Origin of the sequence: Ramlibacter alkalitolerans (genome assembly GCF_016722765.1) — a bacterium.
Lineage (GTDB): Bacteria > Pseudomonadota > Gammaproteobacteria > Burkholderiales > Burkholderiaceae_C > Ramlibacter > Ramlibacter alkalitolerans.
This window is the reverse complement of the sequence record NZ_JAEQND010000012.1, coordinates 167,604-210,263: the sequence shown is the minus strand read 5'-3', so window position 1 is coordinate 210,263 and position 42,660 is coordinate 167,604. Positions and strand designations below refer to the sequence as shown.

At 70.6% G+C, this 42,660-nt stretch carries 42 protein-coding genes and 2 pseudogenes (1 of these 44 cut by a window edge); 24 read left to right on the top strand and 20 right to left on the bottom strand.

Going from position 1 to position 42,660, the window contains the following annotated elements; all coding sequences use genetic code 11:
- Positions 1-123: pseudogene (locus JI746_RS28430) on the top strand (IS30 family transposase); the annotation flags it as partial.
- A 51-nt stretch (positions 124-174) separates the two neighbouring features.
- On the opposite strand, the gene JI746_RS21230 reads toward JI746_RS28430, so the two are convergent.
- The 4 genes from JI746_RS21230 to smpB form a co-directional block, all read right to left on the bottom strand.
- Positions 175-984 (bottom strand): anti-sigma factor family protein, encoded by an 810-nt coding sequence (locus JI746_RS21230; protein ID WP_201692278.1) that lies wholly within the window; start codon positions 982-984, stop codon positions 175-177.
- Positions 985-994: 10 nt separating this feature from the next.
- Complete coding sequence (locus JI746_RS21225; RefSeq protein WP_201692277.1) at positions 995-1,522, bottom strand: RNA polymerase sigma factor; 528 nt, start codon at positions 1,520-1,522, stop codon at positions 995-997.
- Between the two features lie 47 nt (positions 1,523-1,569).
- On the bottom strand, positions 1,570-1,965 hold the full coding sequence (locus JI746_RS21220) for a COG4315 family predicted lipoprotein (RefSeq protein ID WP_201692276.1): 396 nt from the start codon (positions 1,963-1,965) through the stop codon (positions 1,570-1,572).
- A gap of 81 nt (positions 1,966-2,046) precedes the next feature.
- Complete coding sequence (smpB, locus tag JI746_RS21215; RefSeq protein ID WP_201692275.1) at positions 2,047-2,520, bottom strand: SsrA-binding protein SmpB; 474 nt, start codon at positions 2,518-2,520, stop codon at positions 2,047-2,049.
- Between the two features lie 60 nt (positions 2,521-2,580).
- Here smpB and JI746_RS21210 point away from each other — a divergent pair, with 60 nt between their 5' ends.
- Entirely contained in the window at positions 2,581-3,021 is a 441-nt protein-coding gene (locus JI746_RS21210) for a type II toxin-antitoxin system RatA family toxin (protein ID WP_201692274.1), read from the top strand.
- Positions 3,021-3,353 (top strand): RnfH family protein, encoded by a 333-nt coding sequence (locus JI746_RS21205; protein ID WP_201692273.1) that lies wholly within the window; start codon positions 3,021-3,023, stop codon positions 3,351-3,353. Before JI746_RS21210 ends, JI746_RS21205 begins: the two co-directional genes overlap by 1 nt.
- Here JI746_RS21205 and JI746_RS21200 read toward each other — a convergent pair.
- Positions 3,347-3,874: a DUF4124 domain-containing protein gene (locus JI746_RS21200; protein WP_201692272.1), complete on the bottom strand. Its 528-nt coding sequence runs from the start codon at positions 3,872-3,874 to the stop codon at positions 3,347-3,349. The genes JI746_RS21205 and JI746_RS21200 overlap by 7 nt on opposite strands.
- Positions 3,875-3,998: 124 nt before the next feature.
- Here JI746_RS21200 and guaB point away from each other — a divergent pair, with 124 nt between their 5' ends.
- From guaB to JI746_RS21165, 7 genes are all read left to right on the top strand, one after another.
- Complete coding sequence (gene guaB, locus JI746_RS21195; protein ID WP_201692271.1) at positions 3,999-5,468, top strand: IMP dehydrogenase; 1,470 nt, start codon at positions 3,999-4,001, stop codon at positions 5,466-5,468.
- Between the two features lie 85 nt (positions 5,469-5,553).
- The gene (locus JI746_RS21190) at positions 5,554-5,865 is read left to right on the top strand and encodes a type II toxin-antitoxin system Phd/YefM family antitoxin (RefSeq protein WP_201692270.1); all 312 of its coding nucleotides are present in this window, start codon (positions 5,554-5,556) and stop codon (positions 5,863-5,865) included.
- Positions 5,852-6,268 carry a type II toxin-antitoxin system VapC family toxin gene (locus JI746_RS21185; protein WP_201692269.1) on the top strand — a complete coding sequence of 139 codons (417 nt, stop codon included), beginning with the start codon at positions 5,852-5,854 and terminating at the stop codon, positions 6,266-6,268. The genes JI746_RS21190 and JI746_RS21185 overlap by 14 nt, the downstream gene beginning before the upstream one ends.
- Before the next feature lie 4 nt (positions 6,269-6,272).
- The gene (guaA, locus tag JI746_RS21180; protein WP_201692268.1) at positions 6,273-7,886 is read left to right on the top strand and encodes a glutamine-hydrolyzing GMP synthase; all 1,614 of its coding nucleotides are present in this window, start codon (positions 6,273-6,275) and stop codon (positions 7,884-7,886) included.
- A 116-nt stretch (positions 7,887-8,002) separates the two neighbouring features.
- Entirely contained in the window at positions 8,003-8,632 is a 630-nt protein-coding gene (locus tag JI746_RS21175; RefSeq protein ID WP_201692267.1) for an FMN-binding negative transcriptional regulator, read from the top strand.
- The gene (tadA, locus tag JI746_RS21170; RefSeq protein WP_330893052.1) at positions 8,629-10,026 is read left to right on the top strand and encodes a tRNA adenosine(34) deaminase TadA; all 1,398 of its coding nucleotides are present in this window, start codon (positions 8,629-8,631) and stop codon (positions 10,024-10,026) included. The genes JI746_RS21175 and tadA overlap by 4 nt, the downstream gene beginning before the upstream one ends.
- On the top strand, positions 10,023-10,940 hold the full coding sequence (locus tag JI746_RS21165) for an LD-carboxypeptidase (RefSeq protein ID WP_330893051.1): 918 nt from the start codon (positions 10,023-10,025) through the stop codon (positions 10,938-10,940). The genes tadA and JI746_RS21165 overlap by 4 nt, the downstream gene beginning before the upstream one ends.
- A gap of 52 nt (positions 10,941-10,992) precedes the next feature.
- Here JI746_RS21165 and JI746_RS21160 read toward each other — a convergent pair whose 3' ends face one another.
- Positions 10,993-11,337, bottom strand: a complete 345-nt coding sequence (locus JI746_RS21160) for a hypothetical protein (RefSeq protein WP_201692266.1) — start codon at positions 11,335-11,337, stop codon at positions 10,993-10,995.
- Positions 11,338-11,562: 225 nt separating this feature from the next.
- On the bottom strand, positions 11,563-12,009 hold the full coding sequence (locus tag JI746_RS21155; RefSeq protein ID WP_201692265.1) for a universal stress protein: 447 nt from the start codon (positions 12,007-12,009) through the stop codon (positions 11,563-11,565).
- Positions 12,010-12,218: 209 nt separating this feature from the next.
- Here JI746_RS21155 and JI746_RS21150 point away from each other — a divergent pair, with 209 nt between their 5' ends.
- Positions 12,219-12,602, top strand: coding sequence for a response regulator (locus tag JI746_RS21150; RefSeq protein ID WP_201692264.1), 384 nt, complete (start codon positions 12,219-12,221; stop codon positions 12,600-12,602).
- Positions 12,603-12,687: 85 nt separating this feature from the next.
- Positions 12,688-13,446 (top strand): fumarate/nitrate reduction transcriptional regulator Fnr, encoded by a 759-nt coding sequence (gene fnr, locus JI746_RS21145; RefSeq protein WP_236600031.1) that lies wholly within the window; start codon positions 12,688-12,690, stop codon positions 13,444-13,446.
- Positions 13,447-13,455: 9 nt separating this feature from the next.
- Here fnr and JI746_RS21140 read toward each other — a convergent pair whose 3' ends face one another.
- Positions 13,456-14,346: a ribose-phosphate pyrophosphokinase gene (locus JI746_RS21140; RefSeq protein ID WP_201692262.1), complete on the bottom strand. Its 891-nt coding sequence runs from the start codon at positions 14,344-14,346 to the stop codon at positions 13,456-13,458.
- A gap of 144 nt (positions 14,347-14,490) precedes the next feature.
- Here JI746_RS21140 and JI746_RS21135 point away from each other — a divergent pair, with 144 nt between their 5' ends.
- The gene (locus JI746_RS21135; RefSeq protein WP_201692261.1) at positions 14,491-15,006 is read left to right on the top strand and encodes a flavodoxin; all 516 of its coding nucleotides are present in this window, start codon (positions 14,491-14,493) and stop codon (positions 15,004-15,006) included.
- 50 nt (positions 15,007-15,056) lie between these two features.
- Here the strand turns inward: JI746_RS21135 and JI746_RS21130 are convergent, their stop codons facing one another.
- Complete coding sequence (locus JI746_RS21130; RefSeq protein WP_201692260.1) at positions 15,057-15,674, bottom strand: nitroreductase family protein; 618 nt, start codon at positions 15,672-15,674, stop codon at positions 15,057-15,059.
- 128 nt (positions 15,675-15,802) lie between these two features.
- On the opposite strand from JI746_RS21130, the gene JI746_RS21125 reads away from it, so the two are divergent.
- Complete coding sequence (locus tag JI746_RS21125; RefSeq protein WP_201692259.1) at positions 15,803-16,432, top strand: phosphoribosyltransferase; 630 nt, start codon at positions 15,803-15,805, stop codon at positions 16,430-16,432.
- Positions 16,433-16,521: 89 nt separating this feature from the next.
- Here the strand turns inward: JI746_RS21125 and JI746_RS21120 are convergent.
- Positions 16,522-16,789 (bottom strand): annotated as a pseudogene (locus JI746_RS21120) (IS5/IS1182 family transposase); the annotation flags it as partial.
- Positions 16,790-17,178: 389 nt separating this feature from the next.
- Positions 17,179-18,165, bottom strand: a complete 987-nt coding sequence (locus tag JI746_RS21115) for a ribose-phosphate diphosphokinase (protein WP_201692258.1) — start codon at positions 18,163-18,165, stop codon at positions 17,179-17,181.
- A gap of 99 nt (positions 18,166-18,264) precedes the next feature.
- Between JI746_RS21115 and JI746_RS21110 the strand changes: the two genes are divergently transcribed.
- Positions 18,265-19,140 carry a hypothetical protein gene (locus JI746_RS21110; RefSeq protein WP_236600014.1) on the top strand — a complete coding sequence of 292 codons (876 nt, stop codon included), beginning with the start codon at positions 18,265-18,267 and terminating at the stop codon, positions 19,138-19,140.
- Here the strand turns inward: JI746_RS21110 and JI746_RS21105 are convergent.
- From JI746_RS21105 to JI746_RS21090, 4 genes are read right to left on the bottom strand one after another with little or no spacing between them, the layout of a single operon-like run.
- Complete coding sequence (locus JI746_RS21105; RefSeq protein WP_236600013.1) at positions 19,137-20,537, bottom strand: bifunctional aminoglycoside phosphotransferase/ATP-binding protein; 1,401 nt, start codon at positions 20,535-20,537, stop codon at positions 19,137-19,139. The genes JI746_RS21110 and JI746_RS21105 overlap by 4 nt on opposite strands.
- A 10-nt stretch (positions 20,538-20,547) precedes the next feature.
- The gene (locus JI746_RS21100) at positions 20,548-21,741 is read right to left on the bottom strand and encodes an efflux RND transporter periplasmic adaptor subunit (RefSeq protein WP_201692256.1); all 1,194 of its coding nucleotides are present in this window, start codon (positions 21,739-21,741) and stop codon (positions 20,548-20,550) included.
- A 4-nt stretch (positions 21,742-21,745) separates the two neighbouring features.
- Positions 21,746-24,112, bottom strand: coding sequence for an ABC transporter permease (locus tag JI746_RS21095; protein WP_201692255.1), 2,367 nt, complete (start codon positions 24,110-24,112; stop codon positions 21,746-21,748).
- A gap of 4 nt (positions 24,113-24,116) precedes the next feature.
- The gene (locus tag JI746_RS21090) at positions 24,117-24,821 is read right to left on the bottom strand and encodes an ABC transporter ATP-binding protein (RefSeq protein WP_201692254.1); all 705 of its coding nucleotides are present in this window, start codon (positions 24,819-24,821) and stop codon (positions 24,117-24,119) included.
- A gap of 149 nt (positions 24,822-24,970) precedes the next feature.
- Here JI746_RS21090 and JI746_RS21085 point away from each other — a divergent pair, with 149 nt between their 5' ends.
- Complete coding sequence (locus tag JI746_RS21085) at positions 24,971-26,728, top strand: PHA/PHB synthase family protein (protein ID WP_201692253.1); 1,758 nt, start codon at positions 24,971-24,973, stop codon at positions 26,726-26,728.
- A gap of 12 nt (positions 26,729-26,740) precedes the next feature.
- Here the strand turns inward: JI746_RS21085 and JI746_RS21080 are convergent, their stop codons facing one another.
- Both JI746_RS21080 and JI746_RS21075 read right to left on the bottom strand, forming a co-directional pair.
- A complete protein-coding gene (locus JI746_RS21080) occupies positions 26,741-27,121 on the bottom strand; it encodes a TraR/DksA family transcriptional regulator (RefSeq protein ID WP_201692252.1) in 381 nt (126 codons plus the stop codon).
- Positions 27,122-27,264: 143 nt separating this feature from the next.
- Positions 27,265-29,223 carry a sigma-54-dependent Fis family transcriptional regulator gene (locus tag JI746_RS21075; RefSeq protein ID WP_201692251.1) on the bottom strand — a complete coding sequence of 653 codons (1,959 nt, stop codon included), beginning with the start codon at positions 29,221-29,223 and terminating at the stop codon, positions 27,265-27,267.
- A gap of 253 nt (positions 29,224-29,476) precedes the next feature.
- Here JI746_RS21075 and exaC point away from each other — a divergent pair, with 253 nt between their 5' ends.
- Complete coding sequence (exaC, locus tag JI746_RS21070) at positions 29,477-30,997, top strand: acetaldehyde dehydrogenase ExaC (RefSeq protein WP_201692250.1); 1,521 nt, start codon at positions 29,477-29,479, stop codon at positions 30,995-30,997.
- On the opposite strand, the gene JI746_RS21065 is transcribed toward exaC, so the two are convergent.
- Positions 30,994-32,502 (bottom strand): amidase family protein, encoded by a 1,509-nt coding sequence (locus JI746_RS21065; protein ID WP_236600012.1) that lies wholly within the window; start codon positions 32,500-32,502, stop codon positions 30,994-30,996. The genes exaC and JI746_RS21065 overlap by 4 nt on opposite strands.
- Positions 32,503-32,673: 171 nt before the next feature.
- On the opposite strand from JI746_RS21065, the gene JI746_RS21060 reads away from it, so the two are divergent.
- Positions 32,674-34,392, top strand: a complete 1,719-nt coding sequence (locus JI746_RS21060; protein WP_201692248.1) for a multicopper oxidase domain-containing protein — start codon at positions 32,674-32,676, stop codon at positions 34,390-34,392.
- Complete coding sequence (locus JI746_RS21055) at positions 34,389-34,799, top strand: hypothetical protein (RefSeq protein WP_201692247.1); 411 nt, start codon at positions 34,389-34,391, stop codon at positions 34,797-34,799. The genes JI746_RS21060 and JI746_RS21055 overlap by 4 nt, the downstream gene beginning before the upstream one ends.
- Here JI746_RS21055 and JI746_RS21050 read toward each other — a convergent pair.
- Entirely contained in the window at positions 34,777-36,906 is a 2,130-nt protein-coding gene (locus JI746_RS21050; RefSeq protein WP_201692246.1) for a class I adenylate-forming enzyme family protein, read from the bottom strand. The genes JI746_RS21055 and JI746_RS21050 overlap by 23 nt on opposite strands.
- 578 nt (positions 36,907-37,484) lie before the next feature.
- Between JI746_RS21050 and JI746_RS21045 the strand changes: the two genes are divergently transcribed.
- From JI746_RS21045 to JI746_RS21025, 5 genes are read left to right on the top strand one after another with little or no spacing between them, the layout of a single operon-like run.
- Entirely contained in the window at positions 37,485-37,919 is a 435-nt protein-coding gene (locus JI746_RS21045; protein ID WP_201692245.1) for a response regulator, read from the top strand.
- Positions 37,920-37,928: 9 nt separating this feature from the next.
- Positions 37,929-38,798 (top strand): response regulator, encoded by an 870-nt coding sequence (locus JI746_RS21040; RefSeq protein WP_201692244.1) that lies wholly within the window; start codon positions 37,929-37,931, stop codon positions 38,796-38,798.
- A 32-nt stretch (positions 38,799-38,830) separates the two neighbouring features.
- On the top strand, positions 38,831-40,150 hold the full coding sequence (locus JI746_RS21035; RefSeq protein ID WP_201692243.1) for a cytochrome c3 family protein: 1,320 nt from the start codon (positions 38,831-38,833) through the stop codon (positions 40,148-40,150).
- A gap of 10 nt (positions 40,151-40,160) precedes the next feature.
- On the top strand, positions 40,161-40,805 hold the full coding sequence (locus JI746_RS21030) for a cytochrome b/b6 domain-containing protein (RefSeq protein WP_201692242.1): 645 nt from the start codon (positions 40,161-40,163) through the stop codon (positions 40,803-40,805).
- A gap of 41 nt (positions 40,806-40,846) precedes the next feature.
- Positions 40,847-41,182: a c-type cytochrome gene (locus tag JI746_RS21025; protein WP_201692241.1), complete on the top strand. Its 336-nt coding sequence runs from the start codon at positions 40,847-40,849 to the stop codon at positions 41,180-41,182.
- A gap of 241 nt (positions 41,183-41,423) precedes the next feature.
- Here JI746_RS21025 and JI746_RS21020 read toward each other — a convergent pair whose 3' ends face one another.
- Positions 41,424-42,660, bottom strand: the 3' portion of a protein-coding gene (locus JI746_RS21020) for a sigma-54-dependent transcriptional regulator (RefSeq protein WP_201692240.1). 188 nt of this gene lie beyond the right edge of the window; the window shows 1,237 of its 1,425 coding nt (coding positions 189-1,425); its start codon lies beyond the right edge, outside the window — the gene reads right to left on this strand; its stop codon occupies positions 41,424-41,426.

The window sequence follows — 42,660 nt, the reverse complement described above, 5'->3', positions numbered from 1 at the left end:
TCTCTGTACACGCAGGAGCAGCTAGACCAGGTCGCCAGAAAGCTCAATACACGTCCCAGAGAGACTTTGGGATTCGAGTCACCAGCCGAAAGGCTGGCAGCCACCGTTGCATTGACCGGTTGAAACCGCCCCCCGCCTTCGCGGGGATGACGGACACAACGCCGGGCATGACCGTCACAACTGCCGGTAAACCGACTCCGCCAGCACCAGCATCGTCGGCCGCGGCAGCTTGCCCGAGATGGCGTAGCCGAAGCCGTTCTCGACCCAGTAGAAGCTGGCCACCCCCGCCTCGTGGGTGAAGCGGAACGCCGCCTCGCCCATGCCCTTGCCGGCGGCGCCTTCGACCGCGCCGACGTAGAGCGTCACGCGTTCGCCGCTGGCGTTCTGGTACATGAACTGCGCCCGGGCGCCGCTGTCACCGGGCAGCAGGCGGCCGCCCACGAGCTCGTAGCCGGCGGGCGTGAGCGTCGGCAGCTTCAGTGGTCGGTTCAGGCGCTTGGAGAGCCACTGCACCAGGTGCTGCTGCTGCGCGGCCTCGACTTCGACCGGATGGCGCACCTCGGGCACGTACACCGAATGCGCGAGCACGGCCTGGTGCACGAACTGCCCGCCCACGCGGGAACCCGTGGCCACCGTGGTGGCGCGTTCCTGCCACTGGAAGTGGCCGGCCCAGCCGGCGAGGAAGGCGACCAGGATCGCCGCCGCCATGCCGCCCCAGCGTTGCCAGCGGGCGAAGCGGCTGCTGCGGTGATCGAGCATCTGCGCGGCCTGCAGCAGGTGCGCCGGCACCGGTTCCCGCAGCACGTCGGCGTGGAGGTCGCGCAGGGCGAGCCGCTGCGCCTTCCAGGCATGGACCTGGTGCGCCAGCGCCGGATCGCCGGCGAGGCGGGCTTCCACCGCGGCGTGCCGCAGCGGATCGAGCCGGCCGTCGACATAGGCGTGCAGTTCGGGGTCTTCCGACATCGGGAAGTTGCTGTCCTTCATGGTCGTTCCATCACTTCAGGCGGCGCAGCGCCGGGCTGCGGGCGGCCACCGCGGCACCGCCCTCCATCAGCTCGCGCAGCCGGCTGCGTGCGCGCGACAGGCGCGACATCACGGTGCCCATGGGCACCCCGGTGATGCGCGCGACATCCTCGTAGCGCAGATCCTGCAGGGTGACCAGCAGCAGCACCTCGCGCTGTTCGGGCGGCAGCCGCAGCAGGCAGCGTTGCAGGTCGAGCGTGTGCTCGGGCGTCTGGGCGGGGGCGGCGAGCTCGCCCGCCACCTCGTCGAGGTCGACGCGCTGGCCTCCCTGGCGCATGGCCCGGCGCGCGCCGTCGACGAACAGGTTGTGCATCAGCGTGAACAGCCAGGCCCGCAGGTCGCTGCCGGCGGACCAGAGCTGCCAGCGTTCGCAGGCACGTTCCAGCGTGTCCTGCACCAGGTCGTCGGCCGCCCAGCCATCGCCCGTGAGCGAGCGGGCGTAGCGCCGCAGGTCCGGGATGTGGCCGACGAGGCTGTGGGCCGCCGCGGGAGTGTTCATCCCCGGGCCCGCGCGATCACGGAAATGCGGCGCATCGGTTCCGGCACTCAGGGACGGGCGAGCCGCCACACGTTGTTCACGTTGTCGCCCGTGCGGTCGCCGGGCTTGGTGTCCTTGGCCCAGAAGTACACCGGCTTGCCCTTGTACGCCCACTGGCGGGTGCCGTCGTCGCGCACCACGATGCTCCAGTCGCCCGAGGCCATGTCACCGGCCTTGGCCATCAAGGGCGGCCAGTTCGTCGCGCAGGGGCCGTTGCACACCGACTTGCCGGCACCCATGGTGTCGCGGTCGAAGGTATACAGCGTCATGCCGTTCGGGCCGACGAACACGCCGTCCGCCACCTTGGCAGGTGCGGGATGCGACATGGACATCGAGGACATCGAGCCGCAGGCGGCCAGCAGCGTGGCGCAGGCCAGCGGAGCGAAGAGGGAGGCAAGGCGCATGGTCGTTCTCCTGGTTGTGTTTTCACCTTGATGAACGTCGCCGCGCCCCGGTTTATTCCTGCACCGCGGCGAAAGGGCGCCTCAGCGGTGACGCTCCTTCATCGCCCGCTCGACTTCGCGCTTGCCTTCGCGTTCCTTGATCGTGTCGCGCTTGTCGTGCGTCGCCTTGCCCTTGGCCAGCGCGATCTCGATCTTGGCGCGGCCGTTCTTCCAGTACAGCTGTATCGGCACGAGGGTGTGCCCCTTCTGTTCCACCTTGCCGATCAGCCGCCGGATCTCGTCCTTGTGCATCAGCAGCTTCTTGGTGCGCGCCGCCTCCGGCTTCACGTGGGTGGAGGCCGTCTTGAGCGGATTGATCTGGCAGCCGATGAGGAACAGCTCGCCGTCGCGGATCACGACGTAGCCGTCGGTGAGCTGCGCCTTGCCCTCGCGCAGGGCCTTCACTTCCCAGCCTTCGAGCACGAGCCCCGCCTCGAACCGCTCCTCGAAGAAGTAGTTGAAGGCGGCCTTCTTGTTGTCTGCGATGCGCGCGGGAGATTCTTTTTTTGTGGCCATGAACTGACAGATGGGGCACGCCGGGCCTCTCTACAATGCCGGGCGGGCCCGCAATTCTCCATGAAAACCATCCACAAGTCCGTGCTGATCTGGTACAGCGCCGAAGAGATGTTCGCGCTCGTCACCGACGTCGCGAAGTACTGCGAGTTCCTGCCCTGGTGCGACCGCTCGCGCGTGGTGGCGCTGGAGCCCGATGGCATGAAGGCCGAAATGGGCCTGGCCTTCGGCGGCATCCACCAGACCTTCACCACCCGCAACACGCACGTGCCGGGGCGCGAGGTGCGCATCAAGCTGGTGGACGGGCCGTTCTCCAACCTCGATGGCAACTGGAAGTTCCAGCCCCTGGGCCAGGCCGGCCAGCGCGCCTGCAAGGTCACGCTGGAGATGACGTACAGCTTCAAGAGCGCGGCGCTGTCCGCCGTGGTCGGCCCCGTGTTCGACAAGATCGCGGGCAGCCTGGTGGACGCCTTCGTCAAGCGCGCCGAACAGGTCTACGGCTGATGCCCCGCGTGCTGGTGTGCTGGTCGCCGGCACCGCGCGAGGTGCTGGAGTGGCCCCTCGACTTGCCCGAAGGCAGCACGGTGGCCGACGCGGTGCGTGCGAGCGGCTTCGCAGCGGCCGCCGGCGGCGCGCAGCCGGGCGAGGGCGATCTGGGGCTCTGGGGCCGCCATTGCACCGCGCAGCAGCCGGTGCGCGAAGGCGACCGCATCGAGATCTACCGCGCCCTGCGCGTGGACCCGAAGGTCGCGCGACGCGAACGCTTCCGCAAGCAGGGGGCACGGGCCGCGGGGCTGTTCGCCCAGCGGCGTCCGGGCGCGAAGCCCGGTTACTGACGATCGGCGCGGCAGTCCTGCGCGATGACCTCGCCCAGGCGACGCAGTTCGATGGCGCGGCGGGTATCGTCGATCACCTCGCGCTCGCCCTTGTCGTTCACGATCGCCATGCGCTGGCCCGATTCGATGCCGGCCTTGGCCGAGCGCGCGCGGCTGCAGTTCTCCACGCGCAGGGCGGCCACGCGGGCTTCCTCGGCCTTCTGCTTCTCGGCTTCCTCGCTCTGCGCCTTGCTGCGCCTTTCCTCCAGCACCTTGTCCTTGCCGGCCGGCTTGAGGGCCGGGTCGACGCCGGAGCGGGCGGGTGCTGCCGCCACCGGGGCAGCGGCGGCCTGCGTGGCCGGGGCCGGGGCCGCATTGCGCGCGCCCTGCTGCTTCAGGATGCGATCGGGTGCGATGTCCGCCGGCGGTGGCTGGTCGCTGAAGACGCGGTGGCCGTCCTTGTCCAGCCACTGCCATTCGGCGGACGCCGCCAGGGGCGCGAGGCACACGAGCGAGAGCAGGGCAAGCGGGACAGCTTTCATCCTTCGAGTGTAGCTCGACCACCGCGCAGCCAAGCCCGGCGCGGGGGTGACCGTGGCGTGGCAGCCCCACGCGGGCCGTGCAAAACTGCACGCGGGTACAATCCTTTTTTTGGAGCCCCCTTCCATGCGCCTTCTCGGAAAAGCGCTCACCTTCGACGACGTGTTGCTGGTGCCGGCGTTCTCCCAGGTCCTGCCCAAGGACACGTCCCTCGCGACACAGCTCTCCCGCAACATCCAGCTGAACCTGCCCCTCGTGTCCGCCGCCATGGACACGGTCACCGAGGCGCGCCTGGCCATCGCCATCGCGCAGGAAGGCGGCATGGGCATCGTGCACAAGAACCTCACGCCGCAGCAGCAGGCCGCCGAAGTGGCGCGCGTCAAGCGCTACGAATCCGGCGTGCTGCGCGATCCGGTGGTCATCACGCCGCAGCACACGGTGCGCCAGGTGCTCGCGCTGTCCGAGCAGCTCGGGATCTCCGGCTTCCCGGTGCTCGATGCCGGCCGCGTGGTGGGCATCGTCACCGGTCGCGACCTGCGCTTCGAGACGCGCTACGACGTGCCGGTGAGCCAGATCATGACCCCGCGCGACAAGCTGATCACCGTGCGCGAGGGCACCAGCCTGATCGACGCCAAGGCGCTGTTGAACAAGCACAAGCTGGAACGCCTGCTGGTGATCAACGACGCCTTCGAGCTCAAGGGCCTGATCACCGTCAAGGACATCACCAAGCAGACCAGTTTCCCCAGCGCCGCCCGCGACCCGAGCGGCCGCCTGCGCGTGGGCGCGGCCGTCGGCGTGGGCGAGGGCACCGAGGAACGCGTGGAATGCCTGGTCAAGGCCGGCGTCGACGCGATCGTGGTGGACACGGCCCACGGCCACAGCAAGGGCGTGATCGACCGCGTGCGCTGGGTCAAGCAGAACTACCCGCAGGTCGACGTGATCGGCGGCAACATCGCGACCGGCTCCGCCGCGCGCGCCCTGGTGGAAGCCGGCGCCGATGCGGTGAAGGTCGGCATCGGTCCCGGCTCGATCTGCACGACGCGCATCGTGGCGGGCGTGGGCGTGCCGCAGATCACGGCCATCGACAACGTGGCGACGGCGCTGGCCGGCACCGGCGTGCCGCTGATCGCGGACGGCGGCATCCGCTACTCCGGCGACATCGCCAAGGCCATCGCCGCCGGCGCCAGCACGGTGATGATGGGCGGCATGTTCGCCGGCACGGAGGAAGCGCCGGGCGAGATCGTCCTGTACCAGGGCCGCAGCTACAAGAGCTACCGCGGCATGGGCTCCATCGGCGCCATGCAGCAGGGCAGCGCCGACCGCTACTTCCAGGAAGCGACCAGCACCAACCCGAACACCGACAAGCTGGTGCCCGAAGGCATCGAAGGCCGGGTGCCCTACAAGGGCTCCATGGTCACGATCGTCTACCAGCTGGCCGGTGGCGTGCGGGCGGCCATGGGCTACTGCGGCTGCGCCTCGATCGAAGACCTGCGCCAGCACGCCGAATTCGTCCAGATCACGGCGGCCGGCATGCGCGAGAGCCACGTGCACGACGTGCAGATCACCAAGGAAGCGCCGAACTACCGGGCGGAATGAGGCGTGTCCGCGCGAAAAAGGCCAGACTATTCTGGCCTTTTTCTCTTCCATCGCTTAAAATCTGGCCAGAAATCCGGACCAGAACATGGCAACAGTCCCCATCCACCAGGCGAAGAGCCAGCTCTCCGAACTGATTCGGGCCGTAGAGCAGGGCGAGGAGGTGGTGCTGACCCGCCACGGCAAGCGGGTCATCCGCCTGATCAAGGAGCCGCAAGCCGAGCAGCCCAGCATCGAAGCGCGCCGGCAGGCCATCGTGGCCGAACTCGCTGCCCTGCGCGCGAAGGTCGGCACTGCGGGGCCGGGCTTCGGCCCCTTGTGGGACGAGCACAAGGCGGCGCGCGACGCACGCGGCGATGCCTGGATCGACGACCCGAAGGGCAGCGATGCTGGTCCTTGACGCGTCCGCCTTCGCGAGCTGGGTCTTTCCGGACGAAGGCGGCGACCGCGTCTCGCAAGCCCTGATCCGCGTCATGACGGAGGAGGAAAGCGCGACGAGTGCCGCCATCTTCCCCATCGAGGTCCTGCACGCGGCGGGCAAGGCGCTCGGGCGCGGGCGCTTCACCGCGTCGGCCCACCAGCACGTCCTGCGGCTCCTGAGCCGGCTTCCCGTGGCGCTGGCTCCGGTGCGCATTTCGCCGCTGGAGTTCTGGAACTGGTCGCAGTCTCTGCAACTCACCGCCTGTGACGCGGCCTACCTGAAGGTGGCGATCGACCTCCAGGCACCCCTCGTCACCATGGACCGTGCGCTGCGGCGTGCGTGCCTGCAACTCGAACACCCCGTGATCACCGACCTGGCCTGATTCCATGCAACACGACAAGATCCTCATCCTCGACTTCGGCTCCCAGGTCACGCAGCTGATCGCGCGGCGCGTGCGCGAGGCCCACGTCTATTCCGAGGTCCATCCCTGCGACGTCTCCGACGCGTGGGTGCGCGAATACGCCGCCGACGGCAGGCTCAAGGGCGTGATCCTCTCCGGCAGCCACGCCAGCGTGTACGAGGAAAGCACCGACCGCGCGCCGCACGCCGTGTTCGAACTCGGCGTGCCGGTGCTGGGCATCTGCTACGGCATGCAGACCATGGCGCAGCAGCTCGGGGGCAAGGTGGAAGCCGGGCACAAGCGCGAGTTCGGCTTCGCCGCCGTGCGTGCGCGCGGCCACACGGCGCTGCTCAAGGACATCGCGGACACCACCACGCCCGAAGGCCACGGCCTGCTGAACGTGTGGATGTCGCACGGCGACAAGGTCGTGGAGATGCCGCCGGGATTCAAGCTGATGGCGTCGACCGAGAGCTGCCCGATCGCCGGCATGGCGGACGAGGCCCGCCGCTTCTATGGCGTGCAGTTCCATCCCGAGGTCACGCACACGCTGCAGGGCAGGGCCTTGCTGGAGCGCTTCGTCCTCGGCATCTGCGCGGCCCGCCCGGACTGGGTGATGCGGGACCACATCGCCGAAGCGGTGGAAGCGATCCGCCGCCAGGTCGGCGACGAGGAGGTGATCCTGGGCTTGTCCGGCGGCGTCGATTCGTCGGTGGCCGCGGCACTCATTCATCGCGCGATCGGCGACCAGCTCACCTGCGTGTTCGTCGACCACGGCCTGCTGCGCCTCGACGAGGGCGACCTGGTGATGGAGATGTTCGCCGGCAAGCTGCACGCCAAGGTGATCCGCGTCGATGCCGCCGACCTGTTCCTCGGCCAGCTGGCCGGGGTGAGCGACCCCGAGCGCAAGCGCAAGATCATCGGCGGCCTGTTCGTCGACGTCTTCAAGGCCGAAGCCGCGAAGATCAAGGAGACGCATGCGCGCCACGTCGCCTGGCTGGCGCAGGGGACGATCTATCCGGACGTGATCGAATCCGGCGGGGCCAAGAGCAAGAAGGCCGTCACGATCAAGAGCCACCACAACGTCGGCGGCCTGCCGGAGCAACTGGGGCTCAAGCTGCTGGAGCCCTTGCGCGACCTGTTCAAGGACGAAGTGCGCGAACTGGGCGTGGCGCTGGGCCTGCCGCACGAGATGGTGTACCGCCATCCGTTCCCGGGGCCGGGGCTGGGCGTGCGCATCCTGGGCGAGGTGAAGCGCGAGTACGCGGACCTGCTGCGCCGCGCCGACGACATCTTCATCCAGGAACTGCGCAACTTCCGCGACGAGGCGAGCGGCAAGACCTGGTACGAGCTCACCAGCCAGGCCTTCACCGTGTTCCTGCCGGTCAAGAGCGTCGGCGTGATGGGCGACGGGCGCACCTACGACTACGTGGTGGCGCTGCGCGCGGTGCAGACCAGCGACTTCATGACGGCCGACTGGGCGGAGCTGCCTTATGCGCTGCTGAAGAAGGTCTCCAGCCGCATCATCAACGAGGTGCGCGGCATCAACCGCGTCACCTACGACGTGAGCAGCAAGCCGCCGGCGACGATCGAGTGGGAGTAAGGCTTGCCCGTCATTCCCGCGCAGGCGGGAATCCAGTGCTCCCGCATTTCACGCGCTGCGCGCGTGCCCTGGACCCCCGCCTGCGCGGGGGTGACAGGCTCTTCCATAATCCGCCCATGTACCAGCCGAAGCAGTTCAAGTCCGACGAACCCGCCGTCGCCGCGGAGCTGATGCGGGGCCATCCCTTCGCCAGCCTGGTCTCCAACGACGACAGCGGCTTTCCCTTCGTCACGCACCTGCCGCTGCACCTGGAGGAGCGGGACGGCCGCTTCGTGCTGCTCGGGCACGTGGCGAAGCCCAACCCGCACTGGCGTCACCTTCAGGCGCGGCCGGAGGCGCTGGTGGTCTTCATCGGCCCCCATGCCTACATGTCGCCGACGGTCTATCCCGACCTGCAGCGCGTGCCGACCTGGAACTACCTCGCGGTGCACTGCCGCGTGCGGGCGCGCTTGCTGGAAGATCCCGTCGCCAAGGACGGCTTGCTGAAGAAGCTGATCGCCGACCACGAGCCGGACTACGCAGCGCAGTGGCAGGGCCTGGGCGAGGAGTTCGCGCTCAAGATGCTGGCCGGCATCGTGGCCTTCGAGCTGGACGTGGTCGAGTGGGCCTGCAAGCTCAAGGTCAACCAGCACCGGCCCGAGGCGCACGCCCGCATGCGCGAGATCTACGCGGCCGGCAACGAGGACGAGCGCGAACTCGGGCGGTGGATGCAGCGGCTCGGGCTCGGACGAGACCCCGCGAAGTGAAACTGCCGCCCGCCGGCCCGGCGCGCGACGAGGCCTGCATGCGCGAGGCATTGGCGCAGGCGGGGCTGGCGCAGGCCGCCGGCGAAGTGCCGGTGGGCGCCGTCGTCGTGCACGGGGAGGCCATCGTCGGCCGCGGCCACAACGCGCCGGTGACGCAGCACGATCCCACCGCGCATGCCGAGATCCGCGCCTTGCGCGAGGCGGCACGCGCCCTGGGCAATTACCGGCTCGACGGCTGCGAGCTGTTCGTGACGCTGGAGCCTTGCGCGATGTGCAGCGGCGCGATGCTGCACGCGCGGCTGGCGCGCGTCGTCTTCGGCGCACCCGATCCGAAGACCGGCGCCGCCGGTTCCGTGCTGGACCTGTTCGCGCAGGCGCGCCTGAACCACCAGACGCAGGTCGTGGGTGGCGTGCTGGCGGCCGAATGCAGCGCGCTGCTGTCCGGATTCTTCCGTGCCCGCCGCCAGGAGACCCGCATGAACGCCCAGCCCTTGCGCGACGACGCGCTGCGCACGCCCGACGCCCGCTTTGCCGCGCTGCCGGACTACCCGTGGGCGCCGCACTGGCTCGACGACCTGCCCGCGCTCGCGGGCCTGCGCATGCACTACCTGGACGAGGGACCGCGCGATGCGCCGCTCACCTGGTTGTGCCTGCACGGCAATCCTTCCTGGAGCTACCTGTACCGGCGCATGATCCCGCTGTTCCTGCAGGCGGGCGGCCGCGTGCTCGCGCCCGACCTGATCGGCTTCGGCAAGAGCGACAAGCCCAAGCGCGCGTCGGCCCACAGCTTCGAGTGGCACCGGCAGGTGCTGCTCGAATTCGTGGAGCGGCTGGAGCTGGAGCAGGTGGTGCTGGTGGTGCAGGACTGGGGCGGGCTGCTCGGGCTGACGCTGCCCATGGAGGCGCCGGAGCGCTACCGGGGGCTGCTGGTCATGAACACCCTGCTGGCCACCGGCGACGCCCCGCTCAGCCCCGGCTTCCTCGCTTGGCGCGAGATGTGCGCGAAGAACCCCGGCTTCGACGTGGGGCGCCTGTTCGCACGCGGCAACCCGCACCTGTCCGCCGCCGAATGCGCGGCCTACGACGCGCCCTTCCCCGACAGCGGGCACCGCGCTGCGCTGCGCGCGTTCCCGCCCATGGTGCCGGACGGACCGGATGCCGGGGGCGCGGCCATCTCGCGGCAGGCGCGCGAGTTCCTGGCGCGGCAATGGCAGGGCCGGAGCCTGATGGCGATCGGCGCGCAGGACCCGGTGCTGGGCGTGCCGGTGATGGAGGCATTGCGATCGCAGATCCGCGGCTGCCCGGACGCCATGGTGCTGCCGCAGGCGGGCCACTTCGTGCCGGAGCACGGCGAGGCGATCGCGCGCACGGCGGTGGGATACTTCCGCCCGTGACGAACAAGCGCATCTACATCTTCTCCCCGTCCAGTGCGGTCGGCAACAAGGCCGCCGTGAAGCGCGGCATCGCCCGGCTCAAGGCCCTCGGGCACGAGGTCGAAGTCGATCCTTCGACCTTCGCGCGGCACATGCGCTTCGCCGGTGACGACGCAACGCGGCTGGCGGCGATCGAACGCGCAACGGCCAGCGGCGCGGACATCGCCATCATCACGCGCGGCGGCTACGGCCTCACGCGGCTGCTGCCGATGCTGCCCTACAAGGCGATCGCCAAGGCGATCGACCGCGGCACGCAGTTCGTGGGCCTGAGCGACTTCACCGCGTTCCAGAATGCCGTGCTGGTGGAGACCGGCCGCGTGACGTGGTCGGGGCCGGCGGTGGGCGAGGACTTCGGCGTCGAAGCGGAGCCCGACGAGATCATGCAGGCCTGCTTCGAGGACCTGGTGGCGGGGCAGGGCGAGGGCACGGGCTGGCAGCTGCCGCGCGCCGAAGCCTTCGGCGAGCCGCTGCAGGCCAAGGGCGTGCTGTGGGGCGGCAACCTGGCGATCGTCTCGGCGCTCGCCGGCACGCCGTGGCTGCCGAAGGTGAAGGGCGGCATCCTGTTCCTCGAGGACGTGCACGAACATCCGTACCGCATCGAGCGCATGCTCACGCAGCTGCTCTACACCGGCGTGCTGCAGCAGCAGAAGGCGATCGTGCTGGGGCACTTCACGAACTGGGTCCCGGTCCCCCACGACAAGGGGTTCCGCCTGAACACCGTGATCGAGTGGCTGCGCAGCCAGGTCAAGGCGCCGGTGCTCACGGGCCTGCCCTTCGGCCACGTCCCGACCAAGGTCTGCCTGCCGGTGGGAGCGAAGGTCACGCTGGCGGCGGAGGGGCGCGATGCGTTCCTGCTCTGGGGGCACATGCACTGAAAATTAAAAAAAGCGCGGGAGCCCCGCGCTTTCGGAATGTAGCTGCGACGCCTCAGCCCATCAGCGGGCTCGGGCGCGAGTTGAGGCTGCCGGGCAGCATGCCCTGGAACATCTGCGTGATCTGCTGCACCTGCTCGCGGGCGGCGGACTCGCCGAGCGTGGTGGCCAGGGCGGCCATCAGGTCGCCGCGCAGGTACCAGAGCGCCTGGATGTCGTTGGCATAGCGGATGCGGCGGGTGACGTTGGCGAACTGCTTGGTGGCGCCTTCGCCCAGCAGTTCGAGCATCGCCTCACGGATGTCCTCCGTCTTGTTTTCCAGGATGGAATCGCTCGGGGCCCCCGAGTTGCCCAGGAGACCGTAGACACTGTTTCGCAGACCGCCTTTGAACCAACGCATTTCGACATGTCCCCAGCCGCACAGAGAGATCGCCACCAAGGACCGAAATTATTCCCAATGGGGCCCGGTGGCAAGACCTAATCGTGCCGCATTTCACGAAAGGCCACGTTCTGAGGACCTTTCGTGTAAACCGGAACGGTCGCGCTGGCAAGTGATCCATTCACGCGACACTTCGCACTACAACGAGAGTATGCACCAGGCCCGCAGGCCTCGGCTTGCGGCGGATCAGTCGGCGGCCTGGGGCGTGCGGACCGCCAGCACCGGCACCGGCGCCAGGCGCAAGACCTGCTCGGCGCCGCTTCCCAGCAGGATGCGGCTCATGCCGCGCCGGCCGTGCGTGCCGACGACCACCAGGTCGGCTTCCCAGTCCCGGGCTTCCTGCGCCACCAGTTCGCCGAGCCTGCGGCCGGCCGCTTCGACCAGCCTGCTGTCGGCCGGGACGGCGGCGGACTTCGCCATCGCCTGGGCGTCTTCCAGCACGCGCGAACCCTGGTCGCGGGCCGCCTTGAGCAGGTCCGCGCTGTATTCGTAGCCGGACAGGTAGGCCAGTTCGTCCAGTGCATGGACCAGCCGGACGCGGCCGCCGGTCTCGCGCGCCATCTGCAGGGCGGCGACCAAGGCACGGGTGGAGGTTTCGCTGCCATCCACCGGGACGAGAATGCGCTTGTACATACGGGCTCCTTGGGGGCGGGGGTCTGCCCACTCATCTTGGACGCTTTGCAGCCAAGTCCCTTGCGCCGCATCAACTCGAAGCCGCACGGATGCCTAGGACGATTCCTAGCCGGCCTCGGTGCGCGCCCCAGGCGGATTCGGACTCGTCCGAGCCGGCAATTCAGCCGTTGCCGATGGTCCGCGCGGGGCGCAGGCGCGATAGTCACGCCATGGATTCGAACGGCTCCCTCAAGGTGTTCCTCGCGGACGACTCGCAGCAGATCCGCCAGCGGGTGAACGCGCTGCTCGCCGGCGCGCAGATGGACATCGTGGGCGAAGGCGCCACGCCGGACTCGTGCATCGAAGGCATCCTCCATTCGCAGCCCGACGTCGTCGTGCTCGACGTGCAGCTCGAAGGCGGCACGGGCCTGCAGGTGCTCAAGGCGGTGAAGTCGCAGGACCCCGCTGTCGCCTTCGTGGTGTTCAGCAACAACTCCGCACCCGCGTACCGCAAGCGCTACCTCGGCGAAGGCGCCGTGCGCTTCCTCGACAAGAGCACCGAGTTCGACCAGCTCGCCCAGGCCGTGGCCACCGCCGGCCGCCGCGTCCACTGAGGCGACAGAACACAAGAGAATGAAAGAGGGCACCACCATGCAGACCGCCACCCCGACCCCTGCCGAACGGACCGTCACCGCCACCATGCAGGTCCTTCCCCGCACCCTCACGGTGGCCAGGGCCGACGCCGCCCCGGCGCCGATCAAGACCCTCTGCTCCACCTGCCACCTGAAGGACCTGTGCCTGCCTTGCGGCCTGACGGGCAGCGACGTGGAACGCCTCGACAGCCTCATGTTCGCCCGCCGCCGCGTCAAGGAAGGCCAGGCGCTGTACCACGAAGGCGAGAAGTTCCAGTTCATCTATGCCGTGCGCAGCGGCACGTTCAAGTCGGTGCTGACGCTCAAGGACGGCCGCGAGCAGGTCACCGGCTTCCAGATGGCCGGCGAGCTGATGGGCCTCGACGGCCTCGCCTCGGGCAAGCACGCGAGCGCCGCCGTGGCCCTGGAAGACGCCGAGATCTGCGCCATCCCCTACTCGCACCTGAGCGAGCTGGCCACCGTCAGCCCCGACCTGCAGCACGTGATCTCGCGCCTCATGAGCCGCGAGATCGTGCGCGAGCACAGCCTGATGATGCTGCTCGGCTCCATGAATGCCGAGGAGCGCCTGGCCGCCTTCCTGCTGAACATCTCCCAGCGCATGAAGGCCCGCGGCTACTCGGCCACCGAATTCCACCTGCGCATGTCGCGTGCCGAGATCGGCAGCTACCTGGGCATGAAGCTGGAAACCGTCAGCCGCACCTTCTCGGCCTTCCAGCAGCAGCGGCTGCTCGAGGTGGACAAGAAGCACGTGCGCATCGTCGATCTCGACGGCCTCACGCACGCCTTCGAGATGCGCGTGCAGTAAGGCGCTTCTTCAGTCCTGCAAGTACCCGCGAACGCCCTCGGCCAGCCATGGTCCGAGGGCGATGGCATTGGTGGGGTGCGGGATGGTGTCGCAGCTGACGATGCGGCGCGCGCCCGCGCGGTGCAGCAGGTCCAGCCCGGCCTGGTCCAGCAAGGCATGGACGGCGATGCACAGCGGCTGGCCCCAGCCGGCGTCGCGCACGACCTCGGCCGCGGTGGCCAGCGTGTGGCCGCTCGAAGCGATGTCGTCCAGCAGCACCGGCACGCGGCCTTCGCAGCGGGCGCCGGGCGGCATGCGCACCTGCACGTCGCGGTCGCCGCGCCGCTCCTTGGTCATGATCACGTAGGGCACGTCCAGGCGGCCGGCCACGTCGGCCACCCACTGCTCGCTTTCGCTGTCGGGCCCCACGAGCAGGGGTTGCGGCACCTCGCGGACCAGCCACTGCGCGATCGCCGGCGCGGCGGCCACCACCTTGCTGCGCACGGTGTAGATCTGGTCCAGCGACGCCATGCGATGCAGGTGCGGATCGACCGTCACCAGGAAATCGACCGTGGCCGACAGCACCCGGGCATAGGTGCGCGAGGTGATGGCTTCGCCCGGCCGGAAACGCTCGTCCTGCCGCATGTAAGGCAGGTAGGGGGCGACGAGGCCGATCTCCGCCGCGCCGAGGTCGCGCGCGGCGTCGGCGGCGAACAGCAGCTCCAGCGTCTTCTCGTCAGGGTGGTCGAGGTGCGCGGCGAGCAGCACGCGCTGGCCTTCCACCCCGGTGCGCAGCCGCACCAGGCCCTCCCCGTCGGGGAAGCGATGAACCTCCAGCATGCTGGCCGGGCAGTGCAGCAGCGAGGCCAGGGTCTGCGCCAGGTTCTCGGCGCCGGGCAGGGCCAGGATCATCGTGTTCATGGGCCTGCCTAGGGTACCTCAGGCCGCGCTCCGCCGGTCGGTCGCACGCGCAGGAGCCCTGGCACGGTGCCCGTTGACGCAGCGCAAGGCTCCTGCCGCGCCGCCGCCGAAGAATCGCTGCTGCGCAAGGAAAGGAACAGGCACATGGACAGCATGCTGGTGGTGGTCTATTCGGAGACCGGCCTGGCGCGGGACGTCGCCGCGCAACTGCACGCGGAGCATGGCTGGCCCGTGGGCGAGATCCACGACCTGCGCTCCCACCCCGAAACGCCGGGCGTGCTGCGGCCGCTGCTCGATTCGCTGCTGCACCGCGGTGCGCCGATCTCCTACCAGGGCCCCGACCCGGGCGACTTCCGCACCGTCGTGATCGTCACACCGATGCTCGCGGGGCACGTGCCGGCCGCGATGCGCGCCTTCCTCGGCCATCACCGCGAGCAGTTGCGCCGCGTCGCCATCATCTCGATCCTGAAGTCGGACGACGCGGTGAGTGCGGTGCCGGAGGTCGCGCAGCTGCTGGGGCATGCCCCGATCCACAACGCGACGCTCACGGCCGCCGAGCTCGAGCGCGGCAGCGTGGCGGCCGTGCGCGAATTCGGCGCCTTCCTGCAGCCGCGCAGCACGGCGCTGCAGTTCCCGGCCACCGGGCTGTCGGCGGCCTGAAGAAAGGGAAGGGGCCGGCGCGCCCGCCGGCCTGCCTGCGGCCATGGCGATCAGTGCGTGGTGCGCGCGAAACCCACGGACTGCGCCAGGGCGACGCGCTGGTGCGGCCTGAGGCCCAGGGCCGCGCCGAGCGCGCGGCGGTCGATCTGGCCGCGCACGACGGTCGCCAGCCCCGCTCCCGCGCAGTACAGGTAGATGTTCTCGACGATGCAGCCCACATCCACCCCGGCGAACACGCCGTGCTCCTGGGGATCGATGTCGCCCGCGGCCGCCATGCGCTCCTGGTCGACCACGTACACCAGGTTCAGTGGCGCGACGGGAACGAAGTCCTGAGTGCCGGTGAGCGCGCGCAGGTCGCCCGTGCCCACCCGCAGCAGCCGGTGCTCCCGCGCGTCGTAGCGCCAGGCACCTTCGGACAGGATCGCGTAGACGATGATCTCCTGCGTGTCGCAGGTGGTCGGGGCCGTGCGGCCCCAGCTGCCCGGCCGGTTGACGCCGAAGCCGGCCCACAGCAGCGCCGACACCTGCTCGAGCGTCAGCGCATCGGGCAGGTACTCGCGCGTGCTGTGGCGCTTCTTCAGCGCCGCCTCCAGCGTGAGGTTGCCCTGCAACCGGGGCGTCGGCAGCTGCATGGTGTCCATGAGCGGGTCGAATGGAATGGTGGCCATGGACCGGATCCTCCTGAGCGTTGCCGCAACCCGAAGATGACGCAGCCCCCGCGAAATGCCCTTGCGCTGCCTCAAGAAAGGCGCGCAACATGGCGCTTGCGCCGCACCGCGGCGCCTTGGCACCACGCATGTTCAGGGATCGACTCGAAGCCGCCGGACAACTGGCCGATGCGCTGGCGCATTACCGCGGCACGCAGCCGCTGGTGCTCGCGATCCCGCGCGGCGCCGTGCCCATGGCGGCGGTCCTGGCGCAGCGCCTGGAGGGCGAGCTGGACCTGGTGCTGGTGCGCAAGCTGCATGCCCCGGGCGCGCCGGAGTTCGCCGTCGGCGCCGTGGACGAGGGTGGCTGGACCTATGTCGCGCCGCACGCGGCGGCGGTCGGCGCCACCCCGGCCTACCTCGAGGAACAGCGGGAAGACCAGCTGCAGGAGCTCGCGCGCCGCCGCCAGCGCTACACCCCCGGGCGCGCGCGCGCCGACGCCGCGGGACGGGTGGTGATCGTGGTGGACGACGGGCTCGCCACCGGCGCGACCATGGTAGCCGCCTTGCACGCGCTGCGCGAACGCGGGCCGCAGCGCCTGGTGTGCGCAGTGCCGGTCGGCTCGCCCGACGCAGTGCAGCTGGTGGCCGGGTACTGCGACGATGTCGTGTGCCTGCAAGCGCCGCCGCACTTCGGCTCGGTGGGGCAGTTCTACATGTCCTTCCCGCAGCTGGAGGATGAGGAGGTCATCGCGCTGCTGGCGAACGCTGCGGCCTAGCCAGGAGCCTGCGCCGCAGAGCGGTTTGAAACTCCCTCCCCCTCTGGGGGAGGGTTGGGGTGGGGGCGCTCGGCGGTCGTGGGCCGCCCATCCACCGCGGTCTGCGCGTTGTAGCTCGCATCGAAGCCGCCGCCGGCGCGCTTCATGATGCGGCTGTCCGGATCCGTCAAGTTCTCCTGCGCCTTGTCCTCGGGCACGCCAAACGGGGGCTTTTGGCGCCCGGCGCGCGGCGGATCGTCCGGCTCACGCCCGCGCTGCAGTTCCTGCTCGCGCTGGCGTTTTTCCCATCGTGCCCCGTGCTTCCTGGATGGCCTGCAGTCGGCGGGCGATCTCCGCTGGCACGTCGAGTTCGGGTTCGTTCTTGGTCAGGCCGATAGGGCAGGTAGCTGGCAGGCATGCAGCCGTAACGCGCCTCGGACCAGCGACGCTGACCCGCCAGCGCCGCATGCCCTCACCCCAACCCTCTCCCAGAGGGAGAGGGAGCAAAACCGGCTTCTGCCGCGCAGGCTCCCAGGTCCGCTCCACCGCCTGTCCATTCGACAGCGCAGGCGCAGGACGGGTTTGTCCGCCTCCGGAAGTCAAGGAGGAGGCGCGGGCGCGGCATCAGCCAAGGCCAGTGCTCTCAACCGCGCCGGGGGACATGGAGTGAGGCGGACAAATCCGTCCTGTGCCGGACCAGGGGCAACCAGCGCAGCGCGGCACACATCGCGCCGGCTTCACTCCTTCTCCAGCGCTGCACCCGGTTCCTAGCCTTCCAGCAGTTCGGTGAGCGACGCGTCCGTGTGCATGCGCGAGATCGCGGCGGCGAACAGGGCCGCCGTGGGCAGCACCCGCAGCTTGTCGCGCACCGGGCCGGCCGGCAGCCGGAACGGCGGCACGCTGTCGGTGATCACGATGCTGTCGACGGCGTCGTCGGCCAGCAGGTCGGAGGCGGAACCCACGAAGAGGCCGTGCGTGGCCGCGGCATGCACTTCGGCGGCGCCCTGCGCGCGGCAGGCGCGCGCGGTGCGCGCCAGCGTGGCGCCGGTGCCGATGCGGTCGTCGACCACGATCACGCAGCGGTCGGCCACGTCGCCGATGATCAGGTCGCCACCGGTTTCCATCTCGCCGCGGGCCTCGTCGGCAAAGGCGGCGCCGACCGGGCGCCGCAGCGCGGACGCCAGGCGCCGGCGGAACTGCTCGGTGCGTTTCATGTCGGCCGCGCCGGGCGCCACGACCACCGCCGGCCGGTGCCCGAGATGGGTGGCGAAGTGCCGCGCGAACATCCCGGCGGCCTCGAGGTGCTCGGTGCGGCAGCGGAAGGCGTTCTGGTAGGCGGCCAGGTTGTGCACGTCCAGGGTCACCACCCGGTCGGTGCCCACCGCCTCGAACAGCGTGGCGACGTAGCGGGTCGTCACCGGGTCGCGCACCTTCGTCTTGCGGTCCTTGCGGGCGTAGGGCAGGTAGGGCATCACGGCGGTCACGCTGCCGGCCGAGGCGTCCTTCAGGGCGCCGATGAAGAACAGCAGCCGGCACAGCTTGTCGTTCACGCCCTGCGCGCTGTCCCCGTGCAGCGACTGCAGCACGAAGACATCGCGCCCGCGGACGCTGGCCAGCGGCCGCGTCTTGTGTTCGCCGTCCTCGAAGGCGCGTTCCTCATGCGGGGAAAGCTGCGTGCCCAGCTGGGCGGCGACGGCTTCGCCCCAGGCGCGGCTGGCCTGCATGGCGAAGAGACAGGGGGCGTCATGGCTCATTGGGGCATCATCCTCCAAAGCCTGGGAATGCTGCCCGCCGGGAGCTGGCGGATTGACGCTGGTCAAGTGCGCGTGCCCCGGGCGGCCAGACTGGAGACCATGAACACGATTCGTGCCCTGGCGGCGGCACTCGCCTCGATGGTGCTGTCGCTTGCAGCCCACGCGGCCGGCGTGCTCGGCCCGGCGGCGCTGCTGGCGCGCCATGCGAGCCTGGCGCCGCAGCTCGCCAGCAACGCGTTCGGCGGGCCGCTGGTCCTGCAGTCGGATGAAACCCCGGGCCGCATCGACGGCGATGTCTACGCGGTGCTGGAACATCCCTTCGCCCGCGTGTCGACCGCACTGGCCGATCCGGCGCAATGGTGCGAGATCCTGATCCTGCACCTCAATACCAAGTACTGCCGCCGCGTGGAACTGCAGGGGGCGACGCACGTGCAACTGCGTGTCGGGCGCAAGGAGCCGCAGGCGATCGCGGCGGCCTCGCTGCTGGATTTCGCCTGGCGTGCGCCGCAGCTGCGCCCCGACTACCTGTCGGTCCGGATGGAGGCGCCCGAGGGCCCCTACGACACGGGCCAGTACCGCCTGCAGGCCGAGGCGGTGCCGCTGGACGGCGGGCGCACCTTCCTGCACCTCGGTTACGGCTTGAGCTACGGCGGCGCGAGCCGCTTCGCCATGCAGCTGTACCTGGGCATGGTCGGCCGCGACAAGGTCGGCTTCACGCGCGTCGCACGAGGTGCCGGCGAGGCCTTCGTGGACGGCCTGCGGGGCGTGGTCGAACGCAACACCATGCGCTACTACCTGGCGATCGACGCCTACCTGGACTCGCTGGCGCTGCCGCCCGGCCAGCAGCTCGAAAAGCGCCTGCAGGCATGGTTCGACGCGACCGAGCGCTACCCGCGCCAGTTGCACGAGGTGGAGCGCGAGGCCTACCTGCGCATGAAGCGCGACGAGGTGCGGCGGCAGGCCGAGACGCGCTAGCCGCGCTCGTCCTCTCCGAGCGGCTCGCGCACGGCGGCCAGCAGCTCCAGCACCCCGACATCGGCTTCGGAAGCGTCACCGGTCCGGGTGCGCAGGCGCTCGCGCAGCACTTCCGGTGGTGCCTCGCAGTCGAGGATGGCAAAGGGCACGCCCTCGGTCCGGGCCAGCGTGCGGGCCGCGTCGCGTTCGGCGCGGCGCAGGAAGGCCGCATCGAGCACCACCGGCCAGCCGGCGCGCAGCAGCGCGCCGGCCAGGGTGAAGAGCCGGGCCAGGGTCGCGCGCGTGGCCTGCGGCGTGTAGAGATCCAGGCCGTGATCGCGCGAGCGCGCCAGCGGTGCCAGGCCATGCAGGCGCTTGCGCTCCACGTCCGAGCGGATGCGGATCGCGCCGGTGGCCTGCAGCAGGCGCTGCGACTGCCAGCTCTTGCCGGACCCGGGCAGGCCGTGGGTGATCCACAGGCGCGGCGCCGCGGGCGCAGTCCAGCGCAGCGCCTCGCGCGCATAGCGCTGCGCCCCCGCGCCGTGCGGCTCGCGCAGGTGGCACGCCAGGGCGCGCACGAGGGCGCGATAGACGAGGCACAGGCGCAGGCCCGCCACGCCCTCGTACTCGCCGGTGCGTTGCAGCCAGCCATCGAGCAGCCGCCACGCGAGCGCCGGCAGGTCGTGCGCGGCGAGGTCCATCACCGTGAACGCGATGTCCTCGACCACGTCGATGCAGCGCAGCGACGCATCGAATTCCAGCGCATCGAAGGCCATCACCTCGCCCTCGAGCGTGAGCAGGTTGGCCAGGTGCAGGTCGCCATGGCCTTCGCGCACGCAACCGGCGCCGGCGCGCAGCTGCCAGAGCGCATCGACGGCCTTCGCCTCGCCCGCGATCCAGCGGGCCAGCTGCGCCTGCTGCGGCGCCGGCCAGAGGCCGGCGGCGCCTTGCAGGGCGGCCAGCGCACGCGCAGGCAGCGCGATCCCGGCCGCGGTGCAGCGCGGGGCCTCGGCGTGGAAGACCCCGAGCCGGTCCGCCAGCCGATCCACGAGCGCCGCGTCGAGCGTGCCCTGGGCCGCACGTTCGCTGAGCAGGGCACCCGCAGGGAAGCGCCGCATGCGCACGGCGTACTCCAGCGCCGGGCCGCTGCCGTCGATCTCCGGCGCGTCGCTGCTGCCCGTGATGCGGGCCACCCCGAGGTACAAGCCGGGCGCGAGGCGCTCGTTCAACCGGACTTCCTCCTGGCAGAAGCCCTGCCGGCGCTCCGGCGTGGAGTAGTCCACGAAGGGCAGCCGCAAGGGCTTCTTCACCTTGTAGGCCAGGGCGCCCGCCAGCAGGACCCAGGAGATGTGGGTCTCGATCAGTTCGGCGCCGAGGCGGCGCGCGAGCGCCTGCACGAGCCTGCGGGATGCGGTCATGCCCATCGCATCACGGCCCGCGCGGCTGCACGCGTTGTCCGTCGCCCACGGTCGGCGGCGGATAGATGACGACGCGGTCCCCCGGCTTCAGGCCGGTGCGCACCCACGCCTCGCTGCCGTTGCGGCCGCCCAGTTCCACCGGCTGCAGCCGCGCGCGTCCGCCCTCGAGGCGGAACACGCCCATGCCGCCGTCCCCGATCGGGAACAGCGCACCCACCGGTGCCAGCACCACCTGGTCGACCTGCTGCGTGAGGATGCGCAGCGTCACCCGGTAGCCGTCGCCCATCGCCTGCCACCCGGGCGGCGCGGCATCGACGTCCACCACGACCTTCACGCGCTGCTCCTCGATGCCCAGCGCCGAAACCTTGGTGAACGCGCCCGGCTCGACCCGCCGCACGCGCGCCGAGACGGGCGGTCCGCCCCAGCGTTCGACCATCGCCGGGCCGCCGGGCCGGGCCTGCACGGCGTCGGTCGTGAGCAGGTCGGCGACCACCTCCAGGCGCGCAGGATCGCCGACATCCAGCAGCGGCGCGCCCGCCGGCACCGTGGCCTCGCTCGCCTGCGGGATCTTCAGCACGACCCCGGCCACCGGCGAGCGGACGGTCAGCGGCCGACCGACCTGCAGCTTGCCCGTGACCGGCAGCAGGGCCGCGGCAGCCTGTGCCTGTTCGTGCAGCGCCGACTCCCGTTCGGCACGCGCCACATCCACGTCGCGCTGCGCCGCTGCCAGAGCCAGCCGCGCGCCGTCCAGCCGCGAGGCCGGAAGGAAACCCTCGCGGGCCAGCTTCTCCGTGCGCTGCAATTCCAGGTGCGCCTCGTCGGCCGCGACCTGCGTGCGGGCGATCCGCGCCCTGGCGCGTGCCTCGTTGGCCACGGCCGCCTGGTGGCGCGCCGTCGCCTCGCGGGTGCTGCGCTCGTCCACCATCGCCGACATCACCGGCATCAGCACGGCGAGCGGTTCACCGGCCGCCACGGCGTCGCCCTCGCGCAGGCCGATGCGCAGGACGCGCGCCGCGACCGGCGCCGACACGGTGTAGCGCTCCTTCAGGCGCGTGCGGCCGTCCTCCTCGATGGCCTGTTCGTAGCGCCCCAGCAGCACGGGGGCGACCTCGACGACGACCGGCCGGGGCGAGAAGGCCCAGGCGAGCAAAGCGGCCGTGGCCAGGACGGCGGCGGCAGGAACGAGGATCTTCTTCTGGAGCACGGTTTCACTCCCGGGTCTTGAGGGCGGCGACCAGGTCGAGGCGGTCGATGCGCCGGCGCACCACCAGCGCGCTGGCGACGCCGGCGGCGACCACGCAGATCGCCGCCCCCGCGTACGTGCGCGGCTGGATCGCCACCGGAAAGAGGAACTGGTCGGTCTGCATCAGGCCGACGATGCCGTGGGTGAGCGACCATCCGAGCAGCATGCCCAGCGGCAGCGCGATGGCGATGCCGATCGCGAGTTCGCCCAGCAGCAGCAGCGAGACCTCGGCGCGCGTGAACCCCAGCACGCGCAGGCTGGCCAGTTCCCAGCTGCGCTCGGCCAGGGCGATGCGGGCATTGTTGTACACCACGCCGACCGCGATCACCGTCGCGAACAGCGTGAGGATGGTGCTCATGATGCGCACGTTGCGGGCGCTGATCTCCTCCATGTTGCGCAGCATCGCCGACTTGCTGAACGCGCCGGCCACCTTCGGCAGCCCCTGCGTGGCTTGCAGCACCCGCGGCAGGTCCGAGGCGGCCACGCGCAGGCTGAAGAAATTGGCGAGGTCGCCGTCGCCCAGCATGCGGTTGAGGGCATCCCGCTGGACGAAGGCGTTCAGACCCATCATGTCGCTCACGGTGGCGCGCAGCACCATGGGAACGACTTCGCGCGCGCCTTCGCGCAGCTCGACGTCCACCGTGTCGCCGGCCGCGAGCTGCAGCTTGTCGGCGAGGCGGTCCGTCATCAGCAGGCCGTCGGGTGGCGCCTCGGCGGGCTGCCGGTCCACGTCGACGACGCGCTGCAGCAGGGCGCGCGGCGGATGGCCGTCCACCAGGCCCTTCTCGCTGCGGTGGCCGTGGCGGAAGCGCACCTGCAGGCGCCGCCCGGCTTCGACCTGCAGCACGCCGGGCAGGCGCGCCAGCTCGCGCGCCGCGGCCGCGTCGACCGGCTCCGTCATCCAGACGATCACATCGGCACGCATGCCGTGCTGGAACTGCGTCTCCACGATCCTGTCGATCGCGTCGCGGAAGAAGTTGCCCATGATCACGATGGCCACCGATGCGGCGATACCGCCGATCGTGAGCGCCGCGCGCAGCGGACGGCGCTCGAGATTGCGCACGATCATGCGCACGGCCGGCGCCACCGGCAGCCCGGGCACGCGCTCCAGCAATGCGCGGCGGTAGCGCCCCGGTGCCGGCGGCCGCATCGCCTCGGCGGGCGAGAGCCGCACCGTGGAAGCGATCGCCGTGAACGTGCCCAGCACCGCGGTGAGCGCCACGATCGCCAGGCCGGCCAGCGCGAGCGCGGCCGGCACGTGGTGCTCGAAGCTGGGGAAGCGGAACAGGCCGGCATACAGGCCGGTCAGCAGGCCGCCCATCCAGCGACCGAGCAGCAGGCCCAGCGCATAGCCGCCCAGGACCATGGGCGCGACCAGCTTGAGGTAGTGAAGGGCGATCGCGCCGTCGCGGTAGCCAAGGGCCTTGAGCGCAGCGACCTGTTCGCGCTGCGTCGCCACCAGGCGGGCGGTGACCACGTGCAGCAGGAAGCCGGCCACGGCCAGGAAGATCGCCGGCAGCACGGTGCCCATCACGCGCTGTCCGCGGATCTCGTTGTCCAGCATCGCGTGCGAACCCTGCTCGTCGCGGCCATGGGCCGGCGTTCCGCCCAGGCCGCGCAGGCGCCGCGTCACGGCGTCGAGCACCGCGGGTTCCGAGGCCGAGGGCGCGAGTTTCAGCGCCACGTGGTTGAAGGCGCCGCGCATGTCCATGGCTGCCGCCAGTTCGTCGTGGTCGACCCAGAAGACGCCGAACGCGCGCATGTCCGGCAGGCCCATGGCGCCGCCGAAGATGTACTCCGGCGACAGCGCGGTGCCGGTGATCCGGAGGGTGCGGCGCTTGCCGTTGACGAGTGCCGACACGGCGTCACCCGGGCGCAGGCGGTGCGCGTCGGCGAAGGAGACCGTCACCACCGCCTCGAGCTCGGCGCCGCCGCGCTGGCCGACCTCGGGCCAGCGGCCGCTTCGCAGGCGCAGCTGGTTCAGGCGCAAGGGCCGGCGCGGATCGAGTCCGATCAACTGCCCGATGACGGGATCGACGGTGCCGGGAACGCTCACGCGCGCCGCGGCCTCGACGGTCGTCTGCACCTCGATCACGCCCGGAACCTCGGCGATGCGCTGCGCCAGGGCGTCGGGCGCGCGCTTCACGACCGCGAACGCGTCGGCGAAATGGCCGGATGCATAGAAGCCGTCGCGCGCAGCGGCGAGCGAATCGACCGCGGAGAGGCTCGCGATGAAGCCGCCGATGCCGCTCGCCACGACCAGCGCGATGGTCAGCGCCTGGCTCCAGAGCAGCCGCAGGTCGCGCAGCACCTTGCGATCGAGGGCCTTCATCGCATCACCAGGCGAGTTCGGCCGGAGTCAGCCGGCGCGCGGGCCGCTCCTCGCTCGCGATGCGCCCGTCGCAGACGCGCAGCACCCGGTCCGCCATGCCGGCAATGGCGGCGTTGTGCGTGATCACCAGGGCGGTGGTGCCGAGCTCCTGGTTGATCCGCGCGATCACTTCCAGCACCAGCTTGCCGGTCGCGTAGTCCAGCGCGCCGGTCGGCTCGTCGCACAGCAGCAGCTGCGGCCGCTTGGCGATGGCGCGCGCGATCGCCACCCGCTGCTGCTCGCCGCCCGAGAGCTGCGAGGGAAAGTGCCTGCTCCGCGGCGTCAGGCCCACCAGCGCCACGGCCTCGTCGACCGGCATCGGCCGGCTCGCGATGTCCGTGACCAGGGCGACGTTCTCGGCCACCGTGAGGCTGGGGATCAGGTTGTAGAACTGGAACACGAAGCCGACATGCGCGCGCCGGTAGCCGGTCAGCGTCTCGTCGCTCGCGCCGTGCAGCGGCTGGTCCTCGAAGAACAGCTCGCCCGAGGTCGGGACGTCCAGCCCGCCGAGGATGTTCAGGAGCGTGGACTTGCCGCTGCCGGAGGCGCCCAGCAGGACCACGAATTCGCCGCGCGCCACGGCCAGGTCGACGGAGCGCAGCGCGTGGACCGCGGAGTCGCCGTGGCCGTACACCTTGGACAGCGCGTGCGCGCGCAGGACCGGGGCCATGGAGCCAATGTAGGCAGCGGGGAGGGGGATGCCTTGATCTGTCGCAAGGGCCGCGCCCGCCGCGTCCGCGCAACAGGCGGCCCTGGCAAGCCAACGCCTTCTTGACCCACGGCAAGCATCGCGCGGCAGGCAACATCGACCATCGACCCATGACGGCATCCCCGAACGGCAGGCCCGCCCCGCGTCCCGATCCGCTGGACCTGCCCCTGAAGAGCGCCCTGGTGCGCATGGCGAACGGCATCTCGCCCGCCTCGGTGGCGCTGGCGCACGTGGACTGGCTCACGCACCTGGCGGTGCTGCCGTCCAAGCAGTCGGCGCTGGCCACCAGTGCCTGGTTGAAGGGCCTGGGGTGGTGGAACTACGTCGCGCGCAGCAGCTGGCAGCCGGACACGCCGCATTGCATCGAGGCGCCGCCCGACGACCGGCGCTTCAGCCATGCGGAGTGGCAGTTGCCGCCGTTCAACGCGCTGGCGCAGGCCTTCCTGCTCACGCAGCAATGGTGGGGCGAGGCGACGACCGACGTGCGCGGCGTGTCGCAGCACCACGAAGACGTCACCGCCTTCACGGTGCGCCAGTGGCTGGACATGCTGTCGCCCTCGAACTCGCCGGTGCTCAATCCGCAGGTGCTGCGGGAAACCGCGCGCCAGGGCGGCGTGAACTTCCTGCACGGCTGCGGCAACTGGTGGCGCGATGCGCTCGCCGTCGCCGCCGGGGGCCCGCCGCGCGGCGTCGAGGCCTTCCGTCCCGGCGAGGCCGTCGCGCTCACGCCGGGCAAGGTGGTGCATCGCAACGCGCTGGTCGAACTGATCCAGTACGCACCGACCACGGCCAAGGTCCGCAAGGAGCCGGTGCTGATCGTGCCCTCGTGGATCATGAAGTACTACATCCTCGACCTCACGCCGGACGATTCGCTGGTCAAGTACCTGGTGGACCAGGGCCATACGGTGTTCATCGTGTCCTGGCGCAACCCGGATGCGGCCGACCGCGACATCGGGCTGGACGACTACCTCGATGCCGGCGTGCTCGACACCGTCGCGGCGGTGCAGCGCCTGTGCCCCGACACGGCCATCCACGCCGCCGGCTACTGCCTGGGCGGCACGCTGCTCGCCATGGGCGCCGCCGTGTTCGGCGCTCGCAAGGAGCATCCGCTGAAGACGGTCACCCTGATCGCCGGCCAGGTCGACTTCCAGGAGCCCGGCGAACTGGGCCTGTTCATGGACGAAAGCCAGGTCGCCTTCCTCGAGGACCTGATGGCCGAGTCGGGCGTGCTCGATGGCCGCCGCATGGCGGGCGCCTTCCAGTTGATCAACTCGAAGGACCTGGTGTGGTCCAAGCTGCTGCACGAATACCTCATGGGCGCGGAGACGCCCATGAACGCGCTGCGGGCCTGGAACGCCGACGCCACCCGGCTGCCCGCGCGCATGCATGGCGAGTACCTGCGGCGCCTGTACATGGACAACCAGCTGGCCGACGGCGAGTACCGCTTCCGCGGCCTGCCGATCTGCCTGCGCTCGATCCGGGTGCCGCTGTTCGTGCTGGGCACCGAGCGGGACCACGTCTCGCCCTGGCCGTCGGTGTTCAAGGTGCTGCGCCTGGCCCATGCGCCGGCGCGCTTCGTGCTGACGGCCGGCGGCCACAACGTGGGCGTCGTGAACCCCGTGAGCGGCCCCGCCGCCAACGCGAAGGCGAGCTATCGCTGGGCCGACCACCCGCTCGACGAACAGCCACCGGCCGACCCGCAGGCCTGGCTGGCCGCGGCGCAGCCGGAGCGCGGCTCCTGGTGGGCCTGCTGGAACACCTGGCTGCACCACCATGGCAGCGCCTATGTGCCGGCGCGCAAGGTGCCCGACGTGCGCTTCGACGGCAAGGTGGTGCCGGCGCCCGGCACCCATGTGTTCCAGCAGTAGGGTGGGAAGCGCTCAGCGGCGCGGCATGGCCGGCCGCTCGTGGATCGCCTGGCACGCGGTGCAGAACGGCGTGGCCGGCAGCGCGAACAGGCGGCGCTCGTCGATCGGCTCGCCGCAGTCCTGGCATTCGCCGTAGCTTCCGTCGCCCAGGCGCCGCAGGGCCGCGACGATCCGCTGCAGCTCCGCGGTGGCGCTGGCCAGCGCGGCCTCGTCGATGATGGCCTGCCGGTCCCCGGCCGCGACGTCCTTGAAGTCCAGCACGTCGGGCGGATTGTCCGTGGCGAGCACGGCCGCGCCGGCATGCTGCTGCAGCAGGGCGCTCAGTTCGGCGGCGCGCAGGCGCAGCTTCGCGGCGAGCTGCTGCGTGACGGGCGAGGCGACGAGAACGGGCATGGCGAAACTGCAGGACGGAACCTCAGGCGATTCTGGACAGCGGGCCGTCCGGCGTCTTGATCTGGAGCAAGGATGGGGCGCCAGCCCGCATCCTCGCTCCCAGAAGGTCGCCGGCTCGGGCTTTACGGGGGGCCTCCTTTTCCTCAGGCGCTCGTCTCGCCGATGCGCCGGTACAGCGTGTTGCGGCTGATGCCCAGGCGCCGGGCTGCTTCCGAGACGTTGCCGCCGGCGTCGTCCAGGGCGCGCCGGATCGCGTCGCGCGAGATGCTGCGCAGGTCTTCGGGCTGCGCGCCGGCGCTGTCCGTCGGCTCCTGCGGGCGCAGCTGCTCCGCGAGGTCGTCGCACAGGTGGTGCCAGCCGATCACGCTCTCCTGCGCATCGAGCAGGGCGCAGGCGGTGCGCAGCGTGCTGGCCAGCTGGCGCAGGTTGCCGGGCCAGGCGTAGGCGCGCAGCGCCGCCAGCAGCGTATCCTCGACCTGCACCTCGCGCCCCGGCAGCAGCTGCGCGAGCTGCGTGGCCAGCAGTGCCTCCAGGTCGCTGCGCGCCCGCAGGGCCGGCACCTTGAGCGTGAAGCCGTTGAGGCGGTAGAACAGGTCCTCCCGGAAGCGCCCGGCCTCGATCTGCGCGCGCAGGTCGCGGTGGGTGGCGCAGATCAGCCAGAAGTCCACCCCGACCGCCTTGCCGCCGCCCAGGGGCGTGACCTGCCGGTCCTGCAGCACGCGCAGCAGGCGGGTCTGCAGGGCCAGCGGCATGTCGCCGATCTCGTCGAGGAACAGCGTGCCGCCATGCGCCTCGCGGATGCGGCCGGTCGCCCCTTCGCGCGCGGCGCCGGTGAAGGCGCCACGTTCGTAGCCGAACAGCTCCGCCTCGATCAGCGCCTCGGGCAGGGCGGCGCAATTGACGGCGACGAAGGCATGGCCACGGCGCGGGCTGGAGGCGTGCATGGCGCGGGCCAGCACCTCCTTGCCGGCGCCCGATTCACCCTGCACCAGCAGCGGGATGGCGCTGGGGGCGAGCTTGCGCGCGCGCTGCAGCGTCGCGCGCAGCGCGAGGTCGCCGGTGTCGAGCGCAGCCAGCGCATCGACGGCGGCGGCTTCCTCCACCGTCGACACCGGCGCGGCGCCGCGCGACGCGGCGATGGGCCGTCCCGCCTCCATCCGCACCCACAGCGCGGCCCCGCCGTGCACGTGCACGATCCGCGGCACCGAGGGCGAGCGCCGGACCCAGTCCATGAGCAGGGGCACCGGCTCGGCCAGCACGTCCTCCACGCGGCAACGCGCGAGCCGCGGCCAGTCGAGCCCCAGCATGGCCAGCGCAGCGCGGTTGGCACCCGCCAGGGCGCCGTCCTCGCGCACCGCCAGCAGGCCTTCGGCAAGGGTGCCGATGCCTTCCGGCTGCGCATGCAGGCGCAGCACCAGCCCGGGCCAGTGGCGCGCGTCGTGGCGCGTCTCGAACAGGCGATGCTCGATCATGCGGGCGGCGGAGCGCACCAGGCCGATGGTGTGCGGGTGGTAGCCGCGGTGGTCGCCGGAGACATCGAGCACGCCCAGCAACTGTCCGCCCGGGGCGAGGATGGGCGCCGCCGCGCAGGTGAGGAAGGCGTTGCGCTCCAGGTAGTGTTCCTCGGAGTGCACGACGATCGCCTGGCCTTCGGCCAGCGCGGTGCCGATCGCATTGGTGCCGCGCACCTGTTCCGACCAGGTCGCGCCCGGGCGCAGCGCGACGCGTTCGGCGCGGCTCACGAACTGCAGGTCGCCCAGGGCCTGCAGCACGACACCGTCGGTGCCGGCCAGGATCACCATGCTCTCCGTGCCGTCGGTCTGTTCGGCCAGGAACTCCATGACGGGCCGGGCGTGCGCCACCAGTTCGCGCTGCAGTTCCAGCGCGCGGGCGAGTTGAGGCCCGGAGGCGTGCGGGGCGCCCGGCATGCGCCCGGCCGGTTGCAGGCCGGCCCGCAGGCTGCGTTGCCACGAGCGCGCCAGCTCCGGGCCGACCACGCTGGCGGACAGTTCGCGGCCTTCGAGCAAGGCGCGCTTGGCCAGGCGCAGTCCGCCGGGTGCCGGCCGCTGGGCGATGACCTGTCCGCTGGCGTTGGGTCGCATGCTGGGTCTCCTGTCGCGCATTGTGCGGCGGCGGCGCGTGCGGTTTCGCGCCAAATCGCAAGCGCCTGTTCCGTTCTGACACACCCCGCTGGCGCAACTGCGCCGGCCTGGCACGACACGCACCGTATGGCGGCTGCCTTTCTGCACGCTTGCAGCCATCCGGCGCCGAAACCGTGCGGTGGCACGCGCCGTGCAATCGAAGGGACGGAGGCGCCCGCTGCGCTTCCTTCCATCCACCATCCGGAGACAAGACGTGATCTTTGCCAAGCCTGGTGCCGCCGGCGCCCCCGTCGCTTTCAAGACCCGCTACGACAACTTCATCGGCGGCAGGTTCGTGGCCCCCGTGCGCGGCCAGTACTTCGACGTGCTGACGCCCATCAACGGCCAGCCGTACACGCAGGCTGCGCGTTCGACCGCCGAGGACGTCGAGCGCGCCCTCGATGCCGCCCATGCCGCCGCGCCGGCCTGGGGCCGCACGCCGGCCGCCGTGCGCGCCAGCGTGCTGCTGAAGATCGCCGACCGCATCGACGCCAACCTGGAGAAGCTCGCATACGCCGAGACGGTGGACAACGGCAAGGCGATCCGCGAGACGCTCGCCGCCGACATCCCGCTGGCGGCCGACCATTTCCGCTACTTCGCCGGCTGCCTGCGCTCGCAGGAAGGCGCGCTGAGCGAGATCGATCCGGACACGATCGCCTACCACTTCCAGGAGCCGCTGGGCGTGGTCGGCCAGATCATTCCCTGGAACTTCCCGATCCTGATGGCCGCGTGGAAGCTCGCGCCCGCCATCGCCGCCGGCAACTGCGTGGTGCTCAAGCCCGCCGAATCCACCCCGGTGTCGATCCTGGTGCTGATGGAGCTGATCGCCGACCTGCTGCCGGCCGGCGTGGTCAACGTCGTCAACGGCTTCGGCAAGGAAGCGGGCACGCCGCTGGCCACCAGCAAGCGCATCGCGAAGCTCGCCTTCACCGGCTCCACCGCCACCGGCCGCGCGATCGCCCAGGCTGCGGCCACCAACCTGATCCCGGCCACGCTGGAACTGGGCGGCAAGTCGCCCAACGTCTTCTTCGACGATGTCGCCGCCGCCGACGACGAATTCCTGGACAAGGCGATCGAGGGCCTGGTGCTGTTCGCCTTCAACCAAGGCGAGGTCTGCACCTGCCCGTCGCGCGCGCTGATCCAGGCTTCCATGTACGACCGCTTCATGGAACGCGCGATCCAGCGCGTCAAGGCGATCAAGCAGGGCAGCCCGCTCGACACCGAGACGATGATGGGCGCGCAGGCTTCGCTGCAGCAGATGGACAAGATCCAGTCCTACCTGAAGCTGGGCCGCGAAGAGGGCGCGCAGGTGCTGGTCGGCGGCGACCGCGCCAAGCTGCCGGGCGAGCTGGTCGAGGGCTACTACATCCAGCCGACCATGTTCAAGGGCCACAACAAGATGCGAATCTTCCAGGAGGAGATCTTCGGCCCGGTGCTGGCCGTGACCACCTTCAAGGACGAGGCGGAAGCGCTGCAGATCGCCAACGACACGCACTACGGCCTGGGCGCCGGCGTCTGGACGCGCGACGGCAGCCGCGCCTACCGCATGGGCCGCGCCATCCAGGCCGGCCGCGTGTGGACCAATTGCTACCACGCCTACCCGGCGCACGCGGCGTTCGGCGGCTACAAGGAGTCGGGCATCGGGCGCGAAACCCACAAGGTCATGCTCGATCACTACCAGCAGACCAAGAACCTGCTGGTGAGCTACAGCCCGAAGGCGCTGGGCTTCTTCTAGGAGCCTGACAGCGGCGGCGTGCTGCGCGGGGCCTTGCGCATGCGCGCCGCCTGCTCGAAGGCGTGGGCATAGGACAGCAGCCGCGCCTCGCTGAAGTCGGGCCCCAGCAGTTCCGCGCCGACCGGCACGCCCAGCGGCGCGCTCGCCGTCGGCTGCGAGAAGCCGCCCGGGAAAGTGACCGCGGGAAAGCCGGTGCCGTGCGAGAGCACGCCATTGCGCTCGGCCTGCTCCGTGCAGCCGGTGGGCACCACCAGGATGCGCTGCAGGGGATAGAGGAGGGCGTCCAGGCGCAGCTGCGCCATGCGCGAGGCCAGCAGCACGCGCAGCCGGTCGCGGTTGGCCAGGCGCTGCAGGTATTCCGGGTCGGCCAGGCCGTCCTCGATCGCGAGTTCGGCTTCCATCGCCCGCTGGATCTCCGGCACGGCCGTCTGCGTCGCCACGAGCTGGCGGAAACTGGTGACCGGTTGATCCGGTCCGAGCCCGGCGAAGTAGGCATCGAAGGCCGCGCGCGCCTCCCAGCGATCGGTGCTGACGCGGCTGGCGAGCTCCTCGAGCCCGTCGATGCGCAGGCGCACGAGCGTCGCGCCCTGGCCCTCCATGACACGCACGACCTGCTCCATGACGGCGTTGACCGGCGCGTGCCGCTCCTCGTTGCCGCACAGGTTCTCCAGCAGGCCGATGCGCGCGCCGTGCAGCGCGTCGGCCCGCAAGGCCGAGGCGTAGTTGCCGGGGGCGCGGCCGACCCCCAGCGCGGTCACGGGATCGCGGGGATCGAAGCCCGCCATCACGTCGAGCAGGCGCGCGGCATCTTCCGCCGTGCGGGCGATGGGGCCGGCTTCATCCTGCGTCAGGCTGTTGGGCATCACGCCGGCGCGGCTCACCAGCCCGCGCGTGGGCCGCACGCCCACCAGGCAGCAGGCCGAGGCCGGCGAGCGGATCGACTGCCCGGTGTCGCTGCCGGTGCCCACCAGCGCGAAGCCGGCCGCGATCGCGGCGCCGGTTCCGCCGCTGGAGCCGCCGGGCGTGCGCGTGAGGTCGTACGGGTTGAGCGTCTGCCCGCCCAGGCTGCTGATCGAGATGCCGCCGCGCGCGAACTCCTGCAGGTTGGACTTGGCCAGGATCAGGGCGCCCGCCTGGCGCAGGCGCTCCACGGTGAAGGCGTCCGTGCGCGGCCGCGACTCGCGCATGGCCACGCTGCCGCCGGTGGTGGGCAGGTCGCAGGTGTCGAAGTTGTCCTTCAGGATCACCGGGATGCCGTGCAGCGGCCCGGCGCGCCGCGGGTCGGCGCGCCAGGCCGCGTCGAGCCGTGCCGCTTCTTCCAGCGCGCGCGGGTTCACGGCCAGCAGGGCGCGCAGGGCAGGGCCATGGCGGTCGTAGGCCTCGATGCGCGCGAGGCAGGCCCGCACCAGTTCGACCGTGCTCAGCGCACCGCTGCGGTACGCGGCGTGCACGCCGGCGATGGTGGCTTCCTCGAGCGTGAAGGGGCAGGTCAGGGGCGCAGGCATGCGCCGATTATGGACAGCAGCCCTCATCAGAAGAAAGAACGCACGCTATCCGGGACTGTCGCTCACCTCATTTCCCGCCGACACTGAGGCCGCGCTGCGACGCGCCTTCGCCCCACGAAACTGTCGTCCGTGGCTAGACTCAGCCGCCCTGAAGACGCGAAGGACGCCCGCATGCTGCCACGTTCCGTTCTCCTCATCCTGGCCGGTCTCGCACTGCTCGCCGCGTGCAGCGAGCGCATCCCGGAGCAACCCGCGGCGACGCCGGCATCGGCACCGGCGTCCGCGCCGGCCGCCCGCAGCGGCCCCGCCGACGACTACGACGTCTCGAAGATGGACCTGAAGCCCACGCCTTCCGTGGTCTCGGCCGACCGGCACACCGGCACCTTCGCGTTCGGCAACGCGATCAGTCCCGGGCCCGCGCTCCAGCCGCTGGATCCCTCACCGGTGAAGGAAGTGCGGCTGGACACGACGCACAAGATCATCGAGATCGCACCGGGCGTGAAGTTCAGCGCCTGGACCTTCGGCGACACGGTGCCGGGGCCGGTGATCCGTGCCCGGGTGGGCGACCGCATCAAGTTCAGCATGACCAACCGGTCCGACGAGGTGATGCCGGGCGTGAGCCTGCAGGCCGCACCGATGATGCACTCGATGGACTTCCACTCGGCGATGGTCTCGCCCGGGGACAAGTACAAGTCGATCGCGCCGGGGCAGACGATCTCCTTCGAGTTCACGCTCAACTACGCGGGCGTGTACATGTACCACTGCGGCACGCCGATGGTGCTGGAACACATCGCCTCGGGCATGTACGGCATGATGATCGTGGAGCCGCGCGGCGGCTACCCGACAAAGGCCGACCGCGAGTACGCGGTGGTGCAGAGCGAGTTCTACACCCGGCTCGACCCCGACAAGCGCAAGGTGGACGGCGCGCCGCTGTACGTGCTGGACGGCGCGCGCGTGCGCACCAAGGCGCCGACCTACACCGTGTTCAACGGCCGCTACAACGGCATGGTCGACAAGCCCCTGGTATCCAACCCGGGCGAGCGCGTGCGCCTGTTCGTGCTGAACGTGGGCCCCTCCAACACCTCCAGCTTCCACGTCGTCGGCACGATCTTCGACCGCGTCTGGCTCGAGGGCAACCCGGACAACCAGCTGCGCGGCGCGCAGACCGTGCTGCTCGGCTCGTCCAACAGCGCGATCGTGGAATTCATGATCCCCGAGGCCGGCAACTACGTGATGGTGGACCACCATTTCGCCAATGCGTCGCAGGGCGCCATCGGCTTCATCGCCGCCGGCAACGTGCAGGGCGACCCGGAACACCACAACATCCCGGCGACGCAGATGGTGCCGACCGATCCCACCGCGCAGCGCGCCCAGCTAGCGTTCCAGTCCAAGTGCCTGGCCTGCCACTCGCTGGGCGGCGGCGACAAGCTCGGCCCCGACCTGCTGGGGACCACCAAGCGGCACGACACCGCGTGGCTCACGCGCTGGCTGAAGTCGCCCGAGCAGATGCTGCAGACCGACCCCACCGCCAAGGCGATGCTGGAGCGCTGGAAGATCCCGATGCCCAACCAGGGCCTGAGCGACGAGGAGATCAAGGGCTACATCGAATACTTCAAGTGGGCCGACGCCAACATCCAGCCGACGGCGACGGCGACGGCGGCGGCGGCCGTGCCCGGCGCAAGTGCGCCGGCTGCTGGGGCGAGCGCGCCGGCCGCGGGCGGCACCGGCGCGAGCTCGCCCGCCACGGGCACGACGCCGGGTGCGGCGGCGCCGGGCACCACGCCAGGTGCGGCGGCTTCGCCAGCCTCGGGCATGCCGAGCCCGACCGCGCCGGCGACGCAGCGCGGCGCTTCGGCGCCTGCCGGCGCGGGCTCGGGAGCGCGGCGATGAAGGCGGCGGCCCGTGCGGCGCTCGGCGGCGCGCTCGCGCTGCTGCTGGGCGCACCGGCGCAGGCGTGCGGGGTCTGCATCGAAGACAAGGTGGCCGCGACCTACGACTACCGCTCGGTGCAGGATGCGCTGGCGCGCGGCCGCCTGGTGGTCTATTGCGACGTCGTGGGCTTGCGCGACGTGCAGCGTGCGCGCGTGGCGGCGGCGCGCGTGCGCGGCGTCGAAGCGCGCAGCGTGCGCGTGTCCGCGGAGCCGGCCGCCGTGTCCTTCGTGCTCGATCCGAAACAGCAGTCGGCGCAGGCCGCCGTCCTGGCCGTGCAGGCGGCACTGCCGGCCGGCACGCGACTCGCCATCCTGCGGGTGGAAGGCGGCTCCCCCGTAGTGCCTACGCGGCCGCCACCCCGTTGACGAACGCGTCCGCCAGCTTGCGCCGCAGCAGCTTGCCGGTGGCCGTGCGGGGCAGGGCGGGCACGTCGTGGAAGGACCGCGGCCGCTCGTGCGGCCGCAGGCTCGCCGCGCGGGCCCGCAGGCCTTCTTCGGCGCGCGCCGCTTCGCCCGGCCTGGCGGCGAAGAACAGCACGACCGAATCGACGCCGTCCTCGTCCGGCACGCAGACCGTCGCCGCCTCGAGCACGCCCGGCACGCCGGCGGCGAGCTTCTCCTCCAGCTCCACCAGGTTGACCCAGCGGCCGCGGATCTTCACCAGCGAATCCTCGCGACCGGCGAAGCGCCAGCCGCCGCCGCGCGTGGGCACGAACAGGTCGGCCGGGCAGAAGGCGTCGCCCCGGAAGGACTGCGCCTGCGCGGCGGGTCGATCGAGGTAGCCGCGCGCCAGCGTCGAGACGTGGAAGCTCAGTCGGGTCGGCATTCCCGCCGCCGCGGCCTCGGGGTCCAGGGGATGCACCTCGACGCCCGGTGAGGGCTGCAGGCCGTCGTCGTCGCCGCGCGCCGTCAGCACCAGCACCAGCGTTTCGGAGGCGCCGTAGCCGTCGATCATCTCCAGCCCGGTCGCCTTGCGCCAGGCGTCGCGCAGGCTCGCCGGCAGCATCTCGCCGGCCGAGACGCACAGGCGCACGCCCGCGGCGACGATCGCGGGGGCCAGGCCGGCGTGCAGCAGGTTGCGGTACAGCGAGGGCACGCTGAAGAACACGGTGGGTCGCTGGCGTTCCACGATCGCGGCGGCCGATGCCGCGGTGGGCCACTGCGGATCGAGGATGACGGTGGCGCCGATCTTCAGCCCCGCGAACAGGCTGTTGGTCTGCGGATAGGAGAAGAACAGGCGCGAGGTGGCGAACAGGCGGTCCTGCGCGGTGATGCCCAGGCGCTCGCACGAGACGCGCTCGATCTCGCGCGCGAAGCGGTGCCGGTGCACCACCGCCTTGGGCTTGCCCGAGGTGCCGGAGGAATGGCACCAGAACGCCGGCGTGTCGTCGTCGACCCGGTGCGCCCGCACCGGCTCGGCGGCGGTCACTTCATGCCGGCCCGGCTCGAGCTGGATCACACGGCCGCCCCACGGCGCGGGCGTGTCGTCGGCATGCTCCGCCAGGATGATGGCGAAGCCCGCCTCGTCGAGGATGTAGTTCCATTCGGCGGCCGGGACGTGCGGGTTCACGGCCACCGCGACGCCGCCGGCCCAGATGGTGCCGAGGAAGGCCACCACCCAGTCGATGCCATCCGGCAGCTTGACGGCGACGCGGTCGCCCGGCCGCAGCCCGCGCGCCTTCCAGGCGCCGGCCGCGCGCGCGACCCGGTCGCGCAACTGCGCATACGTGAGCTGCTGGTCCCCGCACACCAGCGCTACCTGGTCGGCCTCGCCCTGCGCCAGCAGCAGTTCCGCGCCATTGAGCGGCGCCGGGCCGACGGCTGGCGCCACTTCCTGCGCGGGAGGCGCCTCGGCCGCCGGCTGGCGGGCGCGCCACTCCTGATAGGCCGTGGTGAGGATGTCGGCGTGCTCGATCTCCTCGGCGCCGAGCTCCAGGTACAGCTGCTGCTCGGAGGAGCCGGCCGGCGCGACCGCCGCGCGCATGCGGAAGAAGGCCGCCGCGCGTTCCTCCAGCGCGATGGCGATGCGGAACAGGTTGTCGGGATCCTGCGGCCGGTGCTCCACGTGCGCGAACAGGGCGGCCAGCTCGATGCGGAATCCCGGCGAGGGCACCGGAACGTCGACGCGGTAGCGATCGCTCAGCGTCTCCATGTGTTCGCCCTCCATCAGCGCGAACTGCGAGAACAGCAGGCGCAGCGTGTCGTCCGTCGTCTCGGCGGCGGCGCGCTGGTAGAAGGCGCGTCCGCCGAGCTCGATCTCGAAGGCGAGCCGCACCGCGTGCTGCGCCGCCTGGTCGGGGCCGAGGCGGCGCGGCTCGTGCAGCAGCGCCATCTGGCCGCCGCAATGCGGACAGCGGCCGTAGGGGAAGGCAAAGCCGATGCTGATGACGCCGCAGTCCGGGCAGTGCCACTGCGTCGGTGCGTTGGCACACAGGAAGGGCGTCGTCTCGGTCTCTGGCGCAATGCGGACCATGGCAGTCTCCACGCGCAGCGGGACGGGCCGCAGCAGGGCGCGGCAAGGCCCGCGGTGCGGGCGCGGATAAGACTTTGTCTCCTGCTTGTTCTGGGGTCGCTGCGCGTTGCAGTAAACAGCGCGCGTGCCGCGGCGACGTTGACGTGCCTCAAGATTGGCTGCGGCCTCAGGGTCAGTCCCGAGGTCGGGCGGTGATGCCCCTGCGCCGCGTGGGCCGTTGACGGACGTCAAGGTTCATGCACCCGCTGCGCGCGCGCGTGCCATTTGCACGATCGCGGCGCGACGATGTCGGCGTGGACCCCAGGGACATTTCGCAGCGACTGCCTTCCGGCGCAACGGGGTGCATGCCGCCGCGCAGCACCCCCGCAGCGGCCGAAGTCCTTGATTCCATTGCAGATCCCCTGGAGCGTCGCAGCGGGCTGCATGTCCCGCATGTACTTCGCGCCCTTTCGCGGGCCCGCCACGGGGACCGCTTCCAACTCGCAAGTGCCTGTCATGAAAGGAGAAACGCCGCGCGCACGGCGCGTGGCACGAGTGATGCAGTGAGCAGGGCAAGCGCAACCACCAGCCACCCCGCCATGAAGCCCGCCACCAGGATCCTGATCGTCGACGACGAAGAAGTCGTCCGCCTCAGCTACATGCGCATCCTGGCCGGCGCCGACTGCCAGCTCAAGGCGGTGTGGACCTGGGGCCAGGTCTCGCAGGCGATGGACGAAGAACCCTTCGACCTCGTGCTGCTGGACCTGCGCATGCCGGGCATGGACGGACTGGAGGTGCTGCGCGAGCTGAAGGCGCGATGGCCGGACAGCGAGGTGATCATCATCACCGGCTACCCCACCGTCGCTTCCGCCAAGGAAGCCGTCTCGCTCGGTGCCTACGACTACCTGACCAAGCCCGTGGGGCCGGCCCAGGTGATCGCGGCGGCCAACGCCGCCATGTTGCACAAGCTCTGGGCCCTGCACGACGACAGCGCGTGCCAGGCCGGGACGGTCTCGTCACATCTCACTCACTAGGGGCACATCATGACAGCACTGCGCAAACTTCTCGTCGTCGACGACGATCCGGTGGTGGGAGCGAGCTTCAAGCGCGTCCTCTCCGGCAAGGGCTACCTGGTGGTGGCCGCTGAAAACGGGCAGCAGGCCCTCGACCGGCTGAAGGCCGAGAAGTTCGACGCCGTGTTCACGGACCTGCGCATGCCCGGCATGGACGGACTGCAGGTGGCCGAAAGGGTGCGCGCGGCACAACCCTGGACGCCGGTGGTGATCGTCACCGGCTACGGCTCGCCGGCCAGCGAGGCGCGGGCCCTGGCCTGCGGCGTGAGCGAGTTCCTGCACAAGCCGCTGTCGCCCGAGATGATCGAGGACAGCGCCGAGAAGGCCGTGCGCACCGTCATGGAAGGCGTGACGGCGCCGCGCACGGAACCGGCGCCGCTGGCGTCGCCGATCGCCGCGCCGGCCGCCGCGGCCCCTGCCGCCGCAGCGCCGCAGAAGGTCGGCGTGCTGCGCACGCTGCGCAACATGGCGCTGTTCCTCGCGGCGCCCTTCATCGGCCTGCTGTATGCGGTGCTGCTGCCCTTCGTGGGCCTCGGCATGCTGGCCTGGCTGGCCATCAAGGGCAAGGATGCGGGCCAGGCGCAAGCGCCGGACGAGGTCGCGGTCGCGCAGGAACCGGCACCGGCGCCCGTCGCCGAAGTGCCGGCCGTCGCGCCCGAGGCGGCGAGCCCCATCGTCGCTGAGACCGAGAACCGCGGGTTTGCCGGTGCGGCCAAGGTCGCTGCAGGCATCGTCGCGGCCCCGTTCCTCGGCCTGGCCTGGATCCTGGTGGCGCCCTTCGTCGGCCTCGCCGCCCTGGCCTGGCTCGGCGTCAAGACCGTGTTCGTGCGGGCGAGCTGAACGAGCCCACGCACCCGACCCCCGGAGGACCCATGAAACGCAGTTACCGATCCCAGCTCGCCGCCTTCGCGGCAGCGGCCCTGGCCCTGGCCTTCGTGCTGGTGTCGGGGCCGGTGCAGGCCGCCGACCCCGGCGAAGCCAGGCTCTCCAAGGAAGACCAGGCCTGCCTCGAATGCCATGCCAGACCGGGCGCGCGCAAGACGCTGGCCAACGGCGAGACCCTGTCGCTGTATGTCGCGCCCGAGGCCTTCGCGGCTTCCAGGCATGCGCGCGAAGGCTGCGAAGGCTGCCACTCGCAGATCGACACGGCCACGCACGGCAAGGCCGGCAACGAGCAGAAGATGGCCAGCAAGCGCAGCCACGCCGTGGAGTCCACCGAGACCTGCCGCGACTGCCACCAGAAGACGATGAAGAAGTACGACGACAGCGTGCACTGGGCGCTGGTCCGCAACGGCAGCGACAAGGCGCCGCTGTGCGCCAACTGCCACGACCCGCACGCCACGAAGTCGCTGAAGCAGGCGAACGCGGCCGACAACGCGCTGTGCCAGGAGTGCCACAAGGACATCGCGAAGGCCTTCACCGCCAGCGTGCACGGCACCGAGGGCGAGAACCTGGAGTGCAAGGACTGCCACCGCACGCACGACGTGCAGGCTGCAGCGGTCGGCGATCACCTGCGCGGGCAATGCATCTCCTGCCACAAGGAAGTCGTGACCTCGCACGCCCGCTGGCTGCCGAACGCCGAACACCACCTCGAAGCCGTCTCCTGCGGCGCCTGCCACAACCCCGACGCCGCGCGCCGGGTGGACCTGCGCATCTACGAAGCCAGGGCCGGCCACAAGGCCAAGGCCGCCGAGAAGGTGGGCGTGCCGCAGTTCGTGCAGCTCACGGCCGCCGACAGCGGCCTGGACGGGCGGGCCCTGTGGAGCCTGCTGCAGGACCTGAGCAGCGCCAAGGGTTCCGACGGCCGCAGCTTCGTGCGCGGCCGGCTCGAAGTGCAGACCGGCGTCGAGGCGCATGCGCTGGCCCCCAAGGGCAAGGCGCTGAAGGATTGCGCCACCTGCCACAAGCAGGGCGCCGCCGCCTTCCAGGCCGTGACGGTCAGCATGATCGGCGCCGACGGCCGCCCGGTGCGCAAGGGCGCGACGCAGGGCATCCTGAATTCCGTCGAATCGATCGGCTCCGTGAGCGGCTTCTACGCCATCGGCGGCACGCGCATCGCGATCCTCGACGCCCTGCTGCTGATGGCGCTGGCCGGCGGCGTGCTGCTCCCCGGCGCGCACCTGGCCATGAAGATCCTGAGCGCCCGCCGCCGCCGCGCCGCGCAGTCCCGGCATCCATCCGACACCGATTGAGGAGATCACCATGAGCAAGGTCTATGTCCATCCCCTGCCGGTGCGCATCTGGCACTGGGCCAACGTCATCCTGTTCATCGGGCTGGTGGTGACCGGCGTGCAGGTCCGCTACCTCGACCTGGTCGACCTGATGCCGTTCCAGACCGCGGTGATGCTGCACAACTGGGTCGGCTTCGCGCTGATCGCCAACTTCTTCGTCTGGCTGCTGTTCTACCTGTTCTCCGAGCGCAACCAGGCCTACCACCCCGAGCTCAACATCGTGAAGCTCGCCAATGCCTCGTTCGAGCAGGCGAAGTACTACGGCTGGGGGATGTTCCGCGGCGAGCACAACCCGCACCGGATCGACCCGTACCACAAGTTCAACCCGCTGCAGCGCACGCTCTACCAGATCCTGATGCTGTTCCTGCTGCCGATGCAGTTCGCCACCGGCCTGCTGATGTGGGACATCAAGCGCTTCTCCGCCGTCATCGAGATGGTGGGCGGCCTCCGGGTCGTCTCCACGGTGCACGTACTGATCTTCATCTTCTTCGTCTTCTACCTGTTCTTCCATCCGTACCTGGCGACCCTGGGCCACACGCCCACGGCGCACATCCGGGCGATGGTGACCGGCTTCGAGGACGTCGAGGACGAACCCGCGGCGCCGGCGGCGTCGTGAGGGAAACCTGTTTTGGCAACCATGCTTCTTAGGAGGGAAAGATGAAGTTCAAGACCTGCGCGGCGGCTGCCGCCGTCCTGTGTGCGTTTGCGCTGCCGTCCATGGCAGCCGTCGACGGCGACGCAGCCGTGAAGCTCATGAAGGACAACGGCTGCACCAAGTGCCACTCCGTCGACAAGGCGAAGAAGGGCCCGGCCTACCAGAAGGTCGCGGCCAAGTACAAGGGCAAGGCCGACGCGGAAGCGAAGCTGGTCGACTTCGTGACCAAGAGCCCGAAGGTGAAGCTGGACGACGGCAGCGAAGAGGACCACAAGGCCGTCTCCACCAAGGACGCTGCCCAGATCAAGAACCTGGTGCAGTGGGTCCTGGCGCAATAGGTAAGGCCGCCAGGATCTTTCAGGGCCCAGCCGCGACGGGGGTCGGCGGCGGGGCCTTTTTTGTTTGTAGCCTCGCCGGCAAGGCGAGTCGATGCTTCCCCGGACGGGAAAGCCTTCAACGCAGAAGCCGCAAAAGTTGCGCAAAAACCGCGAAAGGAATCCTCCTTGAGGAAGTCTTCTTTTGCGGCTTTTGCGTAGCCTCTGCGGCTTTTGCGTTAAGGGTGTTCCAACCCCTGCCAACCTACTCCGGCTGCTCCTCGCCCGCGCGGGCTTCCGTGTCGCGCACCCGGATGTTGTGCTTCTTCATCAGCGCCTGGAAATTGGCGCGCTGCATGCCCGCCGCCTCCGCGCTGCGCGTCACGTTCCAGACGTTGCGCTTGAGCGTTTCCTGCACGAACAGCTTCTCGATGTCCTCCACCGACTTCTCGCGTGCGATCTTCTTGATGTGCTTGAGTTCTTCCGCGGTGCGCGGAACCTCCAGCTCGCTCTTCGGGGCGCTGTCCAGGATGCCGGCGAGGTGGGCCTGCCGGATCATCTCGTCGGACGCGAGGATCGCGGCGCGCTGGATCGCGTTCTGCAGCTCGCGCACGTTGCCCGGCCAGGCGTGGTTCACCAGCAGGCTCATGGCGCCGTCGGAAATCCTGGGCACCGGCCGCCCCAGTTCCTCGCAGAAGGCCTTGAGGAAGTGGAAGGCGAGGGCAGGGATGTCGTCGCGGCGCTCACGCAACGGCGGCACCTGGATCGGGAACACGTTGATGCGGTAGTACAGGTCCTCGCGGAAGCTGCCGGCGGCCACCATGGCCTTCAGGTCCGCATTGGTCGCGGCCACGATGCGCACGTTGGTGGCCTGCGTGCGCGTGTCGCCCACGGCCTTGAATTCGTGCTCCTGCAGCACGCGCAGCAGCTTGGCCTGCGTGCTCAACGGGATGTTGCCCAGCTCGTCGAGGAACAGCGTGCCGTTGTGGGCCAGCTCGAACATGCCGCGCTTGTGCGCCACCGCGCCGGTGAAGGCGCCCTTCACGTGACCGAACAGTTCGCTTTCCAGCAGGTGCTCCGACAGCGTGTTGCAGTCCACGGCGACGAAGGGCCCGTCCTTGCGCAGGCTGTTGTAGTGGATCGCCCGCGCCACCATCTCCTTGCCGGTGCCGCTCTCGCCGGTGACCATCACCGTGCAGTGGGTGGGCGCGCATTGCGCGATGAGCCGGTAGACGGACTGCATCTGCGCACTGGCGCCGACGATGTTCTCGAAGCGGTAGCGGGCGCCGGCCTCGGACTTGAGCACGCGGTTTTCGCGCAGCAGCCGCTGGCGCTCGATCGCGCGGTCCACCACCATCTTCAGTTCGTCGGGATCGAAGGGCTTGGGCAGGTAGTCGAAGGCGCCGAGCTTCATGGCCTGGACGGCGGTCTGCACCTGCGACAGCCCCGTCATCATGATCACGTCGACCTCCGGGTGGCGTTCCTTCACGTGCTGCAGCACC

Bases quoted from the DNA above. Each gene is read 5' to 3' on its own strand.
- JI746_RS21085 (WP_201692253.1), top strand. From the start codon at position 24,971: ATGACGGCATCCCCGAACGGCAGGCCCGCCCCGCGTCCCGATCCGCTG.
- JI746_RS21225 (WP_201692277.1), bottom strand. From the start codon at position 1,522: ATGAACACTCCCGCGGCGGCCCACAGCCTCGTCGGCCACATCCCGGAC.
- JI746_RS21200 (WP_201692272.1), bottom strand. From the start codon at position 3,874: ATGAAAGCTGTCCCGCTTGCCCTGCTCTCGCTCGTGTGCCTCGCGCCC.
- JI746_RS21135 (WP_201692261.1), top strand. From the start codon at position 14,491: ATGGACAGCATGCTGGTGGTGGTCTATTCGGAGACCGGCCTGGCGCGG.
- JI746_RS21230 (WP_201692278.1), bottom strand. From the start codon at position 984: ATGAAGGACAGCAACTTCCCGATGTCGGAAGACCCCGAACTGCACGCC.
- guaB (WP_201692271.1), top strand. From the start codon at position 3,999: ATGCGCCTTCTCGGAAAAGCGCTCACCTTCGACGACGTGTTGCTGGTG.
- JI746_RS21190 (WP_201692270.1), top strand. From the start codon at position 5,554: ATGGCAACAGTCCCCATCCACCAGGCGAAGAGCCAGCTCTCCGAACTG.
- JI746_RS21160 (WP_201692266.1), bottom strand. From the start codon at position 11,337: ATGCGTTGGTTCAAAGGCGGTCTGCGAAACAGTGTCTACGGTCTCCTG.
- JI746_RS21050 (WP_201692246.1), bottom strand. From the start codon at position 36,906: ATGGTCCGCATTGCGCCAGAGACCGAGACGACGCCCTTCCTGTGTGCC.
- JI746_RS21065 (WP_236600012.1), bottom strand. From the start codon at position 32,502: ATGCCTGCGCCCCTGACCTGCCCCTTCACGCTCGAGGAAGCCACCATC.
- JI746_RS21105 (WP_236600013.1), bottom strand. From the start codon at position 20,537: ATGACCGCATCCCGCAGGCTCGTGCAGGCGCTCGCGCGCCGCCTCGGC.
- JI746_RS21140 (WP_201692262.1), bottom strand. From the start codon at position 14,346: ATGAACACGATGATCCTGGCCCTGCCCGGCGCCGAGAACCTGGCGCAG.
- JI746_RS21220 (WP_201692276.1), bottom strand. From the start codon at position 1,965: ATGCGCCTTGCCTCCCTCTTCGCTCCGCTGGCCTGCGCCACGCTGCTG.
- JI746_RS21150 (WP_201692264.1), top strand. From the start codon at position 12,219: ATGGATTCGAACGGCTCCCTCAAGGTGTTCCTCGCGGACGACTCGCAG.
- smpB (WP_201692275.1), bottom strand. From the start codon at position 2,520: ATGGCCACAAAAAAAGAATCTCCCGCGCGCATCGCAGACAACAAGAAG.
- JI746_RS21060 (WP_201692248.1), top strand. From the start codon at position 32,674: ATGCTGCCACGTTCCGTTCTCCTCATCCTGGCCGGTCTCGCACTGCTC.
- JI746_RS21125 (WP_201692259.1), top strand. From the start codon at position 15,803: ATGTTCAGGGATCGACTCGAAGCCGCCGGACAACTGGCCGATGCGCTG.
- JI746_RS21045 (WP_201692245.1), top strand. From the start codon at position 37,485: ATGAAGCCCGCCACCAGGATCCTGATCGTCGACGACGAAGAAGTCGTC.
- JI746_RS21210 (WP_201692274.1), top strand. From the start codon at position 2,581: ATGAAAACCATCCACAAGTCCGTGCTGATCTGGTACAGCGCCGAAGAG.
- JI746_RS21115 (WP_201692258.1), bottom strand. From the start codon at position 18,165: ATGAGCCATGACGCCCCCTGTCTCTTCGCCATGCAGGCCAGCCGCGCC.
- JI746_RS21185 (WP_201692269.1), top strand. From the start codon at position 5,852: ATGCTGGTCCTTGACGCGTCCGCCTTCGCGAGCTGGGTCTTTCCGGAC.
- JI746_RS21080 (WP_201692252.1), bottom strand. From the start codon at position 27,121: ATGCCCGTTCTCGTCGCCTCGCCCGTCACGCAGCAGCTCGCCGCGAAG.
- JI746_RS21055 (WP_201692247.1), top strand. From the start codon at position 34,389: ATGAAGGCGGCGGCCCGTGCGGCGCTCGGCGGCGCGCTCGCGCTGCTG.
- JI746_RS21110 (WP_236600014.1), top strand. From the start codon at position 18,265: ATGAACACGATTCGTGCCCTGGCGGCGGCACTCGCCTCGATGGTGCTG.
- JI746_RS21130 (WP_201692260.1), bottom strand. From the start codon at position 15,674: ATGGCCACCATTCCATTCGACCCGCTCATGGACACCATGCAGCTGCCG.
- fnr (WP_236600031.1), top strand. From the start codon at position 12,688: ATGCAGGTCCTTCCCCGCACCCTCACGGTGGCCAGGGCCGACGCCGCC.
- JI746_RS21075 (WP_201692251.1), bottom strand. From the start codon at position 29,223: ATGCGACCCAACGCCAGCGGACAGGTCATCGCCCAGCGGCCGGCACCC.
- guaA (WP_201692268.1), top strand. From the start codon at position 6,273: ATGCAACACGACAAGATCCTCATCCTCGACTTCGGCTCCCAGGTCACG.
- JI746_RS21035 (WP_201692243.1), top strand. From the start codon at position 38,831: ATGAAACGCAGTTACCGATCCCAGCTCGCCGCCTTCGCGGCAGCGGCC.
- JI746_RS21205 (WP_201692273.1), top strand. From the start codon at position 3,021: ATGCCCCGCGTGCTGGTGTGCTGGTCGCCGGCACCGCGCGAGGTGCTG.
- JI746_RS21090 (WP_201692254.1), bottom strand. From the start codon at position 24,821: ATGGCCCCGGTCCTGCGCGCGCACGCGCTGTCCAAGGTGTACGGCCAC.
- JI746_RS21030 (WP_201692242.1), top strand. From the start codon at position 40,161: ATGAGCAAGGTCTATGTCCATCCCCTGCCGGTGCGCATCTGGCACTGG.
- JI746_RS21175 (WP_201692267.1), top strand. From the start codon at position 8,003: ATGTACCAGCCGAAGCAGTTCAAGTCCGACGAACCCGCCGTCGCCGCG.
- JI746_RS21025 (WP_201692241.1), top strand. From the start codon at position 40,847: ATGAAGTTCAAGACCTGCGCGGCGGCTGCCGCCGTCCTGTGTGCGTTT.
- JI746_RS21155 (WP_201692265.1), bottom strand. From the start codon at position 12,009: ATGTACAAGCGCATTCTCGTCCCGGTGGATGGCAGCGAAACCTCCACC.
- JI746_RS21095 (WP_201692255.1), bottom strand. From the start codon at position 24,112: ATGAAGGCCCTCGATCGCAAGGTGCTGCGCGACCTGCGGCTGCTCTGG.
- JI746_RS21040 (WP_201692244.1), top strand. From the start codon at position 37,929: ATGACAGCACTGCGCAAACTTCTCGTCGTCGACGACGATCCGGTGGTG.